At 69.7% G+C, this 52,143-nt stretch carries 52 protein-coding genes, 3 tRNA genes and 1 riboswitch; of the genes, 34 read left to right on the plus strand and 21 right to left on the minus strand.

The genetic code is table 11. The features are described 5' to 3' along the window. Positions 1 to 742: 742 nt before the first annotated feature. The 5 genes from ABEA33_RS07065 to ABEA33_RS07085 all read left to right on the plus strand — a co-directional run bounded on the left by ABEA33_RS07065 (position 743) and on the right by ABEA33_RS07085 (position 6,776). The gene (locus ABEA33_RS07065) at positions 743 to 1,207 is read left to right on the plus strand and encodes a hypothetical protein (RefSeq protein ID WP_345526019.1); all 465 of its coding nucleotides are present in this window, start codon (positions 743 to 745) and stop codon (positions 1,205 to 1,207) included. Between the two features lie 68 nt (positions 1,208 to 1,275). Continuing rightward, on the plus strand, positions 1,276 to 1,821 hold the full coding sequence (locus ABEA33_RS07070; protein ID WP_345526020.1) for a hypothetical protein: 546 nt from the start codon (positions 1,276 to 1,278) through the stop codon (positions 1,819 to 1,821). A 47-nt stretch (positions 1,822 to 1,868) separates the two neighbouring features. Further along, a complete protein-coding gene (locus ABEA33_RS07075; RefSeq protein WP_345526022.1) occupies positions 1,869 to 2,309 on the plus strand; it encodes a hypothetical protein in 441 nt (146 codons plus the stop codon). Beyond that, positions 2,306 to 6,319, plus strand: a complete 4,014-nt coding sequence (locus ABEA33_RS07080) for a LamG-like jellyroll fold domain-containing protein (protein ID WP_345526023.1) — start codon at positions 2,306 to 2,308, stop codon at positions 6,317 to 6,319. Before ABEA33_RS07075 ends, ABEA33_RS07080 begins: the two co-directional genes overlap by 4 nt. A gap of 139 nt (positions 6,320 to 6,458) precedes the next feature. Next, positions 6,459 to 6,776, plus strand: a complete 318-nt coding sequence (locus ABEA33_RS07085; protein ID WP_345526305.1) for a hypothetical protein — start codon at positions 6,459 to 6,461, stop codon at positions 6,774 to 6,776. A 217-nt stretch (positions 6,777 to 6,993) separates the two neighbouring features. Here the strand turns inward: ABEA33_RS07085 and ABEA33_RS07090 are convergent. Together ABEA33_RS07090 and ABEA33_RS07095 are read right to left on the minus strand one after the other, a co-directional pair. Next, positions 6,994 to 7,066, minus strand: a tRNA-Lys gene (locus ABEA33_RS07090). A 130-nt stretch (positions 7,067 to 7,196) separates the two neighbouring features. Beyond that, the gene (locus ABEA33_RS07095; protein ID WP_345526024.1) at positions 7,197 to 8,768 is read right to left on the minus strand and encodes a phytoene desaturase family protein; all 1,572 of its coding nucleotides are present in this window, start codon (positions 8,766 to 8,768) and stop codon (positions 7,197 to 7,199) included. A 181-nt stretch (positions 8,769 to 8,949) separates the two neighbouring features. On the opposite strand from ABEA33_RS07095, the gene ABEA33_RS07100 reads away from it, so the two are divergent. Further along, positions 8,950 to 10,932, plus strand: coding sequence for an ATP-binding protein (locus ABEA33_RS07100; protein ID WP_345526025.1), 1,983 nt, complete (start codon positions 8,950 to 8,952; stop codon positions 10,930 to 10,932). On the opposite strand, the gene ABEA33_RS07105 is transcribed toward ABEA33_RS07100, so the two are convergent. From ABEA33_RS07105 to ABEA33_RS07115, 3 genes are read right to left on the minus strand one after another with little or no spacing between them, the layout of a single operon-like run. Then, a complete protein-coding gene (locus ABEA33_RS07105; RefSeq protein ID WP_345526026.1) occupies positions 10,906 to 11,781 on the minus strand; it encodes a bifunctional helix-turn-helix transcriptional regulator/GNAT family N-acetyltransferase in 876 nt (291 codons plus the stop codon). The genes ABEA33_RS07100 and ABEA33_RS07105 overlap by 27 nt on opposite strands. A 25-nt stretch (positions 11,782 to 11,806) precedes the next feature. Beyond that, positions 11,807 to 13,276 (minus strand): Re/Si-specific NAD(P)(+) transhydrogenase subunit beta, encoded by a 1,470-nt coding sequence (pntB, locus tag ABEA33_RS07110; RefSeq protein ID WP_345526027.1) that lies wholly within the window; start codon positions 13,274 to 13,276, stop codon positions 11,807 to 11,809. 5 nt (positions 13,277 to 13,281) lie between these two features. Next, positions 13,282 to 14,817, minus strand: a complete 1,536-nt coding sequence (locus ABEA33_RS07115) for a Re/Si-specific NAD(P)(+) transhydrogenase subunit alpha (RefSeq protein ID WP_345526028.1) — start codon at positions 14,815 to 14,817, stop codon at positions 13,282 to 13,284. A 490-nt stretch (positions 14,818 to 15,307) separates the two neighbouring features. On the opposite strand from ABEA33_RS07115, the gene ABEA33_RS07120 reads away from it, so the two are divergent. The 10 genes from ABEA33_RS07120 (at position 15,308) to ABEA33_RS07165 (ending at position 23,605) form a co-directional block, all read left to right on the plus strand. Then, the gene (locus ABEA33_RS07120) at positions 15,308 to 15,886 is read left to right on the plus strand and encodes a TetR/AcrR family transcriptional regulator (RefSeq protein ID WP_345526029.1); all 579 of its coding nucleotides are present in this window, start codon (positions 15,308 to 15,310) and stop codon (positions 15,884 to 15,886) included. Next, the gene (locus ABEA33_RS07125) at positions 15,886 to 17,112 is read left to right on the plus strand and encodes a cytochrome P450 (protein WP_345526030.1); all 1,227 of its coding nucleotides are present in this window, start codon (positions 15,886 to 15,888) and stop codon (positions 17,110 to 17,112) included. Before ABEA33_RS07120 ends, ABEA33_RS07125 begins: the two co-directional genes overlap by 1 nt. Continuing rightward, positions 17,112 to 17,888 (plus strand): SDR family oxidoreductase, encoded by a 777-nt coding sequence (locus ABEA33_RS07130; RefSeq protein WP_345526031.1) that lies wholly within the window; start codon positions 17,112 to 17,114, stop codon positions 17,886 to 17,888. The genes ABEA33_RS07125 and ABEA33_RS07130 overlap by 1 nt, the downstream gene beginning before the upstream one ends. Then, positions 17,885 to 19,216 (plus strand): cytochrome P450, encoded by a 1,332-nt coding sequence (locus ABEA33_RS07135; RefSeq protein ID WP_345526032.1) that lies wholly within the window; start codon positions 17,885 to 17,887, stop codon positions 19,214 to 19,216. Before ABEA33_RS07130 ends, ABEA33_RS07135 begins: the two co-directional genes overlap by 4 nt. 79 nt (positions 19,217 to 19,295) lie before the next feature. Continuing rightward, complete coding sequence (locus tag ABEA33_RS07140; protein WP_345526033.1) at positions 19,296 to 19,502, plus strand: ferredoxin; 207 nt, start codon at positions 19,296 to 19,298, stop codon at positions 19,500 to 19,502. Beyond that, positions 19,499 to 20,125 carry a nuclear transport factor 2-like protein gene (locus ABEA33_RS07145; RefSeq protein ID WP_345526034.1) on the plus strand — a complete coding sequence of 209 codons (627 nt, stop codon included), beginning with the start codon at positions 19,499 to 19,501 and terminating at the stop codon, positions 20,123 to 20,125. The genes ABEA33_RS07140 and ABEA33_RS07145 overlap by 4 nt, the downstream gene beginning before the upstream one ends. Continuing rightward, complete coding sequence (locus ABEA33_RS07150) at positions 20,122 to 21,582, plus strand: aldehyde dehydrogenase (protein ID WP_345526035.1); 1,461 nt, start codon at positions 20,122 to 20,124, stop codon at positions 21,580 to 21,582. The genes ABEA33_RS07145 and ABEA33_RS07150 overlap by 4 nt, the downstream gene beginning before the upstream one ends. A gap of 147 nt (positions 21,583 to 21,729) precedes the next feature. Then, positions 21,730 to 22,377: an SDR family oxidoreductase gene (locus ABEA33_RS07155; RefSeq protein ID WP_345526036.1), complete on the plus strand. Its 648-nt coding sequence runs from the start codon at positions 21,730 to 21,732 to the stop codon at positions 22,375 to 22,377. After that, positions 22,374 to 23,210, plus strand: a complete 837-nt coding sequence (locus ABEA33_RS07160) for an NAD(P)-dependent oxidoreductase (protein WP_345526037.1) — start codon at positions 22,374 to 22,376, stop codon at positions 23,208 to 23,210. Before ABEA33_RS07155 ends, ABEA33_RS07160 begins: the two co-directional genes overlap by 4 nt. Further along, positions 23,210 to 23,605 (plus strand): carboxymuconolactone decarboxylase family protein, encoded by a 396-nt coding sequence (locus tag ABEA33_RS07165; protein ID WP_345526038.1) that lies wholly within the window; start codon positions 23,210 to 23,212, stop codon positions 23,603 to 23,605. The genes ABEA33_RS07160 and ABEA33_RS07165 overlap by 1 nt, the downstream gene beginning before the upstream one ends. 50 nt (positions 23,606 to 23,655) lie before the next feature. Here the strand turns inward: ABEA33_RS07165 and ABEA33_RS07170 are convergent, their stop codons facing one another. The 4 genes from ABEA33_RS07170 to orn form a co-directional block, all read right to left on the minus strand. Continuing rightward, positions 23,656 to 24,081 (minus strand): type II toxin-antitoxin system VapC family toxin, encoded by a 426-nt coding sequence (locus tag ABEA33_RS07170; RefSeq protein ID WP_345526039.1) that lies wholly within the window; start codon positions 24,079 to 24,081, stop codon positions 23,656 to 23,658. Further along, a complete protein-coding gene (locus ABEA33_RS07175) occupies positions 24,078 to 24,329 on the minus strand; it encodes a type II toxin-antitoxin system Phd/YefM family antitoxin (RefSeq protein WP_345526040.1) in 252 nt (83 codons plus the stop codon). Before ABEA33_RS07175 ends, ABEA33_RS07170 begins: the two co-directional genes overlap by 4 nt. A gap of 94 nt (positions 24,330 to 24,423) precedes the next feature. Beyond that, positions 24,424 to 24,499, minus strand: a tRNA-His gene (locus ABEA33_RS07180). 41 nt (positions 24,500 to 24,540) lie between these two features. Then, entirely contained in the window at positions 24,541 to 25,197 is a 657-nt protein-coding gene (gene orn / locus ABEA33_RS07185) for an oligoribonuclease (protein ID WP_345526041.1), read from the minus strand. Between the two features lie 221 nt (positions 25,198 to 25,418). Here orn and ABEA33_RS07190 point away from each other — a divergent pair, with 221 nt between their 5' ends. The 4 genes from ABEA33_RS07190 (at position 25,419) to ABEA33_RS07205 (ending at position 28,429) form a co-directional block, all read left to right on the plus strand. Continuing rightward, a complete protein-coding gene (locus ABEA33_RS07190) occupies positions 25,419 to 25,892 on the plus strand; it encodes a MauE/DoxX family redox-associated membrane protein (RefSeq protein WP_345526042.1) in 474 nt (157 codons plus the stop codon). After that, positions 25,892 to 26,623 carry a DsbA family protein gene (locus tag ABEA33_RS07195; protein WP_345526043.1) on the plus strand — a complete coding sequence of 244 codons (732 nt, stop codon included), beginning with the start codon at positions 25,892 to 25,894 and terminating at the stop codon, positions 26,621 to 26,623. Before ABEA33_RS07190 ends, ABEA33_RS07195 begins: the two co-directional genes overlap by 1 nt. Before the next feature lie 19 nt (positions 26,624 to 26,642). Beyond that, on the plus strand, positions 26,643 to 27,665 hold the full coding sequence (locus tag ABEA33_RS07200) for an adenosine deaminase (RefSeq protein WP_345526044.1): 1,023 nt from the start codon (positions 26,643 to 26,645) through the stop codon (positions 27,663 to 27,665). A 104-nt stretch (positions 27,666 to 27,769) separates the two neighbouring features. Continuing rightward, positions 27,770 to 28,429 carry a response regulator transcription factor gene (locus tag ABEA33_RS07205; protein WP_345526045.1) on the plus strand — a complete coding sequence of 220 codons (660 nt, stop codon included), beginning with the start codon at positions 27,770 to 27,772 and terminating at the stop codon, positions 28,427 to 28,429. Positions 28,430 to 28,432: 3 nt separating this feature from the next. Here the strand turns inward: ABEA33_RS07205 and ABEA33_RS07210 are convergent, their stop codons facing one another. The 3 genes from ABEA33_RS07210 to ABEA33_RS07220 all read right to left on the minus strand — a co-directional run bounded on the left by ABEA33_RS07210 (position 28,433) and on the right by ABEA33_RS07220 (position 32,271). Next, positions 28,433 to 30,829, minus strand: coding sequence for an SCO7613 C-terminal domain-containing membrane protein (locus ABEA33_RS07210; RefSeq protein ID WP_345526046.1), 2,397 nt, complete (start codon positions 30,827 to 30,829; stop codon positions 28,433 to 28,435). Between the two features lie 90 nt (positions 30,830 to 30,919). Further along, complete coding sequence (locus ABEA33_RS07215) at positions 30,920 to 31,672, minus strand: hypothetical protein (protein ID WP_345526047.1); 753 nt, start codon at positions 31,670 to 31,672, stop codon at positions 30,920 to 30,922. A gap of 522 nt (positions 31,673 to 32,194) precedes the next feature. Beyond that, positions 32,195 to 32,271: transfer RNA gene (locus tag ABEA33_RS07220), tRNA-Arg, on the minus strand. Between the two features lie 295 nt (positions 32,272 to 32,566). Here ABEA33_RS07220 and ABEA33_RS07225 point away from each other — a divergent pair. Continuing rightward, a complete protein-coding gene (locus tag ABEA33_RS07225) occupies positions 32,567 to 32,695 on the plus strand; it encodes a hypothetical protein (protein ID WP_345526049.1) in 129 nt (42 codons plus the stop codon). A gap of 106 nt (positions 32,696 to 32,801) precedes the next feature. Then, entirely contained in the window at positions 32,802 to 34,010 is a 1,209-nt protein-coding gene (locus ABEA33_RS07230) for a glycoside hydrolase family 6 protein (RefSeq protein WP_345526050.1), read from the plus strand. Positions 34,011 to 34,016: 6 nt separating this feature from the next. On the opposite strand, the gene ABEA33_RS07235 is transcribed toward ABEA33_RS07230, so the two are convergent. Next, entirely contained in the window at positions 34,017 to 34,418 is a 402-nt protein-coding gene (locus tag ABEA33_RS07235; RefSeq protein WP_345526052.1) for a PGPGW domain-containing protein, read from the minus strand. A 145-nt stretch (positions 34,419 to 34,563) separates the two neighbouring features. Further along, a riboswitch (cyclic di-AMP (ydaO/yuaA leader) is annotated at positions 34,564 to 34,705 on the plus strand. Here ABEA33_RS07235 and ABEA33_RS07240 point away from each other — a divergent pair. After that, positions 34,705 to 35,025, plus strand: coding sequence for a transglycosylase family protein (locus ABEA33_RS07240; RefSeq protein WP_345526054.1), 321 nt, complete (start codon positions 34,705 to 34,707; stop codon positions 35,023 to 35,025). Its footprint overlaps the riboswitch before it by 1 nt. Positions 35,026 to 35,049: 24 nt before the next feature. Here ABEA33_RS07240 and ABEA33_RS07245 read toward each other — a convergent pair whose 3' ends face one another. Next, positions 35,050 to 36,465, minus strand: a complete 1,416-nt coding sequence (locus ABEA33_RS07245; RefSeq protein ID WP_345526056.1) for an aminopeptidase P family protein — start codon at positions 36,463 to 36,465, stop codon at positions 35,050 to 35,052. A gap of 58 nt (positions 36,466 to 36,523) precedes the next feature. On the opposite strand from ABEA33_RS07245, the gene ABEA33_RS07250 reads away from it, so the two are divergent. The 4 genes from ABEA33_RS07250 (at position 36,524) to ABEA33_RS07265 (ending at position 41,681) form a co-directional block, all read left to right on the plus strand. Next, positions 36,524 to 37,657 carry a PrsW family intramembrane metalloprotease gene (locus ABEA33_RS07250; protein ID WP_345526058.1) on the plus strand — a complete coding sequence of 378 codons (1,134 nt, stop codon included), beginning with the start codon at positions 36,524 to 36,526 and terminating at the stop codon, positions 37,655 to 37,657. Then, entirely contained in the window at positions 37,654 to 39,384 is a 1,731-nt protein-coding gene (locus ABEA33_RS07255) for a dynamin family protein (protein ID WP_345526060.1), read from the plus strand. The genes ABEA33_RS07250 and ABEA33_RS07255 overlap by 4 nt, the downstream gene beginning before the upstream one ends. Before the next feature lie 117 nt (positions 39,385 to 39,501). Then, entirely contained in the window at positions 39,502 to 41,127 is a 1,626-nt protein-coding gene (locus ABEA33_RS07260) for a GTPase (RefSeq protein WP_345526062.1), read from the plus strand. A 143-nt stretch (positions 41,128 to 41,270) separates the two neighbouring features. Then, positions 41,271 to 41,681 (plus strand): single-stranded DNA-binding protein, encoded by a 411-nt coding sequence (locus ABEA33_RS07265; RefSeq protein ID WP_345526063.1) that lies wholly within the window; start codon positions 41,271 to 41,273, stop codon positions 41,679 to 41,681. Positions 41,682 to 42,249: 568 nt separating this feature from the next. Here the strand turns inward: ABEA33_RS07265 and ABEA33_RS07270 are convergent. Together ABEA33_RS07270 and ABEA33_RS07275 are read right to left on the minus strand one after the other, a co-directional pair. Continuing rightward, entirely contained in the window at positions 42,250 to 42,465 is a 216-nt protein-coding gene (locus ABEA33_RS07270) for a SigE family RNA polymerase sigma factor (protein WP_345526065.1), read from the minus strand. Positions 42,466 to 42,468: 3 nt separating this feature from the next. Further along, positions 42,469 to 42,624, minus strand: coding sequence for a SigE family RNA polymerase sigma factor (locus tag ABEA33_RS07275; RefSeq protein ID WP_345526067.1), 156 nt, complete (start codon positions 42,622 to 42,624; stop codon positions 42,469 to 42,471). Between the two features lie 107 nt (positions 42,625 to 42,731). Here ABEA33_RS07275 and ettA point away from each other — a divergent pair, with 107 nt between their 5' ends. Next, positions 42,732 to 44,414 (plus strand): energy-dependent translational throttle protein EttA, encoded by a 1,683-nt coding sequence (ettA, locus tag ABEA33_RS07280; protein WP_345526068.1) that lies wholly within the window; start codon positions 42,732 to 42,734, stop codon positions 44,412 to 44,414. Between the two features lie 138 nt (positions 44,415 to 44,552). Here ettA and ABEA33_RS07285 read toward each other — a convergent pair whose 3' ends face one another. Further along, positions 44,553 to 45,062, minus strand: coding sequence for a MarR family winged helix-turn-helix transcriptional regulator (locus ABEA33_RS07285; protein ID WP_345526069.1), 510 nt, complete (start codon positions 45,060 to 45,062; stop codon positions 44,553 to 44,555). Positions 45,063 to 45,133: 71 nt separating this feature from the next. Here ABEA33_RS07285 and ABEA33_RS07290 point away from each other — a divergent pair, with 71 nt between their 5' ends. Then, on the plus strand, positions 45,134 to 46,222 hold the full coding sequence (locus ABEA33_RS07290) for a DNA glycosylase AlkZ-like family protein (RefSeq protein ID WP_345526070.1): 1,089 nt from the start codon (positions 45,134 to 45,136) through the stop codon (positions 46,220 to 46,222). 3 nt (positions 46,223 to 46,225) lie between these two features. Here the strand turns inward: ABEA33_RS07290 and ABEA33_RS07295 are convergent, their stop codons facing one another. Continuing rightward, positions 46,226 to 47,440: an acetyl-CoA C-acetyltransferase gene (locus tag ABEA33_RS07295; RefSeq protein ID WP_345526071.1), complete on the minus strand. Its 1,215-nt coding sequence runs from the start codon at positions 47,438 to 47,440 to the stop codon at positions 46,226 to 46,228. Between the two features lie 81 nt (positions 47,441 to 47,521). Further along, positions 47,522 to 48,148, minus strand: a complete 627-nt coding sequence (locus tag ABEA33_RS07300) for a TetR/AcrR family transcriptional regulator (protein ID WP_345526072.1) — start codon at positions 48,146 to 48,148, stop codon at positions 47,522 to 47,524. A 112-nt stretch (positions 48,149 to 48,260) separates the two neighbouring features. Here ABEA33_RS07300 and ABEA33_RS07305 point away from each other — a divergent pair, with 112 nt between their 5' ends. Both ABEA33_RS07305 and ABEA33_RS07310 read left to right on the plus strand, forming a co-directional pair. Then, positions 48,261 to 48,440, plus strand: a complete 180-nt coding sequence (locus ABEA33_RS07305) for a hypothetical protein (RefSeq protein ID WP_345526073.1) — start codon at positions 48,261 to 48,263, stop codon at positions 48,438 to 48,440. A gap of 109 nt (positions 48,441 to 48,549) precedes the next feature. After that, on the plus strand, positions 48,550 to 49,380 hold the full coding sequence (locus ABEA33_RS07310) for an acyl-CoA thioesterase (protein ID WP_345526074.1): 831 nt from the start codon (positions 48,550 to 48,552) through the stop codon (positions 49,378 to 49,380). A 3-nt stretch (positions 49,381 to 49,383) separates the two neighbouring features. Here ABEA33_RS07310 and ABEA33_RS07315 read toward each other — a convergent pair whose 3' ends face one another. Continuing rightward, on the minus strand, positions 49,384 to 49,758 hold the full coding sequence (locus tag ABEA33_RS07315) for a globin (RefSeq protein ID WP_345526075.1): 375 nt from the start codon (positions 49,756 to 49,758) through the stop codon (positions 49,384 to 49,386). Between the two features lie 98 nt (positions 49,759 to 49,856). Between ABEA33_RS07315 and ABEA33_RS07320 the strand changes: the two genes are divergently transcribed. Then, positions 49,857 to 50,282, plus strand: coding sequence for an OsmC family protein (locus tag ABEA33_RS07320; protein WP_345526076.1), 426 nt, complete (start codon positions 49,857 to 49,859; stop codon positions 50,280 to 50,282). Between the two features lie 13 nt (positions 50,283 to 50,295). On the opposite strand, the gene ABEA33_RS07325 is transcribed toward ABEA33_RS07320, so the two are convergent. After that, positions 50,296 to 51,321: a mechanosensitive ion channel family protein gene (locus ABEA33_RS07325; protein ID WP_345526077.1), complete on the minus strand. Its 1,026-nt coding sequence runs from the start codon at positions 51,319 to 51,321 to the stop codon at positions 50,296 to 50,298. A 96-nt stretch (positions 51,322 to 51,417) separates the two neighbouring features. Here ABEA33_RS07325 and ABEA33_RS07330 point away from each other — a divergent pair, with 96 nt between their 5' ends. Further along, the gene (locus ABEA33_RS07330; protein ID WP_345526078.1) at positions 51,418 to 51,774 is read left to right on the plus strand and encodes a hypothetical protein; all 357 of its coding nucleotides are present in this window, start codon (positions 51,418 to 51,420) and stop codon (positions 51,772 to 51,774) included. Beyond that, the gene (locus ABEA33_RS07335) at positions 51,761 to 52,141 is read left to right on the plus strand and encodes a DUF5130 family protein (RefSeq protein ID WP_345526079.1); all 381 of its coding nucleotides are present in this window, start codon (positions 51,761 to 51,763) and stop codon (positions 52,139 to 52,141) included. The genes ABEA33_RS07330 and ABEA33_RS07335 overlap by 14 nt, the downstream gene beginning before the upstream one ends. Positions 52,142 to 52,143 lie beyond the last annotated feature (2 nt).

Genomic DNA, 52,143 nt, shown 5'->3' on the forward strand with positions numbered 1-52,143 from the left:
CACGACGTCGCCGGCACCACTGTTGAGGGTGCCGACGTCGAGGTGGCGTGCTGGCGTGACAGCCGACCATCGTGACCGGCCGCAGGCGGCAGCACGAGCTGCTGCGCTCGTGGTCGGGTTGGCCGCTGGCCTATCCTGATCGACCGCGCCGAGGTCGCCCACGCTCGGGAGGCCGGCTGGTCGGGCACCAATCACCACGACCCGGAGACGGGGGAGCGGATCCTCGGCACGGCTGGCGTGCTCGGGTTTGGCGTCGATGGCGTTTGGCACAACCCGGTCGAGGTGATCCCGTGGACAGAAGTCGAAGCGATCGCGCGCGGCGCCCGACGAGGTCCGTAAGCAGTTGGTGGAGTTCCGGGTGAGGCCTACGTGGGCGAGCACGAGGCCTTCGGGGCCAGCGGCGTGCTGCCGGTCGTAAACCGCAACTTCGGTTCGACGACCTGGACCTCGCTCGCGTAACGCTCGTACGTACACCGCGGCAGTCGCCAGTCTCGTTTCCCGGTCCCGGCTTCCGCATGGGGGCCGATCGGCTCGAGGTCGTGGTCACGAATGACCAGGCCAGATGGCGCAACTGGGCCTGGAAATGGTTGACCGGTCCTTTTATTGCCTGAATCTGCTGTTTTGGTCGCATTTCTCGGGTAACGGCACACACTGAGCGAAACGACCGAACCTTGCTGGGCAACCGCCCGGCACTGTGGTCGCCCATGGGGGAGAGCGTTGCCTCCACATTGAAGGATTCGCCATGGCTACATTCACCAAGAAGAAGATCGTCGCCCTCACCGCCGCCTTCGTGATCGTCGGCGGCGCTGCCTTCGCCTACTGGACCGCGGGGGGCGAGGGAGGGGGCTCGGCGGACACCGGGACCAGTGAGGTCGTCACGATCGTCCAGACGGCTCTGGCGGACGATGCGCTGTATCCCGGCGGCGAACCCGTCGCTCTCTCCGGCACCTTCACCAACGACAACGACGGGCCGACCTATGTCGGCCAGGTCTCGGTGGCGATCGAGGTGGACTGGGACGCACAGGCCGACCTCGGGGCTCCCGCCTGCACTGAAGCGGACTTCGAGCTGGTCCAGCCGACCGCTACCAACGGTGATGTCATTACCGGAACGACCTGGGGCGGTGGCTCCATCCAGTTGGTGAACGCTGCAACCAACCAGGACAACTGCAAGAGCGTCACGGTTCCGCTCGTCTACACCAGCAGCTGACCCGCTGAATCCAGGTGGCGGTCCGGCCCACGCGTCGGGCCGCCACCTTCAGGTGCGAAAGGGGCGAGATGACCATGCCGACAACACGACGCCGCGCGATTCTGGTCGGCCTGCTGGTTGGACTTCCAGTTGCGCTGTTCGGCGCGCTGCTGGCGGTCTGGGGCCTGGCCGACCGTTACCGGCCCATGGGCGGCACCGCTTGGTCGACCTCCCACCCCCACCAGCCGCACGTGGCATGGGGCACCTCGGTCAAGATCAGCGGGACGACGCGGAAACCGCTCCGGCCCGGCGTCTCGTCGCGCGTCAGGCTCGGGTTCACGAACCAAGGACTGAAAGCCGTCTCGCTGCGTCACGTCAGGGTCACCATCAGCAGCATCACCGCTCCGCAGGCAAGCCCAGAATATCCGTGCACTCGGGCGGACTTCCGGGTCCGGCCGATGCGGGCACGTCCGTTCGTTGTGCCCGATGACGGGTTCACCAATCTGGTTCGCCTCGGCGTTCCGGGGTGGCAGTGGCCACGCCTCACGATGCGCAACCGGCCGGTGAACCAGGACGGCTGCAAGGGCGCCAGCCTCAAGCTCAGCTACCGCGGATACCGAGCGTGGTCAGGGTGAGGGTCGCCCCGAGACATGCCGCGCGCGGAGCGATTCCGCTGGCCCTGATGATCCTCCTCGTCCTCCTGGCGGCCGGTTCCGCGACGGCGTACTGGGTTGCGTCGGGAAGCGGCTCGGACTCCGGGAGCACCGCCACCACGGCATCAGTGACGCTGAGCCCGGCCACCCCGTCGGCGGCGCTGTTCCCCGGCGGACAGGCGTCGGTGGCACTGACCATCACCAATCCCAACCTCGCCAGCGTCCGGGTCGGCTCTCTTGCGCTGGACACCAGCCGAGGGTCCGGCGGCTTCGCTGTCGACGGCGCGCATGCTGGGTGTGTCCTGTCTGCCCTGTCGTTCGCGACCCATACCAACGCGGGCGCGGGCTGGACCGTCGCCGGCAGCGGGAGCCTGTCGGTCACTCTCACCAACGCACTCTCGATGACAGCCTCCGCGGCCAACGCCTGCCAGGGCGCCACCTTCACGGTGTACCTCACGGCCGGCCCGTGAAGCGGCACCTGGCGACGCTCGCAGCTGCGGTCGCCCTGACCATCGTGGCGGCCACGGCCTGGGCCTACTGGACCTCCGGCTCGGTGCCTGGCGGCAACGGCGCCGCCGCGGCTTCGGCTCTCAACCAAGGTGCAACCCCGAGCGTCAGCGCCGTAGGGCACACCCTCACTGTGAGCTGGACCCCCGGCACCCTGTCGAGCGGTCAGGCGGTCAGCGGCTACCTCGTCAAGCGCTACGACGCTGGCACACTCGCCCCGCAGACGATCCTGTCGGCGTGCGCCGGGACGGTCACGGCAACGTCCTGCGTGGAGAGCAATGTGCCCAACGGGTCGTGGAAGTACGCCATCACCCCGGTCTTCGCGACCAACTGGCAAGGTCTGGAGAGCGCCAAGAGCGCGACGGCGCAGGTCGTCGTCGACCCCACCGCGCCAGTCAACGCGATCACGCTCTCGTCGGTGACGGGCGGTGCCTTCCTGAGCAGCGGCACCGTCTACTACCGCGGCGCCGCTGCGGGCAGCCTCCGGGTCACCAACGCCGTCACCGATGCAGGACCGGGTCCTGCCTCCAGCCAGACGAGCACCCTGACCGGCACCTCAACCGGCTGGACTCACACCGGGTCGACGGTCTCGACGCCGTCCGGAGGACCGTACGAGTCCAACCCGTTCGTCTGGAGCGCCGCGACCACCACGTCGCCCCAGGTCACCGTCACGGGGCGCGACGCGGACGGGAACTCCGCGCCCACGACGCTGAGCATGATCAACGACTCGACAGCGCCTACCGCGTCTGTGAGCTATCCGGATGGCAGCTCCACGGGAACCTCAGTGACTGTCACCTTGTCTGCCAGCGACGGCGGCGCCGGCATCGAGACCCGACTGCTCCAGCGGGCGTCGGCTGCCCTCACCGGGAGCACCTGCGGTCCCTTCGGCTCCTTCGCAACGGTGGCCGGCGGCATCAACCCCAGCTCGCCGGTCAGCGACCCAGTGGCCCAGGACTATTGCTACCAGTACCGGTACGTCATCGACGACCACGTCGGCAACCAGCAGATCGCCACCAGCGCCAGTGTCGTGTCCGTGTTGCCGCGGACCTACGTCAACACGATCAACACCGCGAACGGTCTGGTGAGCTACTACCGGATGGGCGAGGCCACGACATCCGCCGACTCGATGGCCGGGACCGCCGGCGCCACCCTGCAGAGCCGTAACGGCGAGGTCGGGGCGACGTGGACCAAGCATGCCTCGTCGAACGCCGATGCCGTGCTCACCGACGCCGGCCGGCTCCGCAAGAATGGCACCTCGACCGGGCAGTCGCTCTACTCCGCCTCCGCGCAGCCCGCCACCCCGAACTACACCGTTGAGGCCGACGTCTACGTGAGGTCAAACCTCGCCGGAGACATGGCCGGCGTGGTCGGTCGGATGGATCCCAGCAACGCCAATGGCACCTACTATTTGGTGCGCTACGAACAGTCGGGACAGAAGTGGGTTCTGTACAAGAGAGTCAACGGCTCGTTCGACTGGCTGGGTGAATCGGCGACGCAGGCGCTGACGTCGCTGACGACGTACCGGCTTGCCCTGGACATGAGCGGCACGACGATCCGGGTCCTGGTGGACGGAGTGCAGCTGATCTCGGCCACCGATTCCGCCATCTCCGCCGCCGGCCGCGGTGGGGTCCTCTTCGGGTTCGGCGGTGCGGCGACAACTGTGACCAACCTCCTCGGCTTCCACGTCGACAACTTCCGGATCAGCCCGCCGCTGATCGACTCCAAGAGCAGCAATCACGGCACCTGGTTTGGCGGGGCGACCCTGGGCGCAACCGGCGCGATCGCCGGCGAGTCCAACACCGCTGCCTCCTTCGACGGGTTGAATGACTTCAGCACAGCCGCACGCCAGATCTCCGACGACTTCTCCATCGAGTTCTGGTTCAAGTCGACCCAAGGCATCGGCACCGGAAGCGACTGGTCGGCGGGTGCCGGCCTGGTCGACGCCTCGGTCCCAGGGGCGGCCAACGACTTCGGTGTCTCGCTGCGCTCCGACGGCCGGTTGGTCGCGGGAGTGGGCACACCTGACGTATCGATCGTGTCGACCTCGGGCGGCCACAACAACGGTGCCTGGCACCACGTGGTGTTCACGCGCACCCAGTCGACCGGCGCGCTGGCGCTGTACGTCGACGGGGCTGCCGCCGGGACCGCCACCGCCCACACCGCGGCGCTCACCAGTCCGACCAGCATCAGCTTCGGACGCGTCCTGGGAGGCAGCAACTTCTTCCTCGGTTCGTTGGACGAGGTCGTGCTCTACAACACCCCGCTGAGCGGGGGAACAATCGCCAGCCACTACAGCCTCGGTTCCGTGGGCCAGGACCTGGTAGGCCCGACGGGCGGCTCCGTCGACGCCAGCGGCCTGGTGGGCACCGGCTCCCGCTACGCAGCCTCGACGACGCTGAGTCTGGTCCTCGCCAAGGGAACGGACCCGAGCGGTGTGGCGACGACCGGCAACACGCTGGTGCGGGCGACCGCGACCCTGGCCAGCGGCAGTTGCGGCACGTTCGGCACCTACACCCTCATCGCCGGTGGGACCGACCCGGTGTCGCCGAAGACCGACGTCGTCATCGACCAGGCCTGCTACAAGTACCGCTACGTCGTGCTCGACACGCTGAACAACGCCGCGACGTACACCAGTCCCGACATCAAGGTCGACCTCACCGCACCCGCGGCGCCGTCGCTCGCCCACACGCTGTTCACCAACACCTGGTGGCCCGGGTCCGGAGCCACTGTCTACTACCGCTCGGCCGCTTCCTCCGGATCGTTCAGCGCCACCGCGACAGCGACCGATACGGTGTCCGGAATCGCCAGCTATGGGTTCCCCGCTCTCGGCACCAACTGGACCTCCACGCCGGGTGCCCTAGGCGTGAACACCTACTCGTGGTCAGGCGCACCGGCGGCACCAGGGACACAGAACGTGACGGCGACCAACAACGCCGCCGGCACCTCCTCCAACTCGCCGTTCACCCTGACCGTCGACGACACCGCCCCCTCGGCCGGCACGGTAACCCCGCCCAACGCCACCCAGACCAGCACCACGGTCAGCGTCGCCTACACGACCGGCACCGACAGTGGGTCCGGCCTCGGGACGCGCCTCCTCAAACGGCAGTCCGCCCCCCTGACCGGCACCACCTGCGGCACCTACGGCGGCTGGACCACCGCCGCCACCAACCCGGTCTCCTCGCCGTTCAGCGACACGGTGACCGGCGGGTTCTGCCACCGGTACCAGTACCTGGTGTCCGACAACGTCGGCAACCAGGACACGGCAAGCAGCGCGAACGTCGTAGCGGTCTCGCCGGTGTACGCCGACACGGTCCTCGCCACCACCGGCCTCTACAGCTACTGGCGCATGGGCGATGCGGTGGGCTCGACGGTGATGGACGAGATCACGGCGACCAACAACAACGGCACGTACTTCAACGCGCCTACCCGGGGCGTGGCTGGTGCGCTGCCCGGCGACGCGAACACCGCTGTCCAGTTCAACGGAACGAATCAGTATGCGACCGCCGTGCGGCAGCTCAGCGGCAGCTTCTCCTTGGAGATCTGGGTGAAGTCGACCCAAAATTACGCCAACAACCCCGCCTGCGCCCAGTGGAATCAGGGCGCCGGCCTGATCGACGCCATCGTCGGTCCCAACGGCGACGACTTCGGCATCTCGATGTGCTCGGGGAAGATCCTCGCGGGCGTCGGCAGCCCCGACGTCACCATCGTCTCGTCGGCGACGTACAACGACGGCAGCTGGCACCACGTCGTGTTCACCCGCACCCAGACCAGCGGCGCCATTGCGCTCTACGTCGACGGCGCATCGGTCGGCACCGCGACCGGCAGCACCTCCGCGCTCACCTCGGCGGCCAACCTGAACTTCGGGAGAAGCAACTCCACCCAGTTCTACTTCGCCGGGACCCTCGACGAGGCCGCGCTCTACAACACGGTGCTGTCACCGGCGACCGTCACCAGTCACTACGGCGCCCGCTGACGGCCCGGACGCCGTGGTCAGCGGGCAACCGGCCCACACCAGCCGGCCGGAATCGTGGTCGACCACCACCGACAGGTACCGCTGCCCGCGCTTGTATGCGATCGCATCGACACCATGGCACCGCCGCCACTGTCGGCCCATGCGGTGGGTCGTCGTGATCCTCGCCGACGACGACGGGGAGCTGCTGGCGGTGGGAGAGGCGCGCATCCGAGGCACCAAGACCGCGCGCAGCGACCGGGTCGTGGCGATGCCGGAGTGGCTGACGGCTCGGCTACGCGACCGCGCCGAGCGTTTTGGTACGAAGGGACTCGTCTTCCCTACCCCTGGCCGTTGGGGCACGGCTAGCCGCGAGAAGGAGCGCGATCGGCGGAAACGTCACGTGCCACCTCCGGGTGCTCCTCAACGACGCCGGGATGGCCTGGGCGACCGCTCACGCCTTCCGCACTACGGTCGGTGACGTGGTGACCAAGGGCCTGAACGGGCGCGGAGGCAGCGAACATCCTTGGCCACGCTCGCGCGTCCACGACCTATGACCGCTACAGCGACCGCCGGCAGCGCCCTACGGGCGCCGTTGGCGTGCTCGCAGATGTGGCCTCGTGATCTGTATTCCGGGGGGTGGGTCGGAATGAGCAGTGCCTCTGATCTGCGTTCATGCAGGTCAGAGGCACTTTCTGTACGGCATCAGGGACTCGAACCCCGAACCCGCTGATTAAGAGTCAGCTGCTCTGCCAATTGAGCTAATGCCGCGCGTGGTGAAGCGACGTGAACGATACCAGCGGGGAACCATCGAGAAAAATCGAGGGGCGCCACCGCGGGACGTCATGCGGACGGAGCAAGCGGACACTCCATCCGCATGACGTCCTGTGAGGGTGAGACGTCAGATCGAGGCGAGCACGGCCTGCGCCGCGCTGTGTCCGCCGAGGCCCGAGACGGCGCCACCGCGCCGCGATCCGGAGCCGCAGACGAGGATCGAGGCGAGGTCGGTCTGGACGCCCCACTGCTGGGCGGGCGTCTCCAGGCGGGCGCGGTTGGGCGCCCACGGCCACTCCAGGTCACCGTGGAAGATGTGTCCGCCGGGCATGGCGAGGTCGCGCTCGATGTCCTGTGGGATCTTGGCCTCGAGGCAGGGCCGGCCGTCGGTGTCGGTGGCCAGGCAGGACTCGATCGGGTCGACCAGGTGCAGGTTGAGGGACTCGAGCGCCCGGCCCACGGCGAGCCGCTTGGCACCCTCCGGGTCACGGTCGAAGAGGGCCGAGGGGGTGTGCACCCCGAAGTAGGTCAGGGTGTGGGTGCCGGGCCGGTCCTCGCCGAGAATCGAGGGGTCGGTGAGCGAGTGGCAGTAGATCTCGCCGGGCAGCACTCGTGGCACCCGGCCGGCCGCCGCGTCGTCGTACGCCTCCTCCAGTTGGGTGTAGTCCTCGGCCAGGTGGAGGGTGCCGGCGAAGGCGACCTCGGGGTCGACCCCGGACCTCAGTCGAGGCAGCCGGTCGAGCAGCATGTTGATCTTCAGCTGGGAGCCAGCCGGCTTCGTGTTCGGGTCCTCGGGCCCGCCGAGCAGGATGCGCAGCACCCACGGTGCGACGTTGGCGAGCACGTGCCGGGTGCTGACCCGGTGAGTGCCGGACCCGTCGTCCCAGACGACCTCGGCCGAGTCGTCGGAGGCATGGATGCGGCTGACCCCGGCGCCGGTCAGGATCTCGGCACCGGCCGAGGTGGCCGCGCGGGCGAGCGCGTCGGTGACCGCGCCCATGCCGCCGACCGGGACCCGCCACTCGCCGGTCCCGTTGCCGATCAGGTGGTAGAGGAAGCACCGGTTCTGCAGCAGCGACGGGTCGTGCATCGACGCGAACGTGCCGATCAGCGCATCGGTCGCCACCACGCCCCGCACGGTGTCGTCGGAGAAGCGTGCCTCGATCGCCGCACCGAGCGGGCTGGCGACGAGGTCGCGCCACACGTCGGGGTCCACCTGGTCCCGGATCTCGCGCTCGAGAGGGAGCGGCTGGAGCAGGGTCGGGGCGACCACCTCGGCGAGCCCCGCGACGTCACCGTAGAAGCGCCGCCAGGCGGCGTACTCGTCAGCGCCTCCGGTGAGTTCGCGGAACGACTGCTCGGTGCCCGGCCCCTCCGGGCGCTCCACCAGGAGACCGCCGGGCCGGCCGGCGCGGATCGTCGGCGTGTACGACGCCAGCGAGCGCGACGAGAGCTGCAGGTCGAGGTCCAGGTCGGCCATCAGTTGCTCCGGCAGCAGCGAGACCAGGTAGGAGTAGCGCGAGAGTCGGGCCGGGTGGCCCGAGAACGCGTGGGCGGAGACGGCCGCGCCGCCGGTGTGGGACAGCCGCTCGAGGACCAGCACCGACAACCCCGCGCGGGCGAGATAGGCGGCGGCGACGAGGCCGTTGTGGCCGCCACCCACCACGACGACGTCATACGAACTGTGTTGCGAAGCCATCCGATCAACCTAGGCCACTCCCGTCCGGATCCGACGGCTGCGGAGGCGAACCGGCAAGTCGCGTGCCAGACTGCTCGGCGCGCGAGAGGATGAGGAGACCGTGTCGAGGTCGAGCGGACGACTCGGGAGGTGGGGAGTGGCACCGAAGTCGTCGCTGTGGCCTGCTCTCGGACTCCTCGCCATGACCACGGTCTTCGGACTGCTCGCGCTGTACGGCGCGCCGGAGGGCGGCGACGCGATCGGGATCTGGCCGGCGGCGCTCGCGTCGGCCACGCTGCTCGTATCGCGGCGGCCACCCACCGCCGTCGTGCTCGCGCTGGTGTTCGTCATCGCCTTCGGCACGATCTGGAGCGCCCGCCCTGCCGATGTGTCGGTCGGGCTCGCCCTCGGCCTCTCTGCGGAGACCTGGGTGGTGTGGTGGATCCTCACGGGCGGTGTCCGTGAGCGACCGCTGCTCTACTCGAACCTCGATCTGGCGCGCTACATCGGCTCGGCCACGATCGGGGCCTTCGTCGTCGCCGCCGCCGCAATCATCACGAGCTTCGCGACCGGGTGGGGCGACCCCTGGCTCCTGGGACTCGCCGTCGGTACGTCGAGCCTCGCGTCGCAGCTGTCGGTCACGCCGTTCTTCTGCAGGATGCGGCCCCACCGCGGCCTCGCGCCCACGATCGAGCGAGTGGCTCAGTGGGCGCTGATCCTGACCGTCACGCCCGTCGTCTTCCTGCTCGACGACTTCCCCGCCATGGTCTTCATGATCATGCCGGTGCTCGCCTGGGGAGCCCTTCGCAGCGGCGCCTACGAGTCGATCGCCCAGCTCTTCGTGACCCTCGGGTTCGCGATCGGGCTGACGACCCGCGGGCAGGGTCCGTTCGCGCACGTCGGCGAGCGCTACGGGCTTCCCGTGGACATGCAGGGCATCCTGCTCGCCGTCTTCATCATCGGCTGCGCGCTCGTGGTGGTGCCGTTCGTGCTCAGCGTCGGCGAGCAGATCGAGAACGCCCGTCAGGTCGCCGCGGAGCGCGACCGGGTGCAGAGCATCGTCAACGGCTCGATGGGTGTCGCCATCATCGGCACCGACGAGCTCGGCCGGATCACGCTCTTCAACCCGGGTGCTGAGCGGCTGCTGGGCTACGCGGCAGCCGAGGTGCAGGGCCAGCAGACCCGGATGTTCCTGCACAGTGCCAAGGGTGTGGCCGAGAAGGCCGCCGAGCTCGGGGTCGCCAACGACTTCACGACGGTGGCCGCGGCGCTGATCGGACGGGGCCCGAGTGACATGAAGTTCCTGCGCAAGGACGGCCAGGAGCGCAGCCACTCCATGTCGCTCAACCGCATCGTCGACGACCGCGGCGAGGTCATCGGCTACGTCAGCACCTCCGAGGACATCACCGAGCGGGTCGAGGCCGAGGGGCGGCTGGTCGAGGCGCTCGAGACCGAGCGCCAGGCGGTCGAACGGCTGCGGGAGGTCGACCGGGTCAAGGACGCGTTCGTGTCCAGCGTCAGCCACGAGCTGCGGACCCCGATCACCAGCATCCTCGGCTACACCGAGATGCTCGAGGACGGCGCCTACGGCCAGCTCGGGGAGGAGCAGCTCGACGCCGTACGCCGAGTGGGGACCAACAGCTCGCGGCTCCTCTCTCTCATCGACGACCTGCTGACGCTCTCGCGGATCCAGGACGGCGGGCTCGGGATGGTCGCCCGCGTGGTCGACCTGCGCAAGGTCATCGCGGCCGCCTGCGCGGTCGTCGCCCCGTCGCTCGAGCGCCGGGACCTGGAGCTGGACATCCAGGTACCCGACGAGCCGACCCCGTTCCTCGGGGACCGCGACATGCTCGAGCGGGTGGTGATCAACCTGGTCGGCAACGCCGTGAAGTTCACGCCGGAGGGCGGCCACGTCAGCGTCCGGCTCGTGGTCGGGCCGGAGCACGTCGTGATCGAGGTGGCTGACACCGGCATCGGCATCCCGCGACAGGAGCAGGAGCAGCTCTTCACCAGGTTCTTCCGCTCGTCGCTCGCCCAGGAGCACGCGATCCCCGGTAGCGGTCTGGGGCTCTCCATCGCCCACGCGATCGTCGAGCAGCACGGTGGCTCGATGGCGGTGGAGTCCGAGCCGGGCGCGGGGACGACCTTCCGGGTGCTGCTACCCGTCCTGGCTCCCGCCGTCTGACAGGTCCTTCGCGAACCACGCCTCGGCGTACGGGTTGTCGTTGTAGCGCTCGACCGTGAGGTAGCCGGCGCGGCCGTACATCGCGATCGCCTCGGTGAGGGCTCCGTTGGTGTCGAGGACGACTCGCTGGTGGCCGAGCCGTGCGGCGAGGCGCTCGAGCTCGCGCAGCATCCGCGAGCCGAGCCCGGCACCCCGCCAGTCCTCGTGCACCCACATCCGCTTGATCTCCCCGGTCTCGGGGGAGAGCGCCCGCACCCCGCCGTACGCCACCGCACGGCCGTCGCTGGTCGCCAGCAGGAAGGTGCCGGCGTGGTCGGGCTCGCCCGGGTCGAAGCCGTGGGGGAACCGACGCTGCAGCTCGGCGAAGTAGCGACCAGCCGCATCGACGGCGGCCGGATCGGCGGGCTCGACCTCGCGCAGCTGGATCGTGGCGGCGCGCACCAGCAGGTCCGCGGTGGCGAGGGCGGCGACCAGGCGCTCGCGCTGCCGCCCGGTGAGCGGTGCCACCAGCTGCTGGGCCAGCGCCTCGGACCGGTCGTCGAGCTCACGCCAGGCCTGGAGCCCGGGACCGGTCAGCGTCGCCACCCGCCGACGCCGGTCCGTGGGGTCGGGGGAGACGTCGACCAACCCTTCCTCGGCCAGCCGGCGCAGCAGCCGGGTCAGGTATCCCGAGTCGAGGGTCAGCCGGTCACGCAGGTCGCGTACGCCGGCGCCCTCCGGTCCGATCTCGAAGAGCAGGCGAGATACCCCGAGTGGTCGCCCGGTGCCGAGGAAGGACTCGTCGAGCGCGCCGATCCGCTGGGTGTAGGTGCGGTTGAACCGTCGCAGGGTCTCGGTGTCGTCTGACATTCCTCTGACTTTAGTCAGAGGAATGTCAGACGGGAAGGCTCCGGACGATCTCCTCGACGCGGTCCTTGGCGTCGCCGAAGAGCATGTGCGAGTTCTCCTTGAAGAACAGCGGGTTCTGGACGCCGGCGTACCCGGTGGCCATCGAGCGTTTGAAGACGATGACGTCCCGCGCCTTCCAGACCTCGAGGACGGGCATGCCGGCGATGGGGCTGCCGGGCTCGTCGAGCGCGGCCGGGTTGACGGTGTCGTTGGCGCCGATGACCAGGACGACGTCGGTGTCGGCCAGGTCGTCGTTGATCTCGTCCATCTCGAGCACGATGTCGTAGGGCACCTTGGCCTCCGCGAGGAGCACGTTCATGTGCCCGGGAAGGCGGCCGGCGACCGGGTGGATGCCGAAGCGGACGGTGATCCCGCGGGCGCGGAGCTTGGCGGTGAGCTCGGCGACGGGGTACTGGGCCTGGGCGACGGCCATGCCGTAGCCGGGGGTGATCACCACCGTCGAGGCGCCTGCCAGGAGCTCGGCGGTGGCGTCGGCCTGGATCTCGCGGTGTTCGCCGTAGTCGCGCTCCTCGCCGGAGACGGCGCCGTCGGAGCCGAACCCGCCGGCGATCACCGAGACGAACGAGCGGTTCATCGCCTTGCACATGATGTAGCTCAGGATCGCACCCGAGGAGCCGACCAGGGAGCCGGTGATGATCAGCAGGTCGTTGTCGAGCAGGAAGCCGGCTGCGGCCGCGGCCCAGCCGGAGTAGCTGTTCAGCATCGAGACCACGACCGGCATGTCGCCGCCGCCGATCGCGGCGACCAGGTGGAAGCCGAGGAAGAGCGCCAGCGCGAGCATCGCGAGCAACGGGACGAGCGCGGCGTGGTCGTCGGCCCAGCCGTCGTACGACATGAACCAGAAGAGGAGCGCCAGCGAGGCCACCAGGACGAGCAGGTTCAGCAGGTGCCGCTGCGGCAGCACCAGCGGCGAGGACTTCATCCGGCCGCTGAGCTTGAGGTTGGCGACGATCGAGCCGGTGAAGGTCACCGCTCCGATGAAGACGCCGATGAAGACCTCGATGTCGTGGATGGTCGCCTCGGAGCCCGTGTGGGGGGCGTGCGGGTCGAGGAAGGAGTTGATGCCGACGAGCACCGCTGCCAGGCCGACGAAGCTGTGCAGGATCGCGACCAGCTCGGGCATGCCGGTCATCTCGACGGTGCGCGCCCGCCAGGCGCCGATCGCACCGCCGGCACTCATCGCCAGCACGATGATCAGCAGGGTGACGCCGACGCCGTTGAGGGTGTCGTCGTAGTCGAGCTCGGCGTTCTGCGCCGCCTTCAGCACGGTCGCCACCAGGGCGAGAGCCATGCCGGTCATGCCGGCGACGTTGCCGGTCTTCGCGGTCTCGTGCTTGGACAGGCCGGCCAGCGCTGCGATGAAGAGCACGCCGCCCACGATGTAGAGGCCCTGGATCAGGCCGTCGAGGTGTTCCCAGGTAAGAAAGTCGGACATGTCGCTCAGTCCTTCCGGAACATCTCGAGCATCCGGAGGGTCACCAGGAACCCACCGAAGATGTTGATGGACGCGACGAGTACGGCGAGGGTGGCCATGATCGCGATGGCGGGGTTGGTCGAGCCGACCTGCAGGATGCCGCCGACCAGGATGATCCCGGAGATCGCGTTGGTCTCACTCATCAGCGGCGTGTGCAGTGCGTGCGCGACATTGGAGATCACGTAGTAGCCGACGAAGACCGCCAGCGTGAAGACGGTGAAGTGGCCCAGGAAGTCGGCAGGGGAGTAGGTCGCTGCCAGGACGAACAGGACCGCGACGAGCCCGCCGGCGAACACCTTCCGCCGTGGGTCCGGCGGTGGCTTGGGTGCGACGGGTATGGGCAGGGCCGCCGGTGCTGCCGGGGCCGCGGAGACCTGCACGGGTGGCGGCGGCCACAGGGTCGAGCCGTCGTGGGCGACCGTGATACCGCGGACGATGACGTCGTCGAGGTCGAGTGCCAGCACGCCGTCCTTCTCGGGCGTCATCAGCTTGAGCAGGTTGACGATGTTGGTGCCGTAGAGCTGCGAGGTCTGGGCGGCCAGACGACCAGCCAGATCGGTGTAGCCGATGATGGTCACGCCGTTGTCGGTGACGACGACCTCGTCGGTCCGCGTGAGCTCGGTGTTGCCGCCGTTGGCGGCCGCCATGTCGACGATCACCGAGCCGGTGCGCATCCCGGCGATGGTCTCGGCGGTCACGAGCTTCGGGGCCGGGCGCCCCGGGATCAGGGCGGTGGTGACGACGATGTCGGCGCCACGCGCCTCCTCGTCGTACATCGCCGCCGTCGCGGCGACCTGCTCGGCGGTCATCTCCTTGGCGTAGCCGTCGGAGGAAGCAGCTGCCTCCATGGCCGGGTCATTGACTGTGACGAACTCCGCACCCATCGACTCGACCTGCTCGGCCACCTCCGGGCGTACGTCGAACGCCCGGACGATCGCGCCCATGCTGCCGGCGGCACCCAGTGCGGCCAGTCCGGCGACGCCGGCGCCGACGACGAAGACCTTCGCCGGCGGCACCTTGCCCGCGGCGGTCACCTGGCCGGTGAACTGGCGGCCGAAGGCGTGCGCGCCCTCGATCACGGCGCGGTAGCCGGCGACGTTGGCCATCGAGCTCAGCACGTCCATCGACTGGGCGCGGGAGATCCGCGGCACCGCGTCCATCGCCAGCGCCGTGACCCCCGCGGCCGCCAACGCCTCGACCAGCTCCGGGCTGCGCGCCGGAGCCATCATCGAGATGACCACCGTGCCGGGCCGCAGGCGGGCGATCTCCTCGGGTGTCGGGGCGTTGACCTTCACCACGATGTCGCTCGACCACACGTCATCCGCGCCCCCGACCGAGACGTCGGCCGCCGTGAACGCTTCGTCCGGCTGGGCGGAGGCGACGCCGGCGCCGGACTCGACGACCACGTCGTACCCGAGCTTCTGCAGCTGGACCGCCGTCGTGCTGGTCGCCGCGACCAACGTCTCGCCGGGCCGTGACTCGCGGGGGATTCCGATGCGCACAGGTGCTCCTTGCTCGTAACGGTGCTGGACGAAGAGTGTCAGGCGGAGCCGGTTCCCGCAGTCCGTAACCGGCCGATGAGATGGACGACCTTGCTCCGGGTCGCCCGCCCGGGTGCCGCTCGTGAACGTCGATGTTCGACCACCTCGACGCGTCGAGCCGCTCGGGCTGGGAGAGTCCAGGAGCTGGATCGGGTTGTAGACGATTGTCTGGACAGCGGTCCAGGATGTCGGGCGGGCCGACGCCTTCCAGCTCGCCGAGGTGGCGGTCCGTGCCGGCTCGAGCGGTCCGGCGTCCGCGCCGACGATGTCGACGACCTCGTGCTGGGCTGAGAGCTTCCAGGGCGGGGGCGTCATCGGCCGCGACGTCGCCGTACGACTCGGCCAGGACTCGGTCCCCCATGGTGGTCGAGATCGTCTGACCGGAGATCCGGGAGCGCCGGATTGGTCCAGATGCTTGCGTGGTGGGCGCCCAGTAGGACACGCTAGACACATGTCCAGCCAAGTGTCTGCCCAGCCCCGTCAAGGCCTCAACGCCCGGCAGGCCGAGACGGTCGAGCGACTCCTCGTCGCCGGCCTCGAGGAACTGCGCGCGGTCGGCCACGAGGCGTTGACCGTCCGCACGGTCGCGACCAGGGCCGGGGTCTCGCCAGCGACGGCGTACACCTATCTGGCTTCGAAGAACCACCTCTTCGCCGAGCTGTTCCTGCGGTTCCTCGCGGAGGACGCCGACCGCGAGCCGGCGGGCGCGGGCCCGACCGAGCGGCTGCAGTCGGTGACCCGGCACCTCACCACCCGGCTGGCGGGTGCACCGGAGCTGGCGGCCGCCGTCACGCCCGCACTCCTCGGCACCGACCCGGACGTCGCGAGGCTGCGGCTGCGCATCGGAGGCGAGTTCGTGAACCGCTTCCGAGCCGCGCTCGGAGAGGGCGCGAACCCCGACGTCGTCGAGACGGTGACGCTCGCGTTCTCCGGCGCGCTCCTCCAGGGCGGCATGGGACTGATGACCTACACCGAGATGGGCGACCGGCTGGACGCGGTCGTCGCCGTGATCATGAAGGGCAACGACTGATGAACGCTCAGGTGGACGCGGGCCCGATCGTCTTCGACCCCTATGACTACGCGTTCCAGGAGGACCCTTATCCCGTCTACCGGCGCTGCCGTGACGAGGACCCGCTGCACCACAACTCGGAGCACGACTTCTGGGTGCTGACCCGACACGCCGACGTCCAGCACGCCGTACGCACCGAGGGCGTCTACTCCAACGCGATGGGCGTCTCGATCGACAGGAGTGCGTGGGGTCCCGACGCCCACAAGGTGATGTCCTTCCTCGGCATGGACCCGCCGCGCCAGAAGCGCCTGAGGTCACTGGTCTCGAAGGGCTTCACGCCTCGCCGGGTCACCGAGCTCGCGCCGCGGATCGCGCAGCTCACCGACCATTACCTGACGCAGTGCCTGGAGATGGGCAGCTTCGACTGGATCACCGACTTCGCCGGCCGTCTCCCGATGGACGTCATCTCCGAGATGATGGGCGTGCCGGAGGCCGACCGGGTAGAGGTGCGGCGCCTCGCCGACCTGGTCGTGCACCGAGAGCCCGGTGTCGACGACGTGCCGCGCGCCGGCATGGAGGCGAGCCTCGACCTCGTCGTCTACTACGCCGACATGGTCGAGCAGCGCAAGAAGCGGCCGACCGACGACCTGACCAGCGCACTGCTGGCCGCGGAGATCGACGGTGACGAGCTGACGGACGAGGAGATCATCGCGTTCCTCTTCCTGATGGTGGTGGCGGGCAACGAGACCACGACGAAGCTGCTCGGGCACGCCCTCTTCCACCTGACCCGGCACCCCGAGCAGTACGACAAGGTCTTCGCCGACCCGGCGCAGCCGGACGATCTGGTCGTGCCGTGGATCGAGGAGACGCTCCGCTACGACACGTCCAGCCAGATGCTCGCCCGGCACCTGCTGCAGGACGTCGAGCTGCACGGCAAGGTCGCGCCGGCGGGCTCGAAGCTGGTCATCGTGATCGGCTCGGCGAACCGCGACGACCGGGTCTTCTCCGACCCCGACCGCTTCGACATCTTCCGGGACAAGGACGAGGTCGCCCAGCTGCTCAGCTTCGGAGGCGGCCGGCACTTCTGCCTGGGCGCCAACCTGGCTCGGCTCGAGGCACAGATCGCGCTGCGCGAGGTCGTACGCCGGGTCGCCCGCGTCGACGTCGACCACGACGCCTGCCGGCGAGTGCACTCGATCAACGTCCGTGGCTTCGCGTCGATGCCGGTCACGATGGGGATGCGCTGATGGGCAAGTACGCACATCCCGACCGACGGCCCGCCGTCGTCACCGGCGCCTCGTCGGGCATCGGCGCGGCAACGGCGCTCGCCCTGTCGGCGAGCGGCTACCCAGTGGCGCTGGGCGCTCGTCGTACCGACAAGTGCGAGGAGGTCGCGACCGCTATCCGCGACGACGGCGGCGAGGCCAGCGTGCACGCCCTCGACGTCACCGACGACGAGTCGGTGACCGCCTTCGCCAAGGCCGTCGCGTCCGACCTGGGCGACATCGAGATCGTGATCAGCAACGCCGGCGCGGTGGCACCGGGCACCGTCCACGAGGTCGAGACTGACCGGTTCGCCCGCGAGATCGACCTCAATCTGGTCGGCGCGCAGCGTCTCGTGCGGGCCTTCGTGCCCGGCATGGTCGAGCGTCGGCGCGGCGACTTCGTCTTCGTCTCCAGCGACGTGGCCGTGCGGGCCCGCCCGTTCATGTCGTCGTACGCCGCAGGCAAGTGGGGCCTCGAGGGCATGGCGAACGCCGTCCAGATGGAGCTCGAGGGCACCGGCGTGCGCGCCTCGATCGTGCGCCCCGGCCCGACGTGGAGTGAGATGGGCACCGACTGGGACGTCGACCAGGCGGCGTTCGTGCTCAACCAGTGGGTGCGCTTCGGCCTCGCCCGTCATCCGCACTTCCTCAAGCCCGCCGCCCTCGCCGACGCGATCACCACCGTCGTCCGTGCTCCTCGCGGCGTGCACCTCAACCTGATCGAAGTCTCACCCGAAGCCCCTGTAGAGGACCGATGAGCAACATCCAGGAGGTCTCGTACGTCGTCGCGGACGACGGCTACGGCCACCTCGCCGAGATGCGGGTCGACCCGATCGGCCTCTTCGAGCGGGTGCGCGCCGAGTGCGGCGACATCGGCCGCTTCAAGCTCGCCGACAAGGACGTCGTGCTCGTGTCGGGCGCGGAGGCCAACGAGCAGTTCTTCCGGGCCCCCGACTCGACGCTGGACCAGGCCGCGGCGTACCCCTTCATGACCCCGATCTTCGGCAAGGGTGTCGTCTTCGACGCCTCGCCGGAGGAACGCCAGCAGATGCTCAAGAACCAGGCGCTGCGCGGCGACATGATGCGCGGCCACGCCGCGACCATCGAGGTCGAGATCAACCGGATGGTCGCCGACTGGGGCGACGAGGGGGAGATCGACCTGCTGGACTGGTTCGCCGAGCTGACGATCTACACGACCTCGGCTTGCCTGATCGGCAAGCCGTTCCGCGAGGAGCTCGACTCGTCCTTCGCGCACTACTACCACGAGCTCGAGCGCGGCACCGACGCTCTGGCGTACGTCGATCCCTACATGGAGATCGAGTCCTTCCGGCTCCGCGACGCCGCGCGCGAGAAGCTGGTCGAGCTGGTGCAGGGGATCATCGACAAGCGGGTCGTTCGGGGGAAGGTGCCGCGCGAGGACCGCGACCTGCTCGACGTACTGATCTCGATCGACATGTCCGCCGACTACATCACCGGCATCTTCATCTCGATGATGTTCGCCGGCCACCACACCTCATCGGGTACGGCGTCCTGGGCGCTGATCGAGCTGATGCGCAACCCCGGTGTCATGAAGGACGTCGTGGCTGAGCTCGACCACCTGTACGCCGACGGCTCCGAGGTGTCCTTCCAGGCCCTGCGTTCGATCCCGCAGCTCGAGGCGGCGCTCAAGGAGACCCTGCGCCTGCACCCGCCGCTGATCATCCTGATGCGCGTCGTCGCCGAGGAGATCGAGCTGGCCGGGCACCTGATCGCCCCCGGCACCGTCGTCGCCGCGTCGCCGCGGGTGTCGAACCGGATCGCCGAGGACTTCCCGGAGCCGGAGCGGTTCGACCCGTCGCGCTACCTCGACGAGCGCCAGGAGGACCTGCAGAACCGCTGGACCTGGATCCCGTTCGGGGCCGGCAAGCACCGCTGCGTCGGCAACGCGTTCGCGATGATGCAGATGAAGGCGATCTTCTCGGTCATCCTGCGCGACTACGAGTTCGAGATGGCGCAGCCTGCCGACTCCTACCGCGACGACACCTCCAAGATGGTGATCCAGCTCGAGCAGCCGTGCCGCGTGAAGTACCGGCGGAGGCAGAAGTGAGCGCGGGGCTCTCGACGACGCTTGCTGGCGCTCGCTGCTCGACCCACGGCACCACAGCCCCAGTCCGGGGAAGAGCCCGATGAGCTTCCGTGTCGTGGCCGACCTGGGTCTCTGCCAGGGCCACCAGATGTGCACCGGCGAGGCGCCCGGCGTCTTCGACTTCGACAACGACACCGACCAGGTCGTCGTACTCCAGGAGCACCCCGACGATTCCCTGCGCCCGCAGGTCGAGTCGGCCGTCACGTACTGCCCAGCCATGGCGCTGGCCATCGAGGAGGAACAGTGAGTCTGACCCGCGCTGAGATCGAGGAGTTCTGGGAGACCTGGCTCGACATCAACCGGCAGGTCGAGGCCACCGGCGACTGGCGGCCGATGGCCGAGTGGTACGCCGAGGACGCGACGTACGGCTGGATGTACAGCCCCGACGAGCACTTCATGGCAGTCGGCCGCGACCAGATCCGGGACTGGGCGATCGGCATCGAGATGGACGGCCTCGACGGCTGGCACTACGACTACCAGTGCACGATGATCGACGACGCCAAGAGCATGGCTGTCGGCTTCTGGAAGCAGAGGTCCGGCATCCTCGACGAGGCCGGTCAGGAGTACGAGATCCTCGGCATCGGCGGCAGCTGGTTCGGCTTCGAGCGCCAGGTCGGTGGGGCGGACGACGGGCTGATCAAGATCGCCTGGCAGCGCGACTGGTTCGACATGCCGTCGACCGCCCACACGTTCATGGCGATCGTCGAGGCCGGCAAGGCCCCCGACACGCTGCTCAAGCGGATGTCGGTCGGCGGGCTCAAGGTCCCCGGGCACTACCGCTACCAGGACATCCCGTCCTCGGTGTGGCCGCCGCCGGTCGAGGCCGGCGAGCACATCACCCAGCAGAAGGCTCCGGAGGCCACGGCATGAGCGCGTTTCCTCCCGCACCTCAGCAGCTGATCGACGGCAAGCTCGTCGGATCGGCCGACGGTACGACGTACCCGATCCTCAATCCCGCCACGGGTCTGGAGATCGGGCAGGCACCAGACGGGAGCGCAGCGGACGTCGAGGGGGCGATCGCTGCCGCCCGTCGGGCCTTCGACGAGACCGACTGGTCGACCAACGCGGACTTCCGGGTCCGGTGCCTTCGTCAGCTACACCAGGCGCTGCTCGACAACGCCGAGGCGTTCCGCGACCTGACGACCGCCGAGGTCGGCATGCCCGGCTTCATGATGGGCGCCGCCGGCTTCGACGTGCCGGTCGAGGGGCTCAAGTGGGTGACCGACATGTTGGAGTCCTACGAGTTCGAGAGCGACCTCGGCGTCGCGAAGCCGATGGGGATCAAGAGCCGCCGCACCGTACGCCGTGAGGCGGTCGGCGTCGTCGCCGCCATCACGCCCTGGAACGTGCCGACCCAGATCAACCTCGCCAAAGTCGGTCCGGCGCTCGCAGCCGGCTGCACGGTCGTCCTCAAGCCCGCGCCGGACACCCCGTGGGTGGCCTGCGAGCTGGGGCGACTGGTGGCGGAGCACACCGACATCCCAGCCGGTGTCTTCAACCTGGTCACCCCGCTCTCCAACGAGGTCGCGGCCGTGCTGTCGACCGACCCCCGCGTCGACATGGTGTCCTTTACCGGCTCTACGGCGACCGGCCGGGCGATCATGGCGGCCGCTGCTCCGACGCTGAAGAAGGTGTTCCTCGAGCTCGGCGGCAAGTCTGCCGCGATCGCGCTCGACGACGCCGACGTCTCCGCGGTCGCGGGCGCCACGGCGTTCACGGCGTGCATCCACGCGGGTCAGGGCTGCGCGATCACGACGCGGCTCGTCGTACCTCGCGAGAAGTACGACGAGGCCGTGCGGGTCGCCGCGGCCACGATGGAGTCCATCGGGGCCAAGGACCCGGCTGACCCGGGTGCGATCTGCGGCCCGGTCATCTCGGCGGTCCAGCGCGACCGGGTGGAGGCCTACCTGAAGCTCGCGGTCGAGGAGGGTGGGACGTTCGCGACCGGCGGGCACGTGATCGACCAGGACGGTTTCTGGATCGAGCCGACGGTCATCGCGGGGCTCGACAACTCCTCGCGCCTGGCGCAGGAGGAGATCTTCGGCCCGGTGCTCGTCGTCATCCCGCACGACGGCGACGACGACGCCGTACGCATCGCCAACGACTCGGCGTACGGCCTCTCCGGGTCGGTCGACTCCGGCGACATCGAGCGGGCGAAGGCCGTGGCCGCGCGCATCCGCACCGGGACGATCGCCGTCAACGGCGGGGTGTGGTTCAGCCCGGATGCGCCGTTCGGTGGCTACAAGCAGTCCGGCATCGGCCGGGAGATGGGCGTCGCCGGCTTCGAGGAGTACCTCGAGACGAAGACGCTGGCCTTCCCGGCGTGAGCCTGCGAACGCCCGAAACCCAGTGAGCGAAGAGGAGACAGCAAGTGAGCAGGTTCGAGAACAAGGTCGTCGTCGTGACCGGCGCGGCACAGGGCATCGGTGAGGCGTACGCCAAGGCGCTCGGCGTCGAGGGGTGCCTCGGTCGTCGTGGCCGACCTCAACGTCGAGTCCGGCGAGCGGGTCGCGAAGGAGATCGAGGCGGCCGGGGGTACGGCGCTGTTCGTGCGCACCGACGTCTCCTCGCACGAGTCTGCGGCTGCGATGGCCGAGGCGGCCGTCGCGGCGTACGGCGGCATCGACGGGCTGGTCAACAACGCCGCCATCTACGGCGACATGGCCTTCGACCTGCTGATCAGCGTCGACTGGGACTACTACAAGAAGTTCATGTCGGTGAACATGGACGGCGCTCTGGTGATGACCCGCGCGGTCTACCCCGAGATCCAGAAGCGCGGCGGCGGCTCGATCGTCAACCAGAGCTCGACGGCGGCGTACCTCTACTCCGGCTTCTACGGCCTCGCCAAGGTCGGCGTCAACGGCCTGACGCAGCAGCTCGCGCACGAGCTCGGCGGCCTCAAGATCCGGGTCAACGCCATCGCTCCCGGCCCGACCGACACCGCTGCCACCCGCACGCAGGCCGGCGAGGCGGCCAAGGACCTGGTCAAGGGCCTCGCCCTGAAGCGGATGGGGCAGCCCGAGGACATGGTCGGTGCCTGCCTCTTCCTGCTCTCCGACGAGTCGTCGTGGGTGACCGGGCAGATCATCGCCGTCGACGGCGGACAGACGTTCCGAGCATGACCACACGCGTTGGGTTCATCGGGCTGGGCAACATCGGCAAGCCGATGGCGCTGCGGCTCGCGGCGAGCGACGAGATCGAGCTGACCGTGTACGACGTCGCGCCCGACCCGGTCGCCGAGCTCGAGAGGGCCGGCGCCCGTGCGGCGACCAGCGTGGCCACGCTCGCGAGCCAGGCAGAGGTCATCTGCGTGATGGTCCGAGACGACGACCAGGTGCGCGACGTGCTCGGCGAGGCGCTCGGCGTGGCCGGTGACGGGCACACCGTCGTCATCCACTCGACGGTGGCCCCGGACACTCCCGCTGCCCTGGCAGACACGGCGGCCCGACACGGTGTCCAGGTGGTCGACGCGCCCGTCAGCGGCGGCGCGATGGGCGCCGCCGACGGCACGCTGGCGATCATGGTCGGCGGGTCGGACGAGGCCTTCGCGGCTGCCCGCCCGGCGCTCGACGCGATGGGCTCGCTGGTCACGCACGCGGGACCGATCGGGTCCGGCACGAAGTTCAAGCTGGCTCGCAACCTGATGCACTTCGTCGCGTTCACCGCGGCGACTGAGGCGCAACGTCTCGCCGAGGCCGCCGGCCTCGATCTGGTCGAGCTCGGCAAGGTGGTGCGCCACACCGATGCAATCACCGGGGGGCCGGGCGCGATCATGCACCGCGCGACGACGGCGCCGATCGCCAAGGACGACTTCTGGTACGGCGTGTTCGAGCACGTCACCGCGCTGGGGGAGAAGGACCTGACGTTCGCGATCGCGCTCGCGGACGAGCTCGACGTCGACGTACCGATGGCAAGCGAGGCGCTCGCCCGCCTCGGAAAGGGACTGGGACTCTAGTGGGCAAGTTCGACGACCTCTCGGAGCAGCGGCGACGCGGTCTGGAGAAGATGGAGTCGGTCTACGGCTTCGACATGACCGACGGCGCGGGTGACTTCTTCGGCATCACGGCCGACCACCTCTTCGCCGAGATCTGGAACCGCCCCGGCCTCACCGACCGGGACCGGCGGCTGCTGCTCATCGGCCTCCTCGCCGGCAGCGGTGGCCACGACGTGCTGACGATCCAGATCCCCGCGGCGTACGCCGCCGGCGAGCTCGACGACGAGCAGCTGCGCGAGATCGTGATCTTCCTCTGCCACTACGCCGGCTGGCCCAACGGCGCCCGGATCAACTCGATCGTCGAGGACACGATCGCGAAGGCGGAGCGGCGCAGGAAGGCCGAGAGCCAGGGCTGATCGCCCCGCCCGACTCGGGTGAGCAACGGGACTCGAACCCGCGACATCCACTAGGTGGTTGGCAGGGGGAGGTTCAGGTCGACGATCTCGGCCCCGGTCGAGGCGAAGTCCTTGGCGTTGAGGGTGTAGAGCGGCAGGTCCTCGCTGATGGCGACTGCGGCGATCATGGCGTCGAAAGCGCGGGCCTTCGGCTTCCGGCCGGCTGCGCGCAGAGCGGCGGCAATGGGGCCGAAGGCACGCGCAGCGGCGGCATCGAAGGGCAGCGGGTCTCCGAAGTCTGCCTCCGCCTGTTGGAGGTGCTGCTGGCGCGCAGCTCGGTCGGCCGGATCGACGGCGACCAGGGGGCCGACGGTCAGCTCCGCCAGTGTGACGGTGGTGATGATGGACTCGATGGGGAGACGCTGCGGATCGACCTCGCCGAGACGAATGACCGCATTCGTGTCGAGAACTCCCCGATCATGCGGGCGCGCGGTCACAGCGACTGATCCAGGACTGAGTCGACGTCAGCCCGCAGCGCATCGGCGTCGACCGGGGGGAGGCTCTTCCTGCGAGCCACCAGTTCTGAGGCGGAGCGGCTTCGCCGGGGGAGCGGCCGCAGCTCCGCAACCGGTGCGCCATCGCTGGTGATGGTGAGTGTCTCGCCGTGCTGCACTCGCGCCAGGACGTCGCCTCCGCGGTTGCGGAGGTCGCGGACGGAGATCAGGCGATCGGGAGTGGCACCCACGACCTCAATGTATCACCCGTGAGACAGGCCTTGGGGTACCTGTGAAAGGCATCGAGCCCCTGACCTGTCAGTACAGGTCAGGGGCTCGCATGACTGGGGTGAGTAACGGGACTCGAACCCGCGACATCCGCCACCACAAGGCGGCGCTCTACCAGCTGAGCTATACCCACCACGTTGGTCCCAGTGGGACCGAGGAGAAAGTGTAGGGGAACTACTTGCCGTTCGTGGAATCGACCTCGGCAACCGGACTCTCGTCCCCGGTCAGGCCGGTGAGAGCGCCGCCGTGGCGGGCCGCGATGGCGCGGGCGACGTCGCTCTCCGGACCGGGCGAGGGCACGAAGACGGCTTCGCGGTAGTAGCGCAGCTCCTCGATGCTCTCCTGGATGTCGGCGAGGGCGCGGTGGTTGCCGCGCTTCGCCGGCGCCTGGAAGTACGCGCGAGGGAACCAGCGCCGCGACAGCTCCTTGATCGAGGAGACATCGACGATCCGGTAGTGGAGGAAGGTCTCCAGGGTGGGCATGTCGCGGGCCAGGAAGGCACGGTCGGTGGCGACCGTGTTGCCGGCCAGCGGAGGACGGCTGCCCTCGGGGCAATGCTCCTTGATGTAGGAGAGGACCCGCTCCTCGGCCTCTTCGAGCGTCACGCCGGAGTCGAGCTCACGGGTGAGTCCGGACTTCTCGTGCATCTCGCTCACGAAGTCGTTCATCTGGTCGAGCGCCTCCGGCGGCGGCTTGACGATGATGTCGATGCCCTCACCGAGCACGTTGAGCTCGAAGTCGGTCACCAGGGCCGCGACCTCGATGAGCGCGTCGGCGCCGAGGTCGAGTCCGGTCATCTCGCAGTCGATCCAGACGAGTCGGTCATTCACGAGAGGCACCCTACGCCGGGAGCCCTGCGACCGACCGGCCGCAGGGCTCCCTGACGTGGTGTGACAGCGCCTACCGGTAGTAGACCTCGGCCCGGCGGTTCTTCCAGGCCGTGTTGCTGACCGGCTGCTGCATGGCCATCGCGACCTGCGAGACGGCCTTCGGGGAATCGGGACCTTCGCCTCTCAGACACGACTCAGACAGAGCCCCTAGGGTTCCTTCTGTGAAGGAATGGGTGGGCCTGCTGCTGCGCCTGGTCGTCGGCGGGGTGTGGATCGTCGCTGCCGGGCTGAAGGTCACCGATCCGGCCCAGAGCGTCGCTGCCGTCCGCGCCTACCAGCTGCTGCCCGGCAGCCTGGTCACCCCGGTGGGCCAGCTGCTGCCGGTGATCGAGCTCGTCGTCGGCGTGATGCTGGTGATCGGCCTGCTGACCCGGGGTGCCGCCGTGATCTCGGCCGTCCTGTTCGTCGCCTTCATCATCGGCATCGCCTCGGTATGGGCGCGCGGGATCAACATCGACTGCGGCTGCTTCGGCGGCGGTGGGGCCGATCCCGACGCGGCGTCGCAGTACCCCTGGGAGATCGCCCGCGACGCCGCCCTGCTGGCCGCGTCCCTGTTCCTGGTCTGGCTGCCGTCCACCAAGCTGTCGCTGGACTCCGTCCTCTTCCGCCGTACGCCCGTGCCCGAAGGATCCTGATGTCGAAGAAGAACCGCACCAACGACCGCGCCAGCCGCGCCGCCGCTGCACTCGCCGAGCAGGAGCGGCAGGAGAAGCGCCGGCGCAACCTGATGGTCGGCGGGGTCGTCGGCGTGATCCTCGTGATCATCCTGGGCGGCTACTTCATCTCGCGCAGTCTCGACAGCACGACTGACGTCGACGCTCCGTCGGCCGGCAGCGAGTTCGGCCTGACCATCGGTCCCGACGACGCGCCCAACAAGGTCGTCATCTACGAGGACTTCCTGTGCCCGTATTGCGGTGACCTCGAGGCCGCGAGTCGAGATGACTTCACGCAGCTCGCGGCCGACGGCAAGGTCCAGGTGGAGTACCGGCCGTTCAACTGGCTCTCCAGCCTCGGCGACTACTCGGCACGTTCGGCGGGCGCCTTCTCGATCGTGCTCGACAAGTCCGGAGCAGACGTGGCCAAGAGGTTCCACGACCTGTTGTACGAGAACCAGCCGGAGGAGAAGGGTCCCTTCCCCAGCGACGACGACCTGGCGGACCTGGCGGTCGAGGCCGGAGCCAAGGACGCCGACGTCCGGGAGGCGATCTCTAACAACGACGGGGCGGACTGGGTCGAGCGGGCCACCAAGTCGGCGGTCGACACCGGTCTGCAGGGCACGCCGACCGTGCTCCTCAACGGCGAGGTGTTCCAGGACGGCAGAACCGTCGAGGACATCGCGAAGAACCTGATCGCCAAGCTCCAGTAGGCCCTGCGATCATCGCCTGATGCTGTCCGACTTCATCGCCAAGCTGCCCAAGGCTGAGCTCCACGTCCACCACGTCGGCTCCGCGTCGCCGCGCATCGTCTCCGAGCTCGCCGAACGGCACCCGGGGACGGTTCCGAGCGACCCGGAGGAGCTGCGCCGGTTCTTCGAGTTCCGCGACTTCGGACACTTCATCGAGGTCTACCTCGCCGTCGTCGCCCTGATCCGTACTCCGGAGGACATCCGCTACCTCACCCATGAGGTCGGCCGCGAGATGGCGACCGAGCAGGGGCTGCGGTACGCCGAGCTCACGTGCACGCCGTACACCTCGGTGCGGCCCGACAGCGACGAGCTGGGGATGCCGATCGAGGCCTACACGGAGGCCATCGAGGACGCCCGGGTCGCGGTCGAACGCGACTTCGGGCTGGTGCTGCGCTGGATCTACGACATCCCGGGGGAGTTCGGCGTTCCCTCGGCCGACGCGACCCTCGACTACGCGCTCAACCACCGCACGGACGCCCTGGTCGGCTTCGGTCTCGGCGGTCCGGAGGTCGGGGTGCCGCGGCCTCAGTTCCAGCCGCACTTCGACGCCGCTCGCGCCGCCGGCCTGCACAGCGTGCCGCACGCGGGTGAGACGACCGGGCCGGAGACGGTCTGGCACGCCATCCAACTGCTCGGGGCGGAGCGGATCGGGCACGGCACGTCGTCGGCGCAGGACCCCGCGCTGCTGGCCCATCTCGCCGAGACCGGCATTGCGCTGGAGGTCTGCCCGTCGTCGAACATCGCGACCCGGGCCGTCACTCGGCTGGAGGACCACCCGATCCGCGCCTTCCGCGAAGCCGGGGTCACGATCACCGTCAACTCCGACGACCCGCCCATGTTCAACACCACGCTGAACCGCGAGTACGAGATCGCGGCCGACCTGCTCGAGCTCGACGAGGCCGGCGTAGCCGACCTGGCTCGCAGCGCCGTACGCGCGTCCTTCGCGGACGACGCGACCAAGTCCCGGATCCTCACGGAGATCGACCAGTACGCCGGGAGATGATTAAGGCCCCGCGAGCTCATACCAAGCGGGGCCGAGTCCTTTGTATCGCTCGGCGGTGCCGCTGCAGGGCATTGGCGCGCGTGTCGGGGCATAACATGTGCCACATGTCGCCTCCTCCGATCCGGGTCGCGGTCGTCAACGACTACGAGATCGTCGTCGCGGGCGTCGCGGCCATGCTCGCCCCCCACCGCGACCGCATCAGCGTGGTGGAGCTCGACTCGAGCCTGCCGGTGCTGAGCGACGTCGACGTGATCCTCTATGACACCTTCGCCGCCATTCAGGGCGACGGTGTCGACCTCGACGACCTGGTGCGCGGCGGCGACGCGAAGGTCATCATCTTCAGCTGGAACCTGGACGAGCAGCTCGTGCGTGCCGCTCTCGAGCGCGGCGCTGCCGGCTATCTCTCCAAGGGGTTGGACGCCGAGCAGGTCGTCGCCGGGATCGAGGCCGTCCAGCGCGGCGAGACCGTGACCCCGCCCGAGTCGACAGAGTCGGGGGAGCGCACCGCCAACGGCGAGTGGCCCGGGCGGGAGTTCGGGCTGAGCGCACGCGAAGCGGAGGTACTCGCGCTGATCACCCAGGGGTTGAGCAACCGGGAGATCGCTCAGCGCACGTATCTGTCGATCAACTCGGTGAAGACCTACATCCGCACGGCGTACCGCAAGATCGCCGTCAGCCGGCGCGCGCAGGCGGTCGCGTGGGGCATACGGCACGGTTTTGAGCCGGACCGGGTCCGCAGCGTGGTGCCGCACTCGCAGCGCTGACGCTCACTGCAACCGGCGCAGGTAGCCGGCGGCGTACCGGACGTCGCGGATGCGGTGCTCCCAGGTGATGCCGACGACGGTGAGCAGGGTGCCGGCGACCCCGATGAGTGCCCACTGCGGCACGGCTCCGGCGTACGGCGCCAGCTCGCGCAGCACCAGCAGCGCGCCGACCACCGACCCGACGACGAGCGGTGCGCTCCAGCGGAGCCGGACGCCGATGAGCACGAGCACCAGACAGCCGGCTCCGAGGAGCACCGCGCGGGTCGTGACCGGGTCGACCAGGACCCACAGCAGCGACGGCACGGTCGCCAGGACCAGACCCGGGCCGAGCGCCCGCGCGGTGGTCATCGTCTCGTCGCGACGGAGCCGCACGAGGCCGAGGATCAGCAACGCCACGGCGCTCGGCAGGGTGTAGGCCTCGGGAGCCTCGACGCCGAGGTCGGCGAGCCGCACCCACGTCGCGGCGGCGAGCAGGGCGCCTCCGGGCCAACCGAGCTGGCGCCGGTCCGCATGGATCAGTGAGCTCGCGGTCACCATCGCGCCGGCGACGGTGAGGTGGGGCGCCAAGGAAACGGAGGTGTCGCCGGCCGCCGCGATGGCGCCGTTCGCCGCGACGAGCGCCGCCAGCGCCGAGCCGACCTCGACCTCGTGCTCGGCGAGGCCGATCGCGAGCACGCCGACGAGGACGAGCACAGGCAGCGCCCGCCACTCCGGCGCCACGCCGGCCGTTGCCAGGCCCGACCAGACAAGGCCGCCCGCCGCCATCGGGAGAAGCAGACCGCCGGCCTCGGCGGCCATCGAGAAGGCGCCGCGCCACCGGACGGCTGCGGCTGCGGCGACGCCCAGGGCGGCAACGACGGTGGTCAGTGCGGGACTCGGCACCGCCACGGCGAGGGCGGCCAGCAGCACGAGGCCGCTGGCACTGGCCTCGACCGCACCCACCGCATCTCCACGGCGTACGGCGTCGGCGAGGAGCGCCGCGCTGATCGCGGCGAGTCCGGTGGTGATGACCCACAGGGGGACCGGGTAGAGCGCTAGTGTGGCGACCACGCTGACCGCGACGAGCGTGCCGCCAGCGACGAGCAGGGTCCCGGTCCGCGATGCCAGCGCCTCGACAGCACCCACGAGCGCGGCGACACCGACTGCGAGGAGGAGCGGTGCTGCCACGGGGTCGGGGTCGCCGAGCCGCAGGCCGACCGTGGCGGTGAACGGGGGAGCGGTGTTGGCGGCGTTGACCGCCGCCTGGACCGCGAGTGCTGCCACCACGCTCAGGACCGGCGCGGCGCCCGGTGCCATCGAGACCAGCGCGACGATCCGCCACCGGGAGGGCGCGACCACGGCGACCGCGGTCCAGGTGGCGAGCACTGCGAGCCCCGTCAGGGCCAAGGTCGTTGCGCTCTCGTCGACGGCCGGCACCGCGACGGTGATGGTGACCAGTACGGCAGCACAGGTGGTCAGGGCCTGGACCACGAACCTGTGCTTGCGGTCGACGAGGAGCGGGAGCAGCACGAGCAGCGATGCAGCGAGTAGCGCGTAGCCGTGGCCGTCGAGCCACAGCGCGCGCCAGGTGGCATTGCTGGTTGCCTCGCTCAGCCCCGAGAAAGCAAACCCGGCCCACCACAGTCCGCCGCCGACCAGAGCGGCGACCCACAGGATCATCAGCGAGTGGAGTCGGGTGAGCGCCGCCAGGGCGGCGTACCCGACCACGACGAGTGCGGCGACCAGCTGCCACCGCTCAGTCGCACCCAGGAGGCCGAAGCCGACGCCGGACAGGGCGAGCGCCGCGACGAACTGCGGGGCACCGAGGCGGGTGGCGGTGCTGAGCGCGAGTGCTGCGACCAGCACCGTGCCGCTGCTGACGGCGACGAGGACACCGTCGGAAAGGCCCCCGAGCCACCCCGCGTTGTCGGCGCCGACGACGTCGAGGGCCAGCAGTCCGAGCGAGACGGTCGTCAGCGCGTCGCCGGCGACCCGCAGCTTGCGCCGGCCCAAGGCGACCCCGAGGCCACCGCTCACGAGAGTGAGGCCGACGAGCACCGCCGTACGCCCTCCGACCCCGAGCCAGGTCCACGCGACTGCCAGGAAGATCACCGCGGCGACGAGCAGGCAGAGCGCTCCGAGCGAGAGCAGAATCCGTGGCACCGAGGCGCCGCTCAGACCCCGCCGTTGTCGGGGAGCAGGCGTCGGAGCCGGGTACGGCGTGCGCTCGGCGGCCGCCGGCTGCTTCGCGGACTCAGTCCGCAACCGCGCGAGCAGATCGTCGGCCTTGCGCAACGTCTGCAGCAGCTCGGAGGCGAGAGGACCGCGCAGATCGATCCGGCAGCTCGGGCACCGGGACACGTCGATCGGTAGTCGCGCGCTGCAGTCGGGACAGGAGAACGGGTCTGCGTAGCGGGCCATGCGCTCATTGACCCATCGGGCGGTGGTCGCTGTCGTGAGTACGCGGACCTAGATGGCGCAGAGTGCGACGGCTGCGATGGTGTCCTCTGGCTAGGTGTCGCGGAGTCGACGCAAGCGCAACGCCGCGTTGCCCATCCAGATCAACAGGGTGGGGATGAGGCCCAGCGTGAAGCCGGTGACGAGAAGCGCCAGGTTGAACGTCTGGTTCCAGGTCACGTCGTTGAACGACGCCGAGAATCTCTGCGCTCGAAAGGTCCAGTCGCGGGTCGCGGTCTCATACCTTCCGATGCCCCGCGTCGGGTGGAACGGGACGTGCCAGCTGACGTCGCCCACGCGAGAGAAGCCGCCGGTCGTCGGCTGGCTGGCGTTCTCGTACTGGAAGTTCGAGCCGCCCAGCACAACGACCCGCATGGGGTCGAACTGCTCGCTCCAGACTCTCTCGACCTGGCGCTTCTGCGTGATGCTCTTGCCTGTCGGGAACACGACGTCGACAGAAGGCACGCTGAGCGACCTGGTGCCGGCATGGTCGCGCCAGAGGTCGGCCGGATCGATCTCGCAGAAGACGGCGGTGTCACTGCTGGCCTCGTCCGAGGACAGCGTGACCTCAGCCGTCGATGAACCGCGGAGGGATCCGACGAAGGAGTCGATCGGGACGTCGATCTGACCGCCGGAGCCCGGGACGGTGACGCCGCACTTCTGGAGGATTCGACTCGATCCGCGGATGGTCGCCGACACTCTGGTCGGCCCCTGACGGGTGAGATCGTCCTGGAATCCGAAGGTGAACGTGCTCAGCCTGCCGGTCGCATCCGGCGGTGCGATGTGCCACGAGATGATAGGGGCCATTTCGGTGAATCCAACGTCCGCGTCTATCTCGATGAGGACGGAGAGGTAGTCGGCAGCCTCGTACGGGGCTGGATTCGGTGCGACCAGGACCGGCCCGAGTCGGGCCACTGCGTACAGGCAGAGCAGAAGCAACGCTGCCGAAGCGCCGACACCGCGACGAGCGCGGCCCAGCTGCCTGGACCTGACCTCCGAGGCGCGCTCCCTCGATACTCGGTCCAACGCACTGGCACGTTCCGACCTGAGAAGCGCGTCCCTTTCACGATCAGCGCGGACCTCTTCCTCGCGATGTCGGCGGCGCTGAGCCAGGAGATGTCGCGCAGACACGTGTTGGTGCGCCGCTGGCCTGCTACGCCGAGTCCGACGGGACGCGCTAGTCACCCAGGGGAGCCAGTTCGACGAGAGCCATGTGCTCAGCCTCTAGGACTCGAGCCCCAGTTGTCTTCGATTCCAGCCAGGCGTCACGCCACGTGCTCCATGCGCGTCGCGACTCTCTAGGTGCGCAGGTCGATCGGCGGTTCCGGATGGCGCCCCCGGCAGGACTCGAACCTGCGACCAGCGGATTAGAAGGCCGCTGCTCTATCCAGCTGAGCTACGGAGGCCAAGGGTCGGAACTACGGTCGGAACAACCCTCGGCATGACCCCGGTGTAGTTCCGCCCGGCTAGAAACCGCCCGGGTCAGTATGCACCAGAGCGCACGGCGGTCTGGCACCCAGTCGATCGTGGCTGTGCGCGGTGCCCGCCGTGGACGGGTAGGAGTCCGCTCAACCGGACCCGAGGCCGTCGGAGGATTTGTGTCCGACTCGTGATCCGGGAGGGATCGACGGTCCGTCGTCAGCCGGAGCACGATGGGATCGCTAGTCGACCGGAACTCGGCCGGGCGACGGAGGGAATGTCATGACTGTGCAGCGAGGCGATCACCCAACTCGGGATGTCCAGGCAGCGGCGTGGTGCGTGCTGGTCGCGCTGCTTGTCCTGGTCGCGGCCGTGGCCGGTGTCGAGGACCTGATAGTCCGCCTGCCCTAGCCGGTTGTAAGCCTCATCTCGCAGGCAGGCCTGCCGATCTGTGAAGGCGTACGGCGTCCGGACTGCACCCTGAGCCATCCGGACCCTGAACCCTGGAGTTCCACAGATGCTCTTCCGCCGCCTCGGTCTGCGACGTGCCGTCACCACCGTGCTCGCCTTCGCCTGCGTCAGCGGGATCGTCGGCGCGCCGTACTCGCTCGCATCCGCCCAGGTGGACGCGCCCGCGACGGCGTACGCCCGGGGGACGCTCGCGCCGTCGACAGAGGTGTGGCAGCAGGCCGAGCGACCGTACGACGAGAACAGGTCGAACCCGCTGGCCGACCGGGTCTGGGGCGTCTATCAGGGCCCGCAGGACCAGACGTCGGGCCCGTTCCTCGCCTCGAACGGGAAGAAGCGCGAGCTGCTGGCGAAGATCGGGATGCGCCCGAAGACCAAGTGGTACGGGACGTTCGTCCCCGACAACGGCATCCGGGCAACCGCCGAGAGCCACATCGCGTCCGCCCAGGCGGGCGATCCGGACAAGCTCGTCCAGATCGCCGTATTCCGGATGAAGCCGTGGGAGCACGAGGCCTGTGAGCGGCGCTCGACGCCGCAGGAGAGGCGCAGCTACAAGCGTTGGATCAACGAGCTGGCCGCGGGCATCGCGGACACCCCGATGCTCGTCGTGATGCAGCCCGACGGGCCGTTCCTCTGGTGCACGCCGGACAGGGCGGCGAAGTCGCGGCTCCTGACGTACGCCACCCAGAGGCTGTCCGCGCTGTCCCGCACCAGTGTCTACATCGACGCCGGCGCCGCCGACTGGTGCGAGAACGGTCGCGGCAACGACCCCGAGCGGTGCGCGCAGCTCCTCATGAGCACCGGCGTCGAGTACGCCCGCGGCTTCGCCCTCGACTCGACGCACTACACCGGGCCCGCCGAGAACATCGCCCACGGGACGAAGATCGTGGCGGCGCTGCGGCGTGCTGGCTACGGGACCAAGCACTTCATCATCGACACCGCGAAGAGCGGTCGCCCGACGATGTGGAACGACATGATCCCGGAGGGCAGGAAGGACCTGAAGGACAACGCCCGCGTCTGCCGCACCGCCATCCAGACCCGGTGCGTCACCCTCGGGATCCCGCCGACCGTCCGCACCGCCGACCCGAGGTGGGGTCTGTCGGAGGGAGACCGGGCCCTGGCACGGCGCTACGTCGACGGTTTCGTCTGGTTCGGCCGACCCTGGCTCTACAACCAGGCCGACCCGTTCATGATGAAGCGGGCGCTGACCATGGCGAGGTCGACGCCGTGGCCGGGGCCGTTGCTCAGCACTCCGTGACGGGGGTCAGGCGAGGGCCTGGGTGCCGATCAGTGCTGTGATCGCCGAGGTCGCCGCGGTGGTGGCGACGATGAAGCCGGCGGTGGCGACGAGACCGGCCATGCGGCGGGCGCGGGAGCCTTCGCGGGGGAAGACAACGGCGCGGACCCGGGACAGCCCATGGCCGAGGAGGCCGAGGGCGTGGCGCGCCCACTGGTACTCGAGCGCGAGCAGCGCGAAGCCCAGAGCGATCACGACGAGCCCGGGTCCGGGAAGGACCAGCATCGCGACGCCGGCGGCGATCAGGAGCGGGCCGCCGACCGTGACGAGCACCTTCACCATCACGGCGCGGACCGGGCCGGCGTTGGACCACGCCTCGACGCGGGTCAGCAGGGCGTGGGCACGCGGCGAGAGGGAGTGATCGGGCACGCCTCAGGGTGACAGCCCGGCCTGAGAGGCAACTGAGCGAGTTTCGGCCCAGGCAATTTGGATGAGCGCGACTCTCGACCTACCGTCGAGGGGTCCCGGCAGACCGGGGCCGCCCGCCGCCACGCCGAGCCCCGTCCGGCAGTGGGTGACTCGAACACCGAGGACGGGGACGGGGGACCCAGGTCTCCGGGTCGTACGACGACCCTTGGGGTGCAGCCGCCACGCGCGGCCGGGCAATCTCCGCCCGAACCCGACAGCTAACTCCGCAGGCGTCGAGGAGAAACACATGCGCATGCGCACTCTGGCGTCCGCTGCCGCCCTGGCGGCGACCACGCTCGTCCCCGTCGTGGCAATGGACACATCTGCCCAGGCGGCCCCGATCCGGAAGTGGGACCGGATCGCACACTGCGAGTCCGGGGGCCGCTGGCACATCGCCACCGGCAACGGCTACTTCGGTGGCCTCCAGATCAGCAAGTCCACCTGGGACGGGTACGGCGGCCGCAAGTTCGCCCGCTACCCACACGGCGCCACCAAGCGCGAGCAGATCAAGGTCGCGGAGCGGATCCAGAACGGTCAGGGCTGGGGCGCCTGGCCCAGCTGCGCCTGACGTCGTACGGCGAGGAGGGGGTGGTCAGCCGCGCAGGCGGGCCATCCACTCCTCGACCTCGGTGGAGGTCCGGGGGAGAGCGGCGCTGAGGTTCTGTGATCCGCCGGCCGTGATGAGGATGTCGTCCTCGATCCGGATGCCGATGCCGCGCAGCTCCTCGGGGACCAGGAGGTCGTCCTCCTGGAAGTACAGCCCGGGCTCGACCGTCAGCACCATGCCCTCGGCGAGGGTGCCCTCGGCGTACGACTCGGGTGCGGCCTGGCCGCAGTCGTGCACGTCCATGCCGAGCATGTGGCTGGTGCCGTGCAGGGTCCAGCGGGCGTAGACCCGGCTCTCGGGGTCGAGCGCCTCCTCGGCGCTGACCGGCAGCAGCTCGAGGTCCTCGAGCCCGTGGGCGAGCACGTCCATCGCGGCGTTGTGGCCCACCCGGAAGGTCTCACCCGGCTTGAGCGCCTCGATGCCGGCCTGCTGCGCGGCGTACACGAGGTCGTAGAGCTCCCGCTGCAGGTCGGTGAAGGTGCCGTCGACGGGCAGGGTGCGGGTGACGTCGGCGGTGTAGAGCGAGGTGTTCTCGACGCCCATGTCGAGCAGCACCAGCTCGCCGGGCGTGATCGGCCCGGAGTTCTCGATCCAGTGCAGCGTGGTGGCGTGCTTCCCGCCACCGACGATCGAGTCGTAGCCGATGTCGTTGCCCATCGCGCGGGCGCGTCGGAAGAAGGTGCCCTCGACCCAGCGCTCGCCGAACTCGAGCACGCGGTCCCACTCGCGGACGACGTCCTCGAAGCCGAGCGTGGTGATGTCGCACGCCTCCTGGAGCTGCGCGACCTCCCAGTCGTCCTTGATCAGGCGCAGCTCGGAGGCGACCCGGGCGAAGTCGCTGTCGCGCGTCTCGTCGGCGGCGACCATCCGGTCGACGTGGGCCGAGAGCCCTCGCAGGACGCGGGTCTTGCCGGTGCCCTGCAACATGGCGTCGAGCTGGTCGATGTGGCGGACCTCGAGTCCCAGCGAGTCCGACATCTCCTTCAGCGACGGGCGACGGCCGGCCCAGAGCTCGCCGTACTGCCGGTCCCGGAAGAACTCGTCGGTGTCCCGCGACGAGCGGGGTCTCGCGTAGAGCACGGACTCGCCGTCGGCGATGACCAGGACGGCGTCGCTGGTCTGGTTGCCGGAGAAGTAGGTGTGGGCGGTGTCGGGCCGGAAGCGGTAGTCGGTGTCGTAGGAACGCACCTTGAAGCCGCCTGCCGGAAGCACCAGCCGCTCGCCGGGGAACGCCTCGGCGAGCCGGGTACGACGCTGTGCCGCCGGGCCCGCGACCGCGGCGACGGGAAGGTCGAGCTCACGCTCGCCCCAGCCCTCCCGCATGAACGCGGCGTACGCTGCCGGGACGGCCGGGTCGTGCGACTCGGTCTTGGGTTCGGTACCGGTCTCGTTCTCGCTCACCCGGCCACTGTACGCCGCGTTTCCGGGCGTCCCGAAGACCCCCGATAGGCTGCCGCCCATGCCCGGAACCCGCCGTGTCAGCGCCGCGTCGTCGGTCGCGTTCACGGTCGTGGTCACGGTGCTGGTCGGTGTCGGCGCCCTCGTCATCTTCGCCATCGTGGCGCTCTCGGGCGCACCGTCGAGCATTGCGCTGGCGACGCTCCTCGCGGCGGTCCCGGTCGGGCCGATCGTCGCCTGCTACCTGTGGCTGGACCGCTACGAGCCCGAGCCCCGCATGCTGCTCGCTGCCGGCCTGCTGTGGGGGTGCTTCGTCGCCACTGCGGCCGCGATCCTGCTCCAGGGGGTCGGGGGACTGGTCGGCGGCTTCACGGAGCGGGAGACGCTCGAGGTCGTCGCCCCGGTGACCGAGGAGGCCTGCAAGGGGGTCTTCCTCTTCCTGTTGCTCTGGTGGCGCCGCTCGGAGCTCGACGGTGTCCTGGACGGCATCGTGTACGCCGGCATGGTCGGCGTCGGCTTCGCCTTCACCGAGAACATCCTCTACCTCGCCGCGGCGTACAACGGCACCGACGGGATCGGCCCGGGTGGCACCGAGGCGGTGACGACGACGTTCATCCTGCGGTGCCTGATCAGCCCGTTCGCGCACCCCCTCTTCACCACGTTCACCGGCATCGGGGTGGGGCTCGCCGTGAGCTCGCGCACCACGGGCGGACGCGTGCTGTGGCCGGTCGCCGGCTACGTCTGCGCCGTCGTCGCCCACGCCATCTGGAACATCTCCACGTCGTCCGGGTTCGGGCACTTCGCCGTCGCGTACCTCGTCTTCATGACCCCGGCCCTGATCGCCGTCGTCAGTCTCGCGGTCTGGTCGCGGCGCTCCGAGCGCCGGATGCTCGCCTCGGCGCTGACCGACGCGGCGGCCCGCGGGCTGGTCCCGGAGACCGACATCGGGTGGGTCGTGGACCTCTCCGCCCGCCGCCGCAGCAGGTCGTACGCACGCCAGCGGGGAGGCAGGAGCGGCGAACGCGCGATGCGCGACTACCAGCAGGCCGCCATCGAGCTCGGGTTTCTCCACTACCGTTACCTGCGAGGCACGCCGCCACCCGACTATGCGGCTCGCGGCCAACAGTTCCTCCAGAGGATCGACGCGCTCCGTCCGTCGATCGCGTTCCCCGGACAGGTGGTACCGACCAGATGACTCACCCCGTGACGGTGCCTCCCGACCACGACTCACGCATGCTGACCGCGCTCGTGCAGCTGCACGACGCGCTGAAGGCCGCGCCGCTCGCGCTTGACGTACCGGGTGCCGGTGAGCTGCGCGTCTCACGACAGCAGCTGATCAACCAGCTCGAGGACTACGTGCTGCCGCGTCAGATGACGGTGGAGGCGCCGCTCCTCGCGGTCGTCGGCGGCTCCACCGGCGCCGGCAAGTCGACCCTCGTCAACTCGCTGGTCGGTCGCAGGGTGACCGCGCCCGGACTGCTGCGCCCCACGACGCGGTCGGCGGTGCTGGTGCACCACCCCGCCGATGCCAAGTGGTTCGGCCAGGACCGCCTGCTGCCCGAGCTCGTCCGGGTCGAGCAGGCGACGGACGACCGCCACTCCCTGCAGCTGGTCGCTTCGGACACGATGCCGGCCGGTCTGGCGATCCTCGACGCTCCCGACGTGGACTCGGTGGAGGAGGGCAACCGCCGGCTCGCGACGCAGCTGCTCGCCGCGGCCGACCTGTGGCTGTTCGTGACGTCGGCGGCGCGCTACTCCGATCAGGTCCCGTGGGAGCACCTCAAGACGGCCGCCGAGCGGTCAACCTCGGTCGCGATCGTCCTGGACCGTACGCCGTCCTCCGACGTGCGCACCGTCTCCGCGCACCTCGCTCGGATGCTGGCGAGCCGTGGCCTCAAGGACTCTCCGCTCTTCACCGTGGCCGAGGCGCCCGTCTCGGAGGACGGCCTGCTCGACGCGAAGGTGGTCGCCGACGTGCGCGCCTGGTTGGTGTCGCTGGCGAAGGACCCCAGCGCCCGATCGGCCGTCGTGCGCCAGACGCTCGACGGCACCGTGCGCTCGCTGGCTCGCCAGGCGCACGGGCTCGCTGACGCCCTCGCCCAGCAGCAGGGCGCTGCGGAGGCACTCCGCGAGGCCGCCATGACGGCGTACGCCGAGGCAGAGCAAGGTGCGGTGTCCGCCGCGACAGACGGCACGCTGCTGCGCGGTGAGGTCGCCGTCCGGTGGCGCGAGTTCGCCGGGACCGGCGAGCTGCTGCGTTCGCTCGAAGGCCGGGTCGGGTTGATCCGCGACCGGCTCGTCAACGCGGTCAAGGGCTCCGGTCAGCAGGCCGAGCGGGTATCGGTCGCGATCGAGTCGGCCGTCGAGCTGATGGTCCTCGACCACGCCGAGGGCGCGGCCACAGCGACCGTGGCGGCCTGGACGGAGCTCGGCACCGCCGGCCCGGTCCTGGCGGTCACCGACGATGACCTCAGCAGGGCGTCCGGCGGTCTGCGCCGCAGCGTCGAGGGCGAGGTCCGGGCCTGGCAGCAGCAGCTGACCGAGCTCGTGAAGGCGGGCGATGCCGAGCGTCGTACCTCTCGCTACCTGGCGTACGGCGCCCGCGGTTTGGCCGTGACGCTGGCCGTCACCGTCCTCGCCGACACGGCGCCGGCCGAGACGGAGAGCGGCGCGGAGGTGGGCCGCACCCTGCTCAACGCGGTCTTCGGCGCCGACCACTCGGCCGGCCTCATCGCCCGCGGCCGTGCCGACCTGGAGCGCCGGGTCGGCAGCCTGATCGCGGCCGAACGGGCCCGTGCGATCGGGCCGCTCGACGCTCTCGGCCTCGACGGAGAGGCGAGCCGGCAGGTCCGTGCCGCCGCCCGTCGTGTGGACGACCGGCGCTACGAGCAGAGCCGCCCCGGGGACGAACCTCTGCCCTGATCCCATGGTCCGGGGCCTCAGGCCCTAGGGTGGTGGTGAACTGTTCGACGGTAAACGCGCCCTGCTCCGGGCAGGTCGAGGGAGAAGATGACGTCCTTGCTCGAGGGGACCGACCGCATGGTCACCCGTGGTACCGACATCGGTGCCCGCATCGACGGCCTCGACGGCGCCGCCAAGGCCGCGCGTGGTCGCCTGGATGACGGGCTCGTCGACGCTGCCGCCGACGTGGTCGACCGCGCCGCCGGGCGTCTGCGCCTGTCGGCGACGCACACGGTCGTCGGGATCGCCGGAGCCACGGGTTCTGGCAAGTCCTCCACCTTCAACGCCCTGACCGGTCTCGAGCTCTCTGCCGTCGGCGTACGACGCCCGACCACGTCGTGGGCGACTGCCTGCGTGTGGGGCCGCGAGGGTGCCGACGAGCTCCTCGAGTGGCTCGAGATCGCGCCCCGGCACCAGACGACCCGGGACTCGATGCTCGACAGTGGGCGGCGCGAGCAGCAGGCCGAGCTCGACGGCGTCGTACTGCTCGATCTGCCCGACCACGACTCCACCGAGGTCGCCCACCACCTCGAGGTCGACCGGCTGGTCGCCCTCGCCGACCTGCTCGTGTGGGTCGTCGACCCGCAGAAGTACGCCGACGCGGCCATCCACGACCGCTACCTCAAGCCGTCGGTGGGGCAGCAGGACGTGCTGCTCGTCGTGCTCAACCACATCGACACCGTGCCCGAGGAGCGCCGCCAGTCGATGCTGGACGACGTCCGTCGCCTGCTCGACCAGGACGGTCTCGACCGGGTGCCCGTGCTGCCGATCAGTGCCCGCCTCGGCATCGGGATTCCCGAGCTGCGCGCCGAGATCGCCCGCCGGTCCGCCGAGAAGCAGTCGACGCGGACGCGCATCGACGCCGACATCCGCGAGGTCGCCGGCAAGCTGGCCGAGGCCAATGGCGACGTCTCGACCCGTGTGGTCGAGCCGGCCCGCGTGGCCGCACTCGACGACGCCTTCGCCCAGGCCGCCGGAGTCCCGGTGGTCGTCGAGGCCCTCGAGCGGTCGATGCGCGTGCGTGGCAACCGCGCGACCGGCTGGCCGGTGATCAACCTGCTCGCCGGCATCAGGTCCGACCCGCTCAAGCGCCTCGATCTCGACCTCGGTGAGGACGGCCGGAGGCTCAGCGGACGGACCCGTGCCGCGCTCCCCGAGGCCACCCAGGTGCAGCGCGCTCGGGTGGATGACGAGGTGCGGGTCTTCGCCGACAACCTGACCTCCGACATGGCACCCGCGTGGGTTGCCGCCGTACGTCGAGCCGCCGGATCGCGCCTCGATCAGCTCGGCGACCGTCTTGACCAGGCGCTGGCCGACACCGATCTCGGTGCCGCCCGGCTGCCGGCGTGGGTCGGCATCGTGCGGGTGCTGCAGTGGCTGCTGCTGCTGGCCGCCGTTGCCGGGCTCGGCTGGACCGCGGCTCTCGCTGGGCTCGGCCGGCTGGACGATCCTGACACCGTCCAGGTCGGCGGGGTCGCGCTCGCGATCGTGCTGCTGGTCGGCGGGGTCGTGATCGGTCTCGTGCTCGGGCTCCTCTGCCGGTTGTTCGTCGCCCGGATGGCGCGCAACCGCGCGGCCCGGGCGGACGAACGGCTCCGCGACGGCGTCAACGCCGTGACCCACGAGCTGGTCGTCGAGCCGGTCGAGGTCGAGCTTGCCGCGTACGCCGCGGTGCGTGACGGCGTGACCCGCGCCCGGGCGTAGCTTCTCGCCCATCCGAGCCACCATCTGTCCACAGGACGGAGCTCCGGCAGCGTTGTCCCCAGCGCTGCGCGGCACCACGCTCCGCTGTCGGTGGCGGCGCGGAGTCTCGATCCGTCCATCAGGATCGAGACAAGGAGACAGAGATGTCCGACAGCATGATCACCATCCGCGGCTGGCTCGGGGGCGACGTGACGCTGCGCGAGGTCGGCGAGGTGCCGGTCGCGAGCTTCCGCCTCGCCTGCACGCCGCGGAAGTTCAACCGCCGGACCGAGACCTGGTCCGAGGGCCTGACGCAGTGGTACACCGTGACCGCCTGGCGCGCGCTCGCCCAGAACTGTGCCGCCTCGCTGCGCCGCGGCGACCCGGTCGTCGTGCACGGTCGGCTCGAGACGCGCACCTACGTCAACGCCAACGACGTCGAGGTGCTCAGCTTCGAGATCGACGCCGTGCACGTCGGCCACGACCTCAGCCGCGGCACGAGCGCCTTCACCCGTGCGCAGCGCGACGTGACGGCTCCGGCGACCGAGGAGGTGAAGTCCGAGGCGGCAGCGTGACTAGTCCGTGGACCAGGACGAGCTCTCGGCGACCGTGATCAGCTCCTGCAGGGTCAGCGGAGCCCGGATGGCGGACGCAGACGGTCCCCACTTTGCGCTCGGTCGAGCTGGACACCGCGGCGTAGATCTCGCCGCCCGCGGTCCAGCGCCGGACCTCGGTGTAGTTCACTCCTTGGTCGGTGAACGTGACCGTGCGCTGGAACGGGCGGCCGCTGTGCACGTCACTGGTCTCGCACTGCACCGGGCCGTCCAGGTCGACGAAGTCCCAGTCCTCCGGGTCGCAGCTCAGGTGCTGAGCGCGGACGTCGGCGAGCGCGGCAGGATCCTGCGGCAGCTCCGAGAGCATGATCTCGACGCGGCCACGACCGCGACGCCGGCGACCACGGTGCTCACTCGGCGGCGGCGACGGAGCGGGCCTCCCTGGCGGAGGGCACCCTCCTGAAGCCGTGCGTGAGAGGAGGGTTCGGAGAGCAGCTCGCGCAGTGAGCGGAGCGCGCGGAGGCTCCGGTTCTTCACGGACGCCTCCGTGGGTGAGCTGGGCAGCGGTCTGGGCGACGCTGTGGTCGTCTCAGAATCGAAGCACCACCACGGCCCGGTCGATCGGCGCGAGCTCCGCGAGCGCGGCGAGCAGCGCGGCGCGCTCGGTCGGGACGGCGTCGGCGATGCCCCGGTCTGGCACCGCCGCGGTCGGCAGCTCGTGCGAGCTCTTGCGCCGGCGGTCGGAGAGGAACGACTTCACGAGCACGCCGTGCACGTAGGCGACCGGGTCGTCGGCCGCGCGCACCCGCTACCAGGCGGCGTACGTCTTGGCCAGAGCGGTCTGCACCAGGTCCTCGGCGGCGTGGGACGGGGTCGTCAGCAGGTAGGCGCTGCGGTACAGCTGCGGCGAGCGGGCGGCCACGAACTCCGCGAACTCGTCGTCGGTGCTGTCGGATCGACGCACGCGCCCTCCGTGAGCGTTCACCGGACTCCCTGGCAGAGCCCGTCACCCTACAGACGCCGACGGCCCCCGATCAGGTCTCAACCCCGGTCGGCAACTAGGCTCGGACCATGGCGGAATATGTGTTCACCCTGCGCAATGTGCGCAAGGCCCACGGCGACAAGGTCGTCCTCGACAATGTGACCCTGTCGTTCCTGCACGGAGCGAAGATCGGTGTCGTCGGCCCCAACGGCACGGGCAAGTCCTCGCTGTTCAAGATCATGGCCGGACTCGACAAGGCCAACAACGGCGACGCGATCCTCGACCCGGCCGCCACGGTCGGAATGCTCCAGCAGGAGCCGCCGCTGACGGAGGGCAAGACCGTCCTCGAGAACGTCGAGGAGGCCGTCTCCGAGATCAAGGGCAAGATGGCCCGGCTCGACGAGCTCTACATGATGATGGGCGACCCGGACGCCGACCAGGAGAAGGTCGCGACAGAGGCCGGCGACCTCCAGACCGAGCTCGACGCGGCGAACGTGTGGGATCTCGACAGCCGTCTCGACCAGGCGATGGATGCACTCCGCTGCCCGCCGCCGGACGCGATCGTCGACAACCTCTCCGGCGGTGAGCGTCGCCGGGTCGCGCTCTGCAAGCTGTTGCTCCAGCAGCCCGACCTGCTGCTCCTCGACGAGCCCACCAACCACCTCGACGCCGAGTCGGTGCAGTGGCTGGAGGGCCACCTCAAGGACTACCCGGGCGCCGTCCTGGCGATCACCCACGACCGCTACTTCCTCGACAACGTCGCTGAGTGGATCCTCGAGCTCGACCGCGGCCAGACGCATCCCTACGAGGGCAACTACTCGACGTACCTCGAGACCAAGCGGGACCGCCTCAAGATCGAGGGGCAGAAGGACGCCAAGCGCGCCAAGATGCTGGAGAAGGAGCTCGAGTGGGTCCGCTCCAACGCCAAGGCGCGGCAGACCAAGAGCCGCTCGCGTCTCGCGCGCTACGAGGAGATGGCGGCCGAGGCCGACCGGATGCGCAAGATCGACACCTCCGAGATCAACATCCCGGCGGGTCCGCGGCTTGGTGACATCGTGCTCGAGGCCCAGGGCCTGACGAAGGGCTTCGAGGGACGCACCCTCATGCACGACCTGTCCTTCAGCCTGCCCCGAGCCGGCATCGTCGGCGTCATCGGCCCGAACGGCGTCGGCAAGACCACCCTCTTCCGGATGATCACCGGCGGCGAGCAGCCCGACGAGGGCGAGCTCAAGGTCGGCACCACCGTGAAGATCTCGTACGTCGACCAGAGCCGCGGCGGCATCGACCCCAACAAGAACGTCTGGGAGGTCGTCTCCGACGGGCTCGACTTCATCAAGGTCGCCAACTTCGAGATGAACTCGCGGGCGTACGTCGCGTCGTTCGGCTTCAAGGGACCCGACCAGCAGAAGAAGGCCGGCGTGCTCTCCGGTGGTGAGCGCAACCGCCTCAACCTGGCCCTGACCCTCAAGATGGGCGGCAACCTGCTGCTCCTCGACGAGCCCACCAACGACCTGGACGTAGAGACGCTGTCCTCGCTCGAGGACGCGATCCTCGACTTCCCGGGCTGCGCCGTCGTGACGTCTCACGACCGGTGGTTCCTCGACCGTGTCGCCACCCACATCCTCGCCTGGGAGGGCGACGACGAGGACGACGCGAAGTGGTTCTGGTTCGAGGGCAACTTCGCGGCGTACGAGGAGAACAAGATCGAGCGCCTCGGCATCGAGGCTGCCCGGCCGCACCGGGTCACCCACCGGCGGCTGACCAGAGACTGATCGAGGACGCGTCAGCGGACCCGGCGGAGCCTGTCGAGACCCGGTGAGACGAACGACCTCGTTGTTTGGCTCACCGGGTCTCGACCCGCTCTTCGCGACCTCGTTCCTCGGTCGCGGACGCTGCTCGACCACCAATGATCAGGTCCGCTGCGCGTCCCTGATCTCCATCTCGGGATGACCGGCGATGAGGTTGTCGGAGACCGCGTCCATCACTCGACCGAGCGCAGCGAAGTCCTCGCGGCTGGCCAGGTCGACGAGGTGCTCACGGACGCCACCGACGTGGATCGGGGCCATCCGGACCAGCAGGTCGTAGCCCGAGTCCGTCATGCTCGCGACGACGCCACGGCCGTCCTCCGGCGAGCTGCTCCGCACCACCAGGCCGGAGCGCTCCATCCGGGTGATCGTGTGCGTCACACGGCTGCGGCTGTGCGCCAGGGCGTCGGCGAGCTGCGCCATGCGCATCTGTCGCCCCTCGCTCTCCGACAGCCGGACGAGGATCTCGTACTCCACGAGAGACAGGTCGCAGTTGCGGCGCAGGTCGTCGTCTAGGCGGTCGAGGAGGAGTGTCATCCCCATGATCAGCGCGCGCCACGAACGCTGCTCACCCTCGTCCAGCCATCCGGTCTGGCCGTCTCCCGAGTCGGTCACCCGGGCAGTGTAGGGCGGACTGTCCGTGGTGTGGCGGACCATGGGGGCATGCACAGCCCAGGGAGTTGCCGATGAGTACGCCGACGACTGTCATTCGTGAGCAGGTGCTTCGGTATCGGGTCGCGGCTCACGAGCTCGATCGAGTCGGCGCCCACGGCGACACCGCCGTGCTCGACCTCGGGGTGCAGGACACCGGACCGGACGGCGCTCGATGGGCGCTGGAGATCCGCGGGACGCGTGTCTCCGACGAGGACCTGTTCCTGGCCTGGACGCTCCGCGGGGCCCCGCACGCCTACCGGCGGGCGGAGGCGGCCCAGGTGGCGGCTGCGGTCGCTCCCTGGAGCGAGGCCGACGCCGCCAAGCGGGTCTTCGACGCTTCCCGGCCGCTCAAGAAGGCCGGGATCCCGGTGCTCGACGCCCTCGACCACATCGCCGAGACGATGCGCGACATCGCCGCCCGGCCGGTCGTCAAGGGCGAGATGTCCGGGGCGCTGACCGAGCGTCTCGAGGAGCCCTATCTGCGCTGGTGCAACCCGTGCCAGGCGACACACGCCTACGAGCAGCCGTTCCGGCTCTCGGCGTTGCGGGCGGGCCTGGAGCTCGAGCCGGGCACGTCGCCGCCGGTGCTGCGCCGGATCCCGCGTTGGCGAGGCCCCGCGAAGTCCGTGCCCGACCACCTCGATCCGGTGCGGTCGGTGCTGCGGCTCCTGGGTCCGTCGACGCCCAAGCTGGTCGCCGGCTACATCGACAGCCCGGTGCGTGACGTCAAGGAGCACTGGCCCGAGGACGTCGTGCCGGTCGAGCTCGCCGGACAATCTCTCGACGTGCTGGCCGACGACCTCGACGCGCTGGTCGACCCGCCGACGGTCGACGCCGTGCGCCTCCTCGGTCCGTTCGACCTCTTCCTGCAGAGCCGCGACCGCGAGCTCGTCGTGCCCGGCGCCGACGCCCGCAAGGACCTCTGGCGCACCCTCGGCCGGCCCGGGGGAGTGCTGGTGGGGCACGAGGTCGTCGGCTCCTGGCGGCCGCGCAGCAAGGGCAAGAAGCTGCAGGTCGCCGTCACCGTCTGGGACGGCGGCACGGTGCCCGCTGGCGTCGAGGAGCAAGCAGAACGCCTGGCCGCGTTCCGCGGCCAGGCGTTCGACGGGTTTGTGCAGTAGGGGTCAGAGCCGCTCCAGGATCAGCGCCATGCCCTGGCCGCCGCCGACGCACATGGTGATCAGGCCGGTGGTCTTGTCGTGCCAGTCGAGCGAGTTGAGCATTGTGTTCTGCAGTCGGGCGCCGGTCATGCCGAACGGGTGGCCGACCGCGATCGCACCGCCGTTGACGTTGAGCCGGTCGATGTCGATGCCGAGGTCCTGGTACGACGGCACGACCTGCGCGGCGAACGCCTCGTTGATCTCGACCAGATCGATGTCGCCGATGCTCATGCCGGCGTACTTGAGCGCGTTGCGGGTCGCCTCGACCGGGCCGAGGCCCATGATCTCGGGGGAGAGGCCCGAGACGCCGGTCGACACGATCCGGGCCAGCGGCTTGAGGCCGAGCTCGGCTGCCTTGGTGTCCGACATGACGATGACCGCTGCAGCGCCGTCGTTGAGCGCACAGCAGTTGCCTGCGGTGACCACGCCGTCGGGACGGAAGACCGGCTTGAGGTCCTTGATGCCGTCGTACGTCACGCCCGCGCGCGGGCCGTCGTCGGTGCTGACCACGACGCCGGACGGCGTGGTGACGGGCGTGATCTCGCGCGCCCAAAAGCCGTCGTTGATGGCCTTCTCGGCGAGGTTCTGGGAGCGTACGCCGAACTCGTCGAGCTCCTGGCGGCTCAGGCCGCGCAGCTTGGCGACGTTCTCGGCCGTCTGGCCCATCGCGATGTAGACGTCGGGGAGCAAGCCGTCCTCGCGCGGGTCGTGCCAGCCCTGGCCGCCCTCGGCGGTCTTGTCGGTGCGCGCCTTGGCGTCGTCGAACGCGTGGTTGTGGGTGTCTGGCCAGTGGTCGGAGGTGCCCTTAGCGAAGCGGGACACCGTCTCGACGCCGGCGGAGATGAAGATGTCGCCCTCGCCGGCCTTGATGGCGTGGAACGCCATCCGGGTCGTCTGGACCGACGACGAGCAGTAGCGGGTGATCGTGGCGCCGGGGACGTCGTCCATGCCGTTGAGCACGTTGACGACGCGCGCCATGTTGTTGCCGGACTCGCCGCCGGGCAGGCCGCAGCCGAGGTAGTGGTCGTCGATCGTGTTCGGGTCGAGCGCCGGGATCTTGTCCAGCGCCGTCTTCACGATGAACGCCGTGAGGTCGTCGGGGCGGCACTCGGTCAGCGACCCTTTGTTGGCCCGACCGATGGGGGTGCGGGCGGCGGAAACGATGACTGCCTCGGGCATGTGGAACTCCGTTTCAAGGGGGCGGTGCTGCTGCGGAAGCCACAGTAGACCGTGTTCTTGTTCCGGCCCGTGCGGCGTTCGTCACTCCCCGTTGCCACCGACCAGTGCGGTGCCCAGCAGCTCGAACGAGCGGGCGAGGAACTCCCGCCGAGCTGGTGCGGGCTGGAGGAGGGCAGCGAGCAGGATGCCGTCGTACGACGCCACGAGCGCCTCGGCCCGGGCCTCACCGTGCTCCTTGCCCGCCGCGGTCCTGATCTCCCCGACGATGCCGACGAGCCGGGCCCGGTGGTCGGCGAGCAGCTGCGCCAGCTCGGGGTCTCGGGTGGCGGCCATCGTCAGCTCGAGCCGAGCCACGAGCAGCTCACGCTGGTCGAGCCACCGCAAGAACAGTTCCAGGGTGGCGGCCACGCTGGCCTGCTCATCGTCGGGTCCGCAGCCGCGGATCTGCTCGGTCAGCTCGTCGACGTCAGCGAGCAGAGAGGCGGCGACGTACTCCGTCAGGGCGGCCTGCAGGGCGTTGCGGGTGCGCCAGTACGCCGAGCAGCTGCCCTCCGGAAGGCCTGCGTGCCGGTCGACCGCGCGGTGTGTCAGGCCCTTGAGTCCCTCGTCCGCGATGACGTTCAGCGCTGCGTCGAGCAGCTGGCGGCGGCGCGGGGAGAGGGGGGTGGAGGCTGCGGCGGGCGCCGCGGCAGGCGAGGCGTGGGGCATGAGGTCCTTAGATGGGCTGTGACTGGAGACACTACCTCGGCGCTTGCCTGTCCAGCGAGATCGGCGTAGCTTCTACATACGTAGAGATCCTACAGATGTAGAAGGAGTCATCGTGACCCTCGTCAGCACCTCCGTCCTCGTCCTCGCCGTTGCCTTCCTCGTCGTCGCCGCCGTCGCGGCCGTCGCCTCGATCGCCACCGTCGGGCAGTTCGTCGTCACCAACCGCCGTGCCCGCCTGGCGCGTCACGAGTCGATCCGCAGCTACTACTCCGGCTTCGCTGTGACCAACTGATCGACCCCCTGACTGCCTGCGCGGTTCGTCCCACCAACGGAACGCCGACCCGGCCGATCGGTCGGCGTCTGGCAGCATCTGGGGAGTGCGGCATCGCTACGAGTGCCCGATGCGGTGGGCCGACATGGACCTGCTCGGGCACATCAACAACGTCGTCTACGTGGACTACCTCCAAGAGGCCCGCGTGGACATGTTGCGCACGCACGGTCCGGCCGCCCAGACGGGTGAGCTGCCCGGAGGCACGGTCGTGGTCCGCCACGAGGTGACCTACGTGTCCCCGCTGCGGTTCGGGTTCCGACCGGTCAGCATCGAGTGCTGGGTCACCCAGGTCCGCGCGGCCTCGTTCACGGTCGCCTACGAGGTCTTCCACGAGGATGCCGAGGGGGTCCGCGAGGTCTACCTGCGGGCCAAGACCGTCCTGACGCCGTACGTCTTCGAGACCGAGCGGCCGCGTCGGCTCAGCGAGGACGAGCGCACGGCGCTAGCACTGTTCCTCGAGCCGGAGGGCGCCGCGCCCCGGATACCGTTCCCCGCCGAACGGCCGGAGACGGCCCTCCACTTCCCGGTCCACGTCCGGTTCTCCGATGTCGACGTCTACAAGCACGTCAACAACGTGAAGTACTTCGAGTACTTCCAAGAGGCCCGCATCTCCGGCCTCGCGCAGATGTGGGAGGGCCTCGACCAGATCAACCTCGTCGTCGCCCAGACCGACGTCGACTACCGCGTGCCGATCCTCTTCCGCCCGGAGCCGTACGACGCCTGGTCATGGGTCTCCCGCATCGGCCAGCGCTCCGCGACCATCGACTCCGTCATCTGCGACGGCGACACCACGCTCTCGCGTGCGCGGGTGACGATCGCCTTCTTCGACCAGGTCACCCAGCGCTCGACGGTGCCAGCCGAGATCTACCTCGACCGGCTCCGCGCGCTCGAACTCACCTGAGAGTCACTCGAACGAGTTGACCATGAACTGCGCTGCGTGGGTCACGTAGTCCCAGAACTGCTGGTCCTGCTCCGGGGTCAGGGCGACTTCGTCGAGCCCGGCCCGGAAGTGCATCAACCAGTGCTCTTTGGTCTCCGGCGTGACCGCGAACGGCGCGTGCCGCATCCGCAGGCGCGGATGGCCCCGGTTCTCGGAGTACGTCGTGGGGCCGCCCCAGTACTGGACGAGGAACAGCAGGAACCGCTCCTCGGCGGGGCCGAGGTCCTCCTCGGGATAGAGCGGTCGCAGCACCGGGTCCTCCGCGACGCCCTCGTAGAACTTCGCGACGATCCGCCGGAACGTCTCGAAGCCACCGATCTCGTCGTAGAAGGTCGTCACGTGTCCATTCTGACGGTGCCCCGGTGAGCGGCGGACACCGGCGTGCCAGACTCGCGATCACGAGTCTTTTCGAGCAACGCATGAGGAGTGATCCGCACATGGCTACGACCCGCAACGCCAGCACGCACTGGGAAGGCACCCTGTTCGAGGGAGCCGGCAAGGTCACGCTGGAGTCCTCCGGCATCGGCACGTACGACGTCTCCTGGGCCTCGCGGGCCGAGGACGCCAACGGCAAGACCAGCCCCGAGGAGCTGATCGCCGCCGCGCACTCGTCCTGCTTCTCGATGGCCCTGTCGAACGGGTTGGCGAAGGCCGGCACGCCGGCGACCTCGCTGGACACCAGCGCAGCCGTCGACTTCGTCCCCGGCACCGGCATCACCGAGATCCGGCTGACCGTCAAGGCGGTCGTCCCCGGCATGAGCGAGGAGGACTTCGTCGCCGCCGCAGAGGGCGCCAAGGTCGGCTGCCCGGTCAGCCAGGCGCTCGCCGCCGTGCCGATCAAGCTCGAGGCCTCGCTGGCCTGAGCGACGCCGTACGTCAGCTCTCGACGGGCTCTTCCTCTTCGGGGGAGGGGCCCGTCGGTGCGTCCGGGGTCGGCTCCTCGCGGTGCCACACGACGCGCTGCGGGAGCGCGATCTCGATGCCCTCGTGGTCGAGGCGGGCCTTGATCCGCTGGCGCAGGGTCCGGGCGACGCCCCACTGCTCCATCGGGGCGGTCTTGATCAGCACCCGCAGGGTGACGCCGTCGGCGGTGAACATCTCGACGCCGGTGACCTCCGGCTCCTCGATGATCAGCCCGCGGAAGTCGTCGTCGTCCCACAGGTCGTGGGCGACCTCGCGGAGCACGCGCTCCGCGCGGGCGAGGTCCTCGTGGTAGCCGACGGTGATGTCGACGACCGCCCGGGACCAGTTCTGGCTCATGTTGCCGACCCGCATGATCTCGCCGTTGGGCACGTACCAGACGGTGCCGTTCAGGTCGCGCAGCCGCGTCACCCGCAGGCTCACCGCCTCGACCGTGCCGCTGGCCTCGCCGACGTCGACCACGTCGCCGACGCCGTACTGGTCCTCGAAGATCATGAAGATGCCGGAGAGGAAGTCCTTGACGAGGGATTGAGCGCCGAAGCCCAGCGCCAGCCCGATGATGCCGGCGGAGGCGATGATCGGGGCGATGTTCACCCCGAGCTCGCTGAGCGCCATGGTCCCGAAGATCGCGATCAGCAGCCCGGTGACCACGCTCTTGAGCAGGTCGCCCATCGTCTTGGCGCGCTGCACGCGCCTGGTGGCGGTCGCGAGGTCACGGGCCTCGGCTGCCTTGCCCGTCTTCCCGAAGCGGCTCATCCGGTCGGGGAGCACGCCGTCCTCCGCGCGGGCGACGACGCGGTCGATCAGCCGGTGCAGGATCCACCGGACGACGAAGAAGAGGACCAGCAGCCACAGCAGGGCCAGCGGCTTGCCGATCAGGATGTCGGAGGCGTTGGCGAGCTTCTGGTTGTCGGTCCAGCTGAAGACGGCTTTGCAGAGCGCGTCGGAGCCGTCGCAGGACGTGTCGTCGAAGCCGAACATGGGCCCCATGTCTACCGCACCGGGCAACCGCGGACGAGTCGCGCAGGCCCGTCCCCGTGGGGCGTGTGACCTATCCGACCCGATACGATTCCCCCCGTGACCACGAAGCTCGCCCGCCGCGCCCGTCGTACCTCCGTCGTCCTGCTTGCCGGGGCGGCGCTCGTCTTTGCCGCCGGCGGCCCGGCCGGCGCGGACGTCCCGGAGGGTTGGAGCAACCCCTCCGACGTCGACCCGGTCGAGGCCGTACTGCTGCTGGTGGGCGTCCCGCTGCTGCTGTTCCTGGTCATCACGGCGCTCGTCGTGATCCCGGGTGTCATCAAGGGCGAGCGCTTCACGCCGGGCGGCCAGGCCACCCAGGACCAGTGGTTCGGCGGCCCCAGCAAGGGCACCGCGGCACTGCCCGCCCCCGACAACGATGAGTCGAAAGCCGGTGGCGCAAGTGGGCGTTGGTGAGTTCAACAGCGCCGAGCGGTTCCAGATCGACGAGGCGATCCGCGGGGCCGAGCAGGTCTCGCGCTTCGAGTTCAGCGTCTTCGTCGGTCGCTCGGGTGCAGACCCCCGGGCCTTCGCCACGCAGCTGCACAACTCGCTGGTCGCCCCGTCACGAAGCATCCTGATCATGCTCGACCCGGCCTCCCGGGTCCTCGAGATCGTCACCGGCGGCGCCGTCCGCCGCAACATCACCGACCAGGAGGTCGAGCTGACGACGCTGCAGATGCAGTCGTCGTTCGCCAACGGCGACCTGGTCGGGGGGCTGCGTCGCGGCATCCAGATGCTGGCCGACCACGCGCGCGCTCCCGAGACCCTGCACGCCGAGTAGAT

The organism is Nocardioides endophyticus (genome assembly GCF_039543845.1).
GTDB classification, from domain to species: Bacteria; Actinomycetota; Actinomycetes; order Propionibacteriales; family Nocardioidaceae; genus Nocardioides; species Nocardioides endophyticus.

Bases quoted from the DNA above. Each gene is read 5' to 3' on its own strand.
- ABEA33_RS07065 (WP_345526019.1), top strand. From the start codon at position 743: ATGGCTACATTCACCAAGAAGAAGATCGTCGCCCTCACCGCCGCCTTC.
- ABEA33_RS07070 (WP_345526020.1), top strand. From the start codon at position 1,276: ATGACCATGCCGACAACACGACGCCGCGCGATTCTGGTCGGCCTGCTG.
- ABEA33_RS07075 (WP_345526022.1), top strand. From the start codon at position 1,869: ATGATCCTCCTCGTCCTCCTGGCGGCCGGTTCCGCGACGGCGTACTGG.
- ABEA33_RS07085 (WP_345526305.1), top strand. From the start codon at position 6,459: ATGCGGTGGGTCGTCGTGATCCTCGCCGACGACGACGGGGAGCTGCTG.
- ABEA33_RS07095 (WP_345526024.1), bottom strand. From the start codon at position 8,768: ATGGCTTCGCAACACAGTTCGTATGACGTCGTCGTGGTGGGTGGCGGC.
- ABEA33_RS07100 (WP_345526025.1), top strand. From the start codon at position 8,950: ATGACCACGGTCTTCGGACTGCTCGCGCTGTACGGCGCGCCGGAGGGC.
- ABEA33_RS07105 (WP_345526026.1), bottom strand. From the start codon at position 11,781: ATGTCAGACGACACCGAGACCCTGCGACGGTTCAACCGCACCTACACC.
- pntB (WP_345526027.1), bottom strand. From the start codon at position 13,276: ATGTCCGACTTTCTTACCTGGGAACACCTCGACGGCCTGATCCAGGGC.
- ABEA33_RS07120 (WP_345526029.1), top strand. From the start codon at position 15,308: ATGTCCAGCCAAGTGTCTGCCCAGCCCCGTCAAGGCCTCAACGCCCGG.
- ABEA33_RS07125 (WP_345526030.1), top strand. From the start codon at position 15,886: ATGAACGCTCAGGTGGACGCGGGCCCGATCGTCTTCGACCCCTATGAC.
- ABEA33_RS07130 (WP_345526031.1), top strand. From the start codon at position 17,112: ATGGGCAAGTACGCACATCCCGACCGACGGCCCGCCGTCGTCACCGGC.
- ABEA33_RS07135 (WP_345526032.1), top strand. From the start codon at position 17,885: ATGAGCAACATCCAGGAGGTCTCGTACGTCGTCGCGGACGACGGCTAC.
- ABEA33_RS07140 (WP_345526033.1), top strand. From the start codon at position 19,296: ATGAGCTTCCGTGTCGTGGCCGACCTGGGTCTCTGCCAGGGCCACCAG.
- ABEA33_RS07150 (WP_345526035.1), top strand. From the start codon at position 20,122: ATGAGCGCGTTTCCTCCCGCACCTCAGCAGCTGATCGACGGCAAGCTC.
- ABEA33_RS07160 (WP_345526037.1), top strand. From the start codon at position 22,374: ATGACCACACGCGTTGGGTTCATCGGGCTGGGCAACATCGGCAAGCCG.
- ABEA33_RS07195 (WP_345526043.1), top strand. From the start codon at position 25,892: ATGTCGAAGAAGAACCGCACCAACGACCGCGCCAGCCGCGCCGCCGCT.
- ABEA33_RS07200 (WP_345526044.1), top strand. From the start codon at position 26,643: ATGCTGTCCGACTTCATCGCCAAGCTGCCCAAGGCTGAGCTCCACGTC.
- ABEA33_RS07205 (WP_345526045.1), top strand. From the start codon at position 27,770: ATGTCGCCTCCTCCGATCCGGGTCGCGGTCGTCAACGACTACGAGATC.
- ABEA33_RS07210 (WP_345526046.1), bottom strand. From the start codon at position 30,829: ATGGCCCGCTACGCAGACCCGTTCTCCTGTCCCGACTGCAGCGCGCGA.
- ABEA33_RS07215 (WP_345526047.1), bottom strand. From the start codon at position 31,672: ATGGCCCCTATCATCTCGTGGCACATCGCACCGCCGGATGCGACCGGC.
- ABEA33_RS07225 (WP_345526049.1), top strand. From the start codon at position 32,567: ATGACTGTGCAGCGAGGCGATCACCCAACTCGGGATGTCCAGGCAGCG.
- ABEA33_RS07230 (WP_345526050.1), top strand. From the start codon at position 32,802: ATGCTCTTCCGCCGCCTCGGTCTGCGACGTGCCGTCACCACCGTGCTC.
- ABEA33_RS07240 (WP_345526054.1), top strand. From the start codon at position 34,705: ATGCGCATGCGCACTCTGGCGTCCGCTGCCGCCCTGGCGGCGACCACG.
- ABEA33_RS07250 (WP_345526058.1), top strand. From the start codon at position 36,524: ATGCCCGGAACCCGCCGTGTCAGCGCCGCGTCGTCGGTCGCGTTCACG.
- ABEA33_RS07255 (WP_345526060.1), top strand. From the start codon at position 37,654: ATGACTCACCCCGTGACGGTGCCTCCCGACCACGACTCACGCATGCTG.
- ABEA33_RS07260 (WP_345526062.1), top strand. From the start codon at position 39,502: ATGGTCACCCGTGGTACCGACATCGGTGCCCGCATCGACGGCCTCGAC.
- ABEA33_RS07265 (WP_345526063.1), top strand. From the start codon at position 41,271: ATGTCCGACAGCATGATCACCATCCGCGGCTGGCTCGGGGGCGACGTG.
- ettA (WP_345526068.1), top strand. From the start codon at position 42,732: ATGGCGGAATATGTGTTCACCCTGCGCAATGTGCGCAAGGCCCACGGC.
- ABEA33_RS07290 (WP_345526070.1), top strand. From the start codon at position 45,134: ATGAGTACGCCGACGACTGTCATTCGTGAGCAGGTGCTTCGGTATCGG.
- ABEA33_RS07295 (WP_345526071.1), bottom strand. From the start codon at position 47,440: ATGCCCGAGGCAGTCATCGTTTCCGCCGCCCGCACCCCCATCGGTCGG.
- ABEA33_RS07300 (WP_345526072.1), bottom strand. From the start codon at position 48,148: ATGCCCCACGCCTCGCCTGCCGCGGCGCCCGCCGCAGCCTCCACCCCC.
- ABEA33_RS07310 (WP_345526074.1), top strand. From the start codon at position 48,550: ATGCGGTGGGCCGACATGGACCTGCTCGGGCACATCAACAACGTCGTC.
- ABEA33_RS07320 (WP_345526076.1), top strand. From the start codon at position 49,857: ATGGCTACGACCCGCAACGCCAGCACGCACTGGGAAGGCACCCTGTTC.
- ABEA33_RS07325 (WP_345526077.1), bottom strand. From the start codon at position 51,321: ATGTTCGGCTTCGACGACACGTCCTGCGACGGCTCCGACGCGCTCTGC.